This window comes from Halomonas sp. BL6 (genome assembly GCF_006228115.1).
Classification (GTDB): Bacteria; Pseudomonadota; Gammaproteobacteria; order Pseudomonadales; family Halomonadaceae; genus Vreelandella; species Vreelandella piezotolerans.
On sequence record NZ_VDGL01000004.1, the window covers coordinates 1 to 57,671 of the forward strand.

The following is a 57,671-nucleotide window of genomic DNA, read 5'->3' on the forward strand; positions in this document are numbered from 1 at the left end:
GACACCGTGACCGCCACCCTGAGTGCCGACGCCTCCAGCGTGGCCGAAGGCGGCACCGTCACCTACACCGTCACCCTAACCGGCCCGCAAGGCGCCGACCTCACGGGCCACAACGGCCTCGAGTTCCGCCTGGCCGATGGCAGCACCGTCACCATCGCCGCCGGACAGCTCAGCGGCAGCACCACCGTGACCGCCGCCGATGACGCCTTCGTGGGCGGCCAGGACACCCTGGTCAACCGCATCGACGCGGTGCTCAACAACAGCGACAGCGAGTTCGAAAACCTCGTCACCGCCGGCAACACCAGCGTCACCGTCACCGACGAACCCGGCACCCCCGGTAACCCCGGTGATCCCGGCACGCCCAACGGTGGCGACGGCATCACCGTCAGCATCGTGGCCGACAAAGCCGAGTTCACCGAAGCCGAAGCGCAGACCTTCACGGTCAGCCTCAGCGACGCCGTAGATCGTGACGTCACCGTCACCCTGGACGGCGGCAACACCGTGACGATCATCGCCGGTGAGACCGAGACCACCTACACCCGTCCCGCCCAAGGCGACGACGTGTTCAACGACGGCGAGACCGTCACGGTTGAACTCGAAAGCGCCGCGGCCAGCGACGGCACCGCGTTCGAGAACGTCACCCTGGGTGACGCCGCTGAAACGCAAGTGGTCGACACCATCGACACCGTGACCATCAAGCTCAGCGCCCCGGATGCCGTTACCGAAGGCGAGCCGATCACCGTTAGTGCGAGCGTCGACCACGCTCCGCAAGACAGCCCGCTGGTCATCAGGCTAAGCAACGGCCAACAGATCACCATCGCCGTGGGCGAGACCACCGGCAGCGTGACCTTCGAGAGCCGTGCTGACGATGTCTACCAGCAAGGCAGCAACACGCTGAACCTGAGCATCGAGAGCGCCGAAGGCGGCAACTACGAAGCTCTAGATAGTGACGCCACCGCCGCGGTCACCATCAGCGATGACGCCGACGCTACCACCATCACGCTGAGCGCCCCGAGCGCCGTCACCGAAGGCGAGCCGATCACCGTCAGCGCGAGTGTTAATAACGCCCCGCAAGGCAGCCCGCTGGTCATTACGCTCAGCAACGGCCAACAGATCACCATCGCCGTGGGCGAGACCACCGGCAGCGTGACCTTCGAGAGCCGTGCTGACGATGTCTACCAGCAAGGCACCGACACGCTGAACCTGAGCATCGAGAGCGCCGAAGGCGGCAACTACGAAGCTCTGGACAGTGATGCCACTGCCGCTGTCACCATCAGCGATGACACTGACGCTGCCACCATTGCCCTCCACGACATTACTGTGAACGAAGGCAGCGGAACGGCTACGATCAGTGCCACATTGAGCCATCCAGCGGGTAAAGAATTCACGGTGACGTTGAGTAATGGAGCGACCATTACGTTTGCTCCTGGAGCAACGGAAAGCACCTCGACTGCGTTTGCTATTCAAGGTGATGATGTTTACCTCGATAGTGAAAGCTATGAAGTCTCGGTGAGTGATTCAGGCGATCATAATTTCGAAAGCTTGGATATCAGCGATAAAGCTACTGTGACAGTGAACGATACCGTTGATACGACGACCGTCAGTATCAGTGCGATTGTCACTAAAACGTCTGAAATCAACGTAGGTAACGTTGATACGACCAGCAGTTTTACCGTAACTGCTTATAAAGGTAACGGTGAGGTGGGGCAGATCTCTAAGGTCACGGGAACCGTCCATGATGGCTTTGGTGTGGTTGGCTCTTCATCGGGCGGTGCAGCCAGCAGCGAGCTTGGCTACGTTGGAAATGGCCAGAGTGAGAAGATTGCGGTTGAATTTAACAACCAGGTCAAGTCTTTTGACGTTCAGTTTGCATGGCGAAATAATGCTGAGAAGGCACGTGTAGACTTCTTTGACGGCGAAGGGAACTCTGTTGGTTGGGCTGTCGTGTCGGGCGGTGGCAGTGCCACAGATGCGTTAGTGACTTATTACGACGCTCAAGGCAATGTCACAAAAACAGAACATGCGCCGGGTGGCTCTGATAGGGTAGATAACGCTTATACGTTCGAGCCTGGAAGCGGCTTGCTCTTTAATCGAGCTGAATTTACAGCTGTTGGTCATGATGATGACTACTTGATACATGCTATCAAGTATAAAGAAGTGCTGTCTGAAGATGCGGCTACGATTGATGGTCCTTCTGACGTCGTCTTTGATATACAGACGTCCAATCCGCCGGATGTGAGCCAATATGATTTTGAATACACTTTCCCAACTGCACTCGTGGAAGTGGCCGGTACACAGTATTTAGTTAACCTTGACCGCAATGGTAAGGGGACGCTATCGGTAAGTGCGGACGGGAATAGCGACCTGACAGCAACAGTGCTTGAAGTCAATGGCAATTTCGAATCAGTAGCTGTGCCAGAAAGTGCCACTCTCTACAAAGGCCTGTTGGTTGTTGGCAGTAACCTAGATGATGATGGTAGCCAAGCGGCGCCGCCAGCACATAATACGCCTAACCCGCAAGAGCCCAATAGTGGTGTGATTCAAGGTGGCTCTGGTAACGACGTCATCATTGGTGATGTCGGAGGGGCGAAAGTGACTGTTGAGCCAGGCGGTAACTATAATATTGCCCTAATCGTCGACGTCTCAGGGAGTATGGGTAATGCTTCGGGCACCGCCGGTCTAACTCGGATGGAGCTAGCCAAGCAGGCGCTCTCACAACTTGTTACCGAGCTTGCGGGCCATTCCGGCGTCATCAATATTGCACTGATACCGTTTGCCGGTAGCGGACAAACGTCCATCAAAGCATCGGTAAAAGATTTACAAAGTGGCGAGCTTCTTAAGAACTTGACTGACGCCATTGATACGTTAAGTGCTAACGGCGGTACGAACTATTCTGCCGCGTTCAATGCCGCCGAGCAGTGGTTTAGCGGTAGTGATGCCAAGGCTGGGTATGAGAACCTTACCTTCTTTTTAACCGATGGTGATCCCACCTTCTACGGGGCTAACGATCAAGGCCCAGGGAACTCAACAAATGCTGACGTGTTGCGCGCCTCTATCGATGCTTATGGATCGTTGGTGCAGGCTAGTAGCACAAAGGTCTATGGCGTAGGCATTGGAAATGGTGTCAATCAAGATTATTTGAACTTCTTTGACAATACCAATAGCTTAGGTCAAGGAACTGTCAGTGTAATCGATACCGTTACGTTGGCTGATTTTAGTGGCAGTAATGACGTACTTGACAGAGCGTCTAATTGGGCAGGAGCTGGCAGTAATGGTCGCTTTGTCATCGATCAAGGCTATCTGCAAATTTCAGATTCAAGAAATCAGGGTGCCTTCTCTGTTACGAGCGATCAGTTTAACGTGGCCGCCGATGGTAGCCAGTTACGTTTCTCTTACTCCACTTTTAGTAATTCAAGTGACGTCTTTGGATATCAGCTTCAAAAATTGGTTGGAGGCTCTTGGAACTCGCTCATCAATAGCGGTTTGAGTAGAACGGGTGGCTCTACCATTGTCATCAATGATCTGGCTGCAGGTGACTACAGGCTTGTCTACTCTGTAGATGACCGGAGTAACAATAACTCCAATGCAACGATGTCTTTGAATGAAATTGGCCTAGTGTCTCCTGTACCCGTGACAGCCGCTATTGGCCAACCACAAATCGTCAATACAGCAGATGAACTCTCTGTTGCGTTGAACCAAGGATCTACCGAACTGGAGTTGGCAGACGTCGGGGACGATATACTCCGTGGTGGTGAGGGTGACGATATTATCTTTGGCGATGCTATCTTCACTGATAATTTGACATGGGAGGGACGCGACTCGGCTGAGCTTCCTGATGGTTCTGGATTGAAGGCTCTGAAAGCGTACCTTGAGGATGATCTGGGCCGTGTGCCAACAACGGATGATATTTACAACTACATCAAGGATAACTATGAGAGCTTGGTAGATCCGGACCCTGTTAAAGGTGGCAATGACACGCTGATTGGAGGTCAAGGAGACGATATCTTGATTGGCGGACTCGGTGCCGATACTTTCAAGTGGGAGCTCAATGATCAAGGCACTACCGATCAACCTGCCACTGATACGGTGATGGACTTCAATGCTAGTGAAGGGGATGTTTTGGATATCTCTGAGTTGCTTCAGAACGAAGAGAATGCCACCGATCTGAGTACCTATATCGTTGCAGAAGAGGAGGGGACGGACACGGTTCTATATATCAGCTCGGACGGCAACTTGGCCGGCAATAAAGAGAACGCAGACCAAGTAGTTCGCTTAGAAGGTAAGAGCTTCTCTGACTTCGGCGGCGGAAGTGCTCAGGATGTCATTCAGCATATGTTGAATAACGACCAGCTCAAAATCGATCAGTAACCCCTCACTCAACCCAAAGGCCGCCTCCGGGCGGCCTTGTTGTCTCTAACGAAGGTTTACGTTTCGCAACCAATCGGCGCGTTTACTTACAGAGGAAGCCGCTATGCTCTACATCAAACGAAATGCCCGTGGGGAGATTGTGATGCTCAGCAAAGAGCCCTCGCCTGAGTGTAATGACACCATCGCGGCGGACTCGCCGGAGGTGTTTGCCTTTCTGGCCCAGCAAACGGGGCAGTCGGCGCAAATGATCGCGTCGGATTTGGCGTTTGTACGGGTCGTCGAAGATATGCTGGAAGTGTTGCTGGAGAAGGGCGTGCTCAGTTTTACCGACTTGCCTGCTGCCGCTCAGAGCAAGGTGATGGAGCGTAAGTCGCTTCGTTCTAAGAACGATGTCAACTTGATCGGTGATGATGGCGGTATTATCTGACGCGGCAGGTGCCGCGTCATTCCTATCGTGTTATTTCTTCGAGTCGTCTTCCGTGTTAGCTCAAGCGAACACCGGGCCCCGTTGCACCGTCCACGCCTGTGCGGAATAGGCTTTGTAACTCCTCCGAGTCAATGACCCCCTCAGCGATGACCTGGATACCCAGGGAGTGGCACAGCGTGGCCATGCCGCGCACGATGGTCTGCTGCTCGTTCGAGACGTGAATCCCACGAATCAAGCTGCTATCGACCTTCAGGTAGGCAAGCCCCACATCGTGCAAGTCAGCGAGTTTGGTGAATTCGGCACCCACGTGCTCGATGCCGAACTGACAGCCGAGTGGGCGAAGAGCACTACACAATCCGCGTAGGCTACCAATGGAGTGGGCCGTTAACGTTGCGGGTACTTCGAAGCACAGCTTGCTGGCGAGAGCGGGCTGCTTTTCTAACAGTAAACGCAGCTCGTTGACGAACTGGGCATTGTTGATCGATGCAATCGAGAGGTTAACACCGATACGCTGATCAGGATTTGCCTCGAGTTGTCCCAATGCTTTTTTGACGACGGCCATATCCAGCGCGGGCTCGAGAGCGAAGCGCGTTACCCAAGGAATGAAGATACCGGCGGTCTGCCAAGCATTGGCAAGTTCCAATCGTGCGGGACATTCATAGTGAAGCACCTGGTTCTGGGCATCGATCACGGGGAAATACGCCAACTGTGGGCCTTGTTCGATGGCCACGGTCAGTGCGGTTCGCCACTCGTTATGGTTGCCAAATAGCGACCCTTGTTCCCGTTGGCGTAGGGCAATATTCGTTGAGCTGCTACCGCTTTCGGCTTCGGCCAGGGCGTCGTCTAAGGTAGCCAGTAGCGGCCCGCGTTCGTCGTCTGAGTGATACGCTACGATCGCGGTGGCCAAGCGTACATCGGCCTGAGGGGCGCTGGCAGTAACGGTGGCCAGCGCTTGCTGCAAACGGGGCAGCAGGGCATCCGGCTGCTCTTCGAGTGGTAGCATGAGCAGGAAGTCGCTGCCGTTCAAACGGCCGATGAGCGCCTCGTCGGCGCTGGTTTCCAGGGCGGCAAGTGTCTTAACCAACGTACTGAGCAGTTGGTCGGTGGCTTGGTGGCCAAGCTGATCGTTCAAGTGCTCTAGCGCCTGTACACGCACCATGACCATCAGGCCGGTGGCACGGGCATCGTCGCTACCCAGAAGTGAGGCCAATTTGCCCATCAGCACATCACGGTTCAGCGCGCCCGTCACCCGATCATGCTGCAAATCGCGACGCAGCTCATCGAGCTTTTGACTCTCTTGGCTCAGCATTTGGCGTACATTAGCGGACAGCACGTTCATCGCCTGGGCGACTTCGCGTAGCTCTAAGGTGCGGGGCTCCTGGATAGTCGTGAAGCGTCGCGCGCTGATATCTTTAGCTTGAGCCACAACGCGTACCAGCGGGTGCTTGATGCCCCGCACCAAGACGGTGGCAATCGCCAAGCTAATGGCCCCTGCCAGCAAAAACCAGCCGGCAAGTTCTAGCATACTGCGCCAAAGCGAAGCGTAGGCGTAGCTATGCTGACTCTCTAGTTCCAGTGTACCGAACTGTCGCCAGCCATCTTGAATCGTTGCAGTACCGGTGGGGACATCAAACTGCACTAAGCTTCTAAACCATGCAGGAACGTCGCCGCTATATCCATCGGCGCGGCGCTCGACAAGAACCTCGCCCTCGGCGTCACGCAGAATGATCGAACGATAGTAGCCGGTATCGAACTGTGCAGAGATCAGCAGCTCCAGAATCACTAGATCTTTGTCGAGCTGGCTCATGGACAGGGCCAAGGTGGTGGCATTGTCTGCGTTCTTGATGCGCACTTCCTGCTCGATGTAGTCACGGCTGCTGGTAATACTGATCGCTAAGCTGCCTACGAACGACAGTAGTAAGAGCGCAATAATGGCCAGCCAAAGCTGTTTAATCAGCGACATAGCGCCAGTCCTCTTAAATGAATCCTTGTGATTGCATCCGCCCGATCACGCTGCGCCAGCGCGACAGTCGTGCCAGTGGGTCGGCACGGGATTCTGAACCGCCACCTGCCCAAAGCCCGTCGCTGTTGAAGCTAAAAACGGGATCTAGATCGTTACGTTGGGAAGCGGGAGAAATAGAAGGCGCAATGTTATCCAGTACCAGTGGCTCGGCGTTCGGCGTCGAGTAGTAACCTAGCACCATGTGGGCTTGGGTGATTTGACTACGGCCAATTCGGGCGCGAACGTAGATCATGCGCAAGCGCTCACCCGGTACTCCCAACTGCTTTAAGGTAATGTATTTAGCAATGGAGTAGTCCTCACAGTCGCCTTGACCTTTACCTAGCGCTTCCAGGGGGGTGGCCCAAAAGTCCTCCTCTCCCCAAACGCGAATATCCTCCACCCAGCGGATGCGGCGGTTGAAAAAATCATTCACGTCACGCAGTTGGGCTTGTACATCCTGGCCGCGCAAGCGCTCCAGCAGGGCGAACCACTCTTCTAAAACGTTGAGCCCCCCCTGTCCATATAGCTGCTGCATACTTTGCCGAAGCCGTTGCGGGTTGAACGCCACAGCAGAGCTGGGATTGATCCCCAGCCCAACGCCCAATAACAACGCGCCAGCAGAAGCCAGAAATTGCCGGCGCGATAGGGAGCAGCATGGAGGGGATGATGAAGTCGACATGGACGCCATTAGCGTTGGTCAAATATCGCTTAAGACTACAAGCTAAGGCATAAAAGCGCTATATCTCCTCAGTAGAAAGTACCAATGTTTACATGACGGGTTCTTCTTGGTGTGGTTTTGCCGTTAAGTCCATACCCAGTGCACGCATGACAGCTAACATCGTCTTCAGCGTTGGGTTGCCTTGCTCGCTGAACGAACGATAGAGCTGTTCACGGGAGAGGCCAGTTTCGCGAGCAAGTTCTGTCATTCCCTTAGCACGCGCTACGATACCCATCGCTTTAGCAACATAAGTGGCATCTCCGGTTTCCAGCGCATCAGCGAGAAAGAGAGCGATGGCTTCATCGTTCTCTAATGCTGCTGCCGGGTCATAGTCGTAAATCTTATCGCTCATGATTCCTCCCATTGTGCTGCCAGACGCTGCGCTGTATCGATATCGTTTTGCTGCGTGCTTTTATCGCCACCACATAACAGGATGACAAGCTCGTTACCGCGTTGTTTAAAATAGACACGATATCCTGGACCATGATGAATACGCAGTTCACTGATGCCTTGGCCAACGGGTTTTACATCGCCAGCTAATCCGTTGGCTAGCCTGAAAATACGAGCAGCAATCAGTGCTTTTGTGCGCGAATCACGGAGCTTACGTTCCCACCGTCGGTCTGTTTAATAGCGATCATAAAAATATTGTAGTTCTTAGACTACATGCGTGCAAGCTATGAAAAACCGGTGCTTAGCCAGTCGGTGCTGTGCACCAAGTATACTACTGAGAAGAGGCCTGATACGTCTCTTCCAGCATGGGTTCAAGGGCGGGCCAAACGTTATCTAAGATAATGGGCTGTGCGTCAGCGGTAGGATGGATGCCATCGCTTTGCATTAATTGTTGATTGAGAGCGATATCTTCCAGCAAGAAGGGCACCAGCGAGAGCTCATACTCCTGTGCCAGAGAGTGATAGACCCCGGTGAAGGCATCACGGTAGGCTTGACCGTAGTTCGGCGGAATATCGATCCCTAGGAGTAATACTTCCGCACCCGCTTGCTGGCTCTGCTCGATCATAGTGGCTAAATTGGCGCGCATTTGAGCGGGAGGTAAACCGCGTAAACCATCGTTACCGCCAAGTTCTAAAAGAACGATATCCGGCTGACGCTGTCCGATAATATCGGCAAAACGTTGGGCACCGCCTGAGGTGGTCTCTCCGCTGATGCTGGCGTTCACCACCTGTGCGTCACCGTCGAGGCGCTCTGCCAGCAGCGACACCCAGCCCTGCTCCTGCTCGATACCATAAGCCGCACTCAGGCTGTCTCCCATGACGAGGAGCGTTGGCAAGCCCTCTTCGGCAGTGCTGGCTTGCAGCGGAACGGCCCCCAAGAATACGACCAGTAGAAGGGTGCTTGATAGACCACCACGAACGGCCGTTTGCCACGACTGAAAGGTCAGTATCTGCGTCAACCATGCTGGAACCACGCGTTTTTGTATCGCTAATATCCAAAGAGCTACAGGGAATTTACGCTTCATGTCTTACTCCTCTGACCCTACATCCCATACCGTGACCGAAGGTGCGCCGTTGCGCTCGCCCCACACCGACCCATCTGCTGCCCAGAAGGTTCCCCAAGCAGCCGCTAGCCAGCCCGTCCTGCAGGCCGAAAAGCTCGCCAAACGGGTGACCAGCGGTGAACGCACGCTAACTATTTTACATGACTTATCGTTGAGCGTAGCGGCCGGGGAGAGTGTGGCTATATTGGGCAAAAGCGGCGCGGGGAAATCCACGTTGCTGGGCTTGCTGGCCGGCTTGGATACGCCCAGCGACGGCGAATTGACTCTTTTTGGCCATGCCTTGAGTCGCTTGGATGAAGATGGTCGTGCGGCATTACGAGCGGGGCGAGTGGGCTTCGTGTTCCAGAACTTTCAACTGCTGCCGACGCTCAGCGCACTGGAAAACGTACTGCTGCCCCTAGAGCTCTCTCCTCGAGCCGGAGAATCGCACGCTGCCCAGCAGTGGTTGGAGCGTGTAGGGTTGGGGGAGCGCACGTCTCATCAACCTAAGCAGCTTTCCGGCGGAGAGCAGCAGCGAGTAGCCATTGCACGCGCTTTCGTGACGGACCCCGAGCTGGTGTTCGCCGATGAACCTACCGGCAACCTAGACCCGGATACCGGTGCGCAGATCATCGACCTGCTGTTTACGCTCAATAAAGAAGCGGGCACGACGCTGATTCTCGTGACACACGACCACGCCTTGGCGCGCCGATGCGACCGCTGCCTGCGGCTGGCCAACGGCCAGCTCGTGCCGTTCGAACCGGCCCCAGTCAACAGCGAGGAAGGCGATGAGTGATATCAACTGGCGATTAGCCGCGCGGAGCCTCAAGCGCGACCTTCGCGCGGCGGACGTGCGAGCGCTGTTCGTGGCCCTGGTCTTGGCGGTGGCCGCGTCCACCATGATTGCGTTCTTCCTTGACCGCTTAGAGCGTGGCTTGGAGCGTCAAGCGGGTCAGATGCTAGGGGGCGACTTAGTCCTCGAACAGCGCGACCCGTTTTCAGACGAGCTGCGCGCCACTCTGGAGCAGGCTGGCTTCACGCTGAGCGATCAAGTGGATCTAGTCTCCATGATCAGCCAAGGGGAGCGCTTTCAGCCCGCCAGCCTCAAGGCAGTCGATGATGTGTATCCGCACTATGGTGTGTCACATGTGGACCGAGGAAACGGCGTTGAGCAAATCGCGTCAGGCCCACCACCGGGCGAAGCCTGGGCCGATCCTCGGCTGGCCGAGTTGGTCGAGATCGCGATAGGCGACCGCGTACAGGTGGGGCAAGCGGAGCTGACCATTAGCGGGATTATCGAACGCGAAGCGGACCAGTCCGCCGGTTTTGGTAACTTCAACCCGCGCTTGATGCTCAATACCGCTGATCTCGAATCCACCGGGCTGGTACAGCCAGGGTCCCGTATCGAGTTCGAACTGTTGGCCGCTGGTCCACCCGAGGCATTGGATCAGGTTCAAGGGTTGTTGACGCAGCTTCGCCGTGACGGTGTCGAGGTGCGTGATGTTCGAGTCGATCGTCCGCAGTTGGGTAATGCGCTGCAACGGGCAGAAAGCTACTTAGGCTTGGCCGGTTTGGCGGCAGTGCTGCTGGCGGGTGTTGCGGTGGCGATGTCGACCCGCCGTTACGTAGAGCGCCACCTAGATACCGCTGCGCTGCTGCGCTGTTTCGGTGCCAGCCAGTATCAGCTGGTGACGATCTTTAGCCTACAGCTGCTGGGACTGGCGTTGATGGCCTCGCTCATCGGCGCGCTGTTGGGCTTGGTGGGGCAAGCCGTGCTGCTGTGGCTACTGACCAGTTTCCTGCCCATGACACTGCCGCCGCCGGGCATCATGCCGCTATGGCTGGGTATTTTCACGGCGTTGGCGGTATTGGTCGGCTTTGCCGGGCCAACGCTGCTGCGTATCAAGCAGGTGAGCGCGCTCAAAGTACTGCGACGTGAGTTAGACCCGCTCCCGCCCGCGGCGTGGCTGGTGGTCGGCGTGGCTAGCATCGTCTTTGGAGGGCTGCTGTGGCTCTACTCGGGCAGCTTCTCGCTGGCCTTGGCGCTGCTGGTGGGCGGGGCAGTCCTCCTGTCGCTGCTATGGGGCGTGAGTTCCCTGTTATTGAAAGGCATGCTACGTGCCCTCCAGCGCTTGACGGGCGGCAGTGAATGGGCGCAGGCGTTGCGTTTGGGGGGAAGACAGTTAGCCCGTCGTAAACAGGCGGGGCTAGGCCAGCTACTTGCCTTTTCGGTCACGTTCTTTGCCATGGCGATGATCGTGTTGGTGCGAGGCGATCTGCTCACGACATGGCAAGATCAACTGCCCGCTGACACGCCCAATTACTTTGCCATTAACATACAGCCCAGCGAACGCGATGCTTTCGAGCAGGCGGTCGCGCCTCGAGTAGAGACCCAAAGCACACTCTACCCGATGGTACGTGGGCGAATTACACAGATTAACGGCCAAGCACCCAGGGAGGCCGTACCTCCTGATGCTCGAGGCGATAACTCGCTACGCCGTGAGTTGAACCTCACCTGGCAATCAGAGCTGCCCGAAGGGAACCAGGTGGTGGCGGGGCAGTGGTTTGTCGCGGAGCCCCAAGGCTGGATGAGCGAAGTGGATGCCACCGTCTCCAGCGAGTCGCAAACCGTCCCTATTTCGGTAGAGGATGGTTTGGCTGAACGCCTTGGTTTGGGGATAGGAGACGAAATCACGTTTGCCGTGGGGAGCGATAGCATCACCACGCATATTCAAAGCCTGCGCAGCTTGAACTGGGATAGCTTCAATCCCAACTTCTTCGTGATCTTCCCGCCCGGCGTGTTGGAGTCGTTCGGCCATAGCTTTATCACCGCCTTCCACCTGCCGGATCAAGAGCAGGGGCTGGTGCGCGAGCTGGTCATCGACTTCCCTGGGGTGTCTCTGCTCAATGTGGATGCCATTCTAGGGCAGGTGCGCGACGTGCTGACCCAGGTCACTCGGGCGGTAGAACTCGTGCTGGTTCTGGTCCTGTTAGCGGGTGTCAGCGTGCTTTACGCCGCGCTTACCGCCAGCCGCCCGGTGCGTGCCCATGAAAGTGGTCTGCTAAGGGTGTTTGGTGCAGGTAACCGTATGATTTCCCGCGTGCAGGGGGCCGAATACGCGCTGCTCGGGTTTGCCAGCGGCGTGTTGGGAGCCCTATTGGCAGAGCTCGCTACCGCGGCGCTCTACCTCTATTGGCTGGATCTTACACCCCGCCTGCACCTGGGTCTGTGGCTAGCACTTCCCATTGGCGGCGCGCTGCTGATTGGTTTGATTGGCCACGCACTCTCCTACAGCCTGCGTAAACAAGCCCCCGCGGCGAGTCTGGGATTATTAGGCGAGGCGTAAGCGTCTCTCTTACAAAAGGCGGCCACGAGCCGCCTTTTTACTACCTGGACGGCAGTGGCTGTATCGTGACTTGGTGATATGCTGAAGCCTTTCAACAGGGAGGTCAGGGTATGCGTAGTGAGGTAATGACATGGGGCGTTGCAGGGGTGTCCTTTTGGCTGGTCATAGGGACTGCGCATGCGTCGCTAGAGCAGTTCGAGGCGGATTTGCAGGCGGAGTTGGCGGGCGACGATGCTCGAATGGCGATTGGGCAACTGGTGGAAGAAGCCAATGGCTATGTCGCAGAGGATGTAGCCGTTACCTACCCCAACGGCGATTTGCTCTCGATTGACCGCTATCGCGTGGACGGTCGATACGCGCAGCCCGAGTCGATTACGCTAGACGGCATCCGCCTCACGGAGCTTGGATTCGACACGCCCGTGTTGACGGTGGGCGAGCTGGTCATGCGAGACCCTAGCGCGGCCGTTCCCTCACTAGCCTCTTTCGAGACCGAAGACAGTACCCTCAATGCACTCAGCTTGACCGATATGACCTTTCGGTTGGAGGGTAGCCTGGGCGATGAACTAGCCGCCGAGTTCGATAGCCAAACGCTTGCTGGCTATCTCTCCATTGACGCTCTCGAGTTGGAGGAAGTGAGCCGTAGCGCCGTGGGTTTGATTGCGCTGCAAGGGGTGAGCGGGGAGTTCGATGATCTCGCCACCGGCATCTCCGCAACGCTGGCGTTAGGCGACATGCGGATCGAGGCGTTGGAAGGGCTCGACCAGCCCGGCGAAGAGCGCCTCGAACATGCCGAGTTGAACGGTTTCAGCCTGACCAGCGAGCAGTGGAGCGTGCTGCTGGATAACGCTTGGGTCAAAGGTAACAGCTACCTAGGCGAAGCAGGCTTTCGCGGTGCCGAATTCGATCTAGGTGGGCTGATTGACCTAGCCCCACCTTCCGAACGCGATGAGCTGCAGGCATTGAATCGTGTGCTGACGGGCGGAACTGGGCGTTTGAGTGCCGAAGGGCAGAGTGCTTCCCAGTGGCATGAGCCCGAACCCGGCGAAGCGAACGGCCGTGCGCGCCTCACCTCCGAAGGCTATCTACAGCTGGACGGCGCAGGCGGGCTCGAATTCTCCATGGATGTGCCCATTAGCCTACCGAAGGGCGCCACACTCGAGCAGGCCAGCAAAAACCCCTCGCTGTTCGAAGCAGCGACGCTTTACGGTGGCAACGCGACCGTGGCTTACCGCGATGAGGGGTTGCTGCCGCGTATAGCCACCGAAATGGCGGCACAAGGGAGGATCAGCGAAGAACAGGCGATTTCGCAAGCCTGGTCGCAGGCCCAGCAGCTCGGGCCGCTCGTAGGCCCACAGCTCACCAAACTGATGGTGGGGATGGTGGATATCATGGCCGGAAAGGCCCAGTCGCTGACCGTTCACGTGGCGGTACCCAATCCCTTTATGCTCAATCAATTCATACTCGACCCCATGGGCAGCAGCGAGCGGCTCACCTTTACCTTCGAACTCAAGTAGCGTGGTTGTCCAGTCGGTCAGTTTTTAGCGCGGCTGGCAACATGAAACATGCTCATGCAAGACCTGACGCGGATGCGATGAAAGTCGCGTCCGGCTGCGGTATCATAGCCGCCTCGCTTCTCCATGATGATCCTTTCGTAACGAGGTTCCCGCCGATGTTCAGCCGCGACATGACAATTGCTGGATTCGATGATGCGCTGTTTGATGCCATGCAAAAAGAAGTGGCACGCCAAGAAGCCCACATCGAACTGATTGCTTCCGAAAACTACGCCAGCCCCCGCGTACTCGAAGCACAAGGCAGCCAGCTGACCAACAAATACGCCGAAGGCTATCCCGGCAAGCGCTACTACGGCGGCTGTGAATTCGTCGATATCGCCGAGAACCTGGCCATCGACTACGCCAAGCAGCTGTTCGGCGCGACCTACGTCAACGTGCAGCCGCACTCGGGCTCGCAAGCCAACAGCGCCGTGTTCCAAGCGCTGGTCACGCCAGGCGACACCATCCTCGGTATGAGTCTGGACGCGGGCGGCCACCTGACCCACGGCGCCAAGCCGAATTTCTCCGGCAAGCACTACAATGCCATTCAGTACGGCCTGAACGAGCAAGGCCTGATCGACTACGATCAAGTCGCCGAGCTGGCCCGTGAACACAAGCCGAAAATGATCATCGCCGGTTTTTCTGCCTACTCGCAAATCGTCGACTGGGCGAAATTCCGTGAAATCGCCGATGAAGTGGGTGCTTACCTACTGGTCGATATGGCCCACGTCTCTGGCTTGGTCGCTGCAGGCGTCTACCCCAGCCCGCTGCCCCATGCTCACGTGGTGACCTCCACGACGCATAAAACCCTGCGTGGCCCACGCAGCGGCGTGATTCTGTCGGCAGAGAACGACCCGGACATCGAGAAGAAGCTGCAGTCAGCGGTGTTTCCGGGCGGCCAGGGCGGCCCGCTGATGCACGTGATTGCGGCCAAAGCGATCTGCTTCAAAGAAGCCATGGCGCCCGAGTTCAAAACCTACCAGCAGCAGGTGGTCAAGAACGCTCAAGCCATGGCGTCGGTCTTCATCGAGCGTGGTTACGATATCGTCTCAGGCGGTACTGAAGACCACCTGTTCCTGCTGTCATTGATCAAGCAAGGCGTGACCGGCAAAGATGCGGACGCCGCGCTTGGCCGCGCCCATATCACCGTCAATAAGAACGCCGTGCCGAACGACCCGCAAAGTCCGTTCGTCACCTCTGGTCTGCGTATCGGCACCCCCGCCGTGACCACTCGCGGTTTTGGTGAGCAAGAGTGCGCACAGCTTGCCGGGTGGATTTGTGACATTCTCGACGTGCTCGCCAAAGGCGAAGACACCAGCGCGATCGAAGCCGACGTGCTGAATAAAGTCGCGGACGTATGTGGTCGTTTCCCGGTGTATAAATAAGCACTGCATAGCCACGTGGTATGCAGAAGCGCTAGCCCTAGCGGGCTAGCGCTTTTTTTGTTGAAGTGCACCTATCAGGCCGAGGGGGGGGGTTGGCGAATGATGCTTACCTTTTGCTGCTCTTTGGTCCATTTGCCTGCTTTCTTGTCGATGTACTGGAAATGCTCGTTGGTGAAGCTTCCCTGGTTGCAAGCGTGACGGTAGGAAACCGTGGGCACGTCTGCTTGATCCAATAGCTTGATGAAAACGCCTGGCCCGGTCAGCTCGAAGACGTTGGTAAGCTGATTCTCGACAATGTTTTGATGTACCTGCTCGATCAATTTCAGCAGATTGGGATTGCCCGGGCGGCTGGCGATGAAGTAATTGCTCAACTCTCCTTTACGTGTCGTCACATACAATTCGTCGATATCTGCTGGTACGACCCGACCCAACGGCCAGATAGCGTGGGCATCGATATCCAGGTAAACGCCGCCATGTTTATACAGCGCCAATAGCCTCCAAAAATCGGCTTGGGCAGCACCAATTTGCAGCTTGTCGTAGCTCTCGAGCCACTCTGGGCTGAAGTTCTTTTCGATGAAGTCGTGGCGCGCTTGGGTGATCATGAATCGATACTCAAAGCGCGGTGCCATCAGGCGGTTGAACAAATAGTTGAGATACACCGGCAGGGTGACTCGGTTCGTAAAGTTGGTTTGCCAAATGATTCGAGGGACACTGCTCTCTTGCTTCGACGAAAGCCAAGGGGCTGCTCTTTCTGGCAGGGTAAAGCGCTTGGCAGGAAAGAGCGCGTGAAACCCATAGCTCAGCATCTTGGTAATGTTGGCAAACAGTTTGATCACCCGGCTGATGGCCACAATATGAGGCTGGCGGGTACGGCGACGTAGAGACATAGTCGTCCTTTTGATGAGCAAATGAAAAGCCTAGCGTATCGGCTAGGCTTTCAGAAGGTACTGTGCGTCAAATCGGGTGTTTTACCATCCGCCCTGAGCCTCTAATAGGCTGCGCATATTATTATCCAAAGGTAGCTGGAAGTCTGCACTGCCTAACACCATGGCATCACCAGCGCGTACGACGCGGGCACTTACGTATAGATAGTCCTGGCCCTGAGCGTAGGTGCCCATTAGGATGGAGCGCGCATTGTGCTGAGAGCTTAGCCGTTGAACTTGGCGCGATAGAATCAATTCCCCCACGCTCTCTTCGATAAACATGCTATCGCGCATTTTGACTTCGCGAACCTGCATGCCTTGTTGGGCGAGTGCCGAGGCCATGATCTCGGAACTGATCCGACCAAAGGTCGACGATTGACTCAGATTATCGATACTGACGAACGTGGCTGCAATCATCGGGCTATAGCGAGCCAAGTCAGGATTGTTAGCGACCATCCGCTGCGCCGCTTCATGGGCGAGCTCTGACAAGTCTGGTTCTGGTTCTTGAGGTTGGGCGCTATTGCCTAGGTTAGCGCAGCCTGCCAGCAGTAGCGTCATGCAAAGCGTAGCCAACATGTCAGTGCGAAGCAGGCGCACCGACGGTAACGCAAAGATCGAGCGTAGAGACATAAACATTACCAAGTATCAGTGATAGAAACAGTCGGCGTCGTAGGCGTTCTAGGTACCCGATGCGGGGCGTATTGGCGGCGATCACCCGAGTTAATGTAATAGATATTGGAGGAGGAGTAGAGGATTTGATCCTGTTCCACTATCTGGGTGGTGATGATGATTTCTTCATTGCCTTTGGGTGTCCAGCTACCGCTGGTGGTATCGGCCACCATCGCCGCTGGGATGAGCGCAAGTGCTGGTTCACTCCAGTTACCTAAAGGAATACTGGCCACCGCGATGCCGCTCGCTAAGGCCGTGTAAGCGCCGAAGGGTGGTCGTGTATAGCCACGATCTCGGTGCTCGACGACTTCCACATCGATTTGAATCGTGGCGCCGTTGGCACGTGGCTGTGTCGTGACGCTACCGCCGCCGGATACGAGCTCGCTGGTTAGCAGTGTTCTAAAGCCACGCTCGAATTCCCCGCCACTGTAATAGGAGCCGTACTGCTCATGCTCCGGCGCCGCAATGTGCAAGTCGCGAAAACGTACTCGTTCGCTGGATAAAATGCCCGCGGCTTCATGCTGTGCAAGGACCTCCCAATGCTGGGCTGCCTGCATCTTTTGCTGTTCCGAATAGGGGTATGTCGTAGCAATGGGCGCTTGGGAAGTGCTGGCGTAAAAACAGCCGCTGAGCATCAGGCTCGCAAGTCCCAGGCCAACGGGGCGTAAATAACGGGCAATGGGGTGTGTCATAGGACGAGTGCGCACCTGGTAGTTCCTTATCGCTACTAATCGGCTTTTTGATAGACTAGTTTGCCATGCTTAGCATAGATCGGCCACGAGGTTAAAAACTTGAATGAGTAATCACCCCCATGCTTGAGGACCACCGTAGCGGCCCGCGTCATGATTCGCTGCTATCGACATACCCTGAGGACGATAGCAACAGCGGATGGATGATTAGCTATATCGATATCATGACGCTCCTCGTCGCGCTGTTCGTCATCATTATCGCCGCCGCCGGCGTCACGGGTCCCAATTGGGCCCCTGACGAGCCAGTAGCGGACACAAGCACGGCCCTTACGGCACCATTGGAAGTGCCTTTGCCGACCCTGCTGGAGGAGCGGCGCCAGTCACGTCCGCTGATGCCGACAGTGGTGCCGGGTGAGCTCAACCCCATGGCGATCAGCGCCGCATTGGGTGTTGCAGGACTGCCGCCACGCGTCGCACGTTCGCCCAGCGCGCCGCCCTTATTGGCGCTTCCCGCTGATGCCGATGCAGAGCCCAGTTCAGAGTGGAAACTGGTCGCATCGCTGACGGACAGTCGCCAGGCCAGGCGGCCGTCTCCCTCTTTGTCACAGCCGCTTCCCCGGTTGCCCACGCCACTGGTCCAGGTAGAAGCACCGTCGGAGGCACTGCCTTTGGCCGATTATATGGTGCTGCTCACGGACCGGCCGCCGGTGAACGTCCGCGAGGTGAGCGATGAGGCAATCAGTGGCGCGCTTGCGCTGATGGACAATCTCGCTGAACGGGTCGATACCTCGCCTTACTTACCCAACCTGGAGGGTGTCGAAGTCTCGCGTGTGGCAGAGGGAATTAGTCTGAGGGTGCAAGATAGGCTGCTGTTCCCTTCGGCAACCGCCGAACTGACCCAGGGAGGTGCCTCGCTGGTGGGTAGTCTGTTGGAAACGATCCAGCGTTACGAGGGGGAGGTGTGGGTCGAAGGCCACTCCGATAGCCAAACTATCAACACCCCGGAATTTTCGTCCAATTGGGCACTCTCCAGCGCCCGTGCCATCGCCATCGTCGAAGCCTTGGAAGCGGCTGGCGTTGCTGCAGAGCGCTTGCGAGCCGTGGGGTTAGCCGCGACGCAGCCGCTCGAAGACAACAGCACCGCAGAGGGTAGGGCGCGTAATCGCCGTGTCGAAGTCGTCATTCACGTAGAGTGATGTTTTCGTCGAAGGGGGATGTACTAAATGAGCGTGTGGGAGGAGTGAGCTGAAAAAAAAGCCCGCCGGGGGAGGCGGGCATGAAAGGGCTTGGCTCACTGCAGCCCACTGACATCAGGTGAGGGGGTGTACAAGGTTGTCAGTGGGTACAATTCGAGTATAGCTATTTGCGAGCGTTTGCCAAGGCCTTGTGCAACTTTTTTACAGGTATTTCACGACTAGATATTTCACGACTGGGGTTGTTTATGACGCCCTAAACCGCACTATGTTAGTGCATTTTAGGTGCTCTATTTTGGTGCTCTCGTAATCGGTCATGCCGATTCTTTTTTAAGTTTTTGATTTATTTTATATAAATAGTGTTGGCACACATTCTGCTTTATTGCTTATCTGAGAACGACGCCTGAGTAACGGCTTTTCAGATTGCGATAAGGTGGCGCCATGAACGAACACTCCCGCACGACACAGACTCCTCCCATGTTGGCGAGTCTTCCTCTCCAGCCTCTTGGAAGCCCTGATCCGGCGCTGACACCACGTTTGGTGGTGACCGATCTCGACGGGTCGCTGCTCGATCATCATAGCTACGATTTTTCGCCTGCAGCACCTTGGCTCGCACGCCTGAAACAGCTGGGCGTGCCGGTGATTCCGGTGACCAGCAAAACCCGTGCCGAACTAGTGACGTTGCGTGAGTCGCTGGGCCTGACCGCAACGCCATTCGTAGCGGAAAACGGCGCAGTGATTGGCTTGCCCCCAGGCTGGTGCCATGCGCGGCTGGATCGCCCTGGTAGCGGTCGAGATGGGGTGGTCGTCAAGCACACCGGCGTCGACGTTGGGTTCATCCGCGCGCGACTGAACGTGTGGCGCACGCGGCTGGGCGTGCGTTTCACTCGAATGAGCGAGCTCGATATCACTGAGGTCATGTCGCTGACGGGATTGGATGAGACGCGCGCGAGAGCTGCCCGACAGCGCGAAGGCAGCGAGCCGCTCATCTGGCAAGACGACGACACTGCCCTAAAAAATTTCCGCTTAGCGCTAGAGGGCGACGGCCTGATGCTGACTCAAGGTGGGCGTTTTTGGCATGTAATGGGCAACGCTTCGGATAAAGGCAGCGCCGTCGATTGGCTCATCAAGCGCTTTACTGCGCTGCGCGGCCGTCCGCCGCTATCTCTAGGCCTGGGCGATGGCCCCAACGATATATCCATGCTCGAGGCGGTCGATCAGGCCGTGGTCATCAAAGGGTGCCACGAACTGGCCGTCACCCCGTCGAATGAAGCGCTGTATCGCACTCGAGCGGCCGGACCCGCCGGCTGGGCCGAGGGGGTGGCCTACTGGTGGGGGCGAGACGACCGCCGACTAGCGGCGGCCCCAGTACTGCTAGCCGTCACGGCCTAACCCATCAAGAGGTTCGCGTATGAGTGACTTCCATCAAAACGGCGTCATCACCGATTTTCATAATCTTACCCGTCGCCCGGTCGAGGCGCTCGAGCAAGAGCTAAGCCAGTTCGCCAACCGTCGACCGATGGGGCTCATCCTGCCGTCGCTGTTTTCCGAGTTGGAGGGACCCGCGCTATCGGCGATCGTCGATGAGTTGGTAAAGGTGCCGTATCTCAATGAAATCGTGATCGGCCTGGATCGTGCCGACCGTGAACAGTTTTTGTATGCCCGCGAGTTTTTCTCCCGTTTGCCTCAGCACACGCGCATTTTATGGAACGACGGCCCACGTTTGCGCGAACTCGATGCCGAGCTGGAGAGCCACGGCCTGGGCGCACTAGAGCCCGGCAAAGGACGCAACGTGTGGTACTGCGCGGGATACGTATTGGCCTCCGGCCGTTCATCGGTGGTAGGCCTACACGACTGCGATATTCTCACCTATGACCGTAGCTTGCTGGCGCGGCTCATGTATCCCGTGGCGCATCCGCGCTTCAACTACAGCTTCTGTAAAGGGTATTACCCTCGTATTGCCGAAGGAAAGTTGAATGGCCGCGTGTCGCGGTTGATGGTGACGCCGCTGCTGCGGGCGCTCAAGACCGTATGCGGGCCGCTGCCTTATCTGGATTATTTGGATAGCTTTCGTTATCCGCTCTCGGGCGAGTTTGCAATGCGCAGCGACGTGCTGGAAGGCATTCGTATTCCCGCCGACTGGGGGCTTGAAATCGGCGTGCTGTCCGAACTCCAGCGTAACTACTCTCATCGTCAACTATGTCAGGTGGACATTGCCGATGCCTATGACCACAAGCATCAGCCCGTCAGCGAGGGGGATGCTACCGGTGGCCTGAACCGAATGAGCTTGGACATCGCCAAGGCCCTGTATCGCAAGTTAGCGACGCAAGGAGTGAGCTTTAGCAGTGAAGACTTCCGCACGCTCAAAGCCACGTACTATCGTTTGGCGCTCGATTTGATCGAAGCTTACGATCACGACGCCACCATGAATGGCCTCAGTTTGGATCGTCACTGTGAAGAGCAGGCGGTAGAGCTGTTTGCCAGCAACCTGTTGGAAGCGGGAAACCTGTTTTTGGACAATCCCCGGGAGCGGCCCTTCATTCCTAGCTGGAACCGCGTACAAGCCGCCGTGCCCGACCTGTTGGCCAGAATGCACGAGGCGGTAGAGCTGGATAATCAAGGCAAGGTCTAGTCGAGACGTATTAGGCATGGCATGGCCTCCGCCGTGCTAGGCGGAGGCCATGTCTGGGCGATTAAAAATCGCTAAAGGAGGAGGAGCGGGCCATAGGTGGGGTAATGGCGGCTGGGGCAATGGCGGCCTGTGGTGCTTGGTGGTCGAGCTTGAAGTTCGTCACTAAATGGCGGAGCTGGGTGCTCAGCTGCGCGAGTTGCTGGGTCGCGTGGTTACTCTGCTGTACCAACCCTGCGTTTTGCTGCGTCATTTGGTCCATCTGTGTCACGGCCTGATTGACCTGCTCGATACCGCTGCTTTGTTCGATGGTGGCTGCCGAGATGTCCTGCACCAGCGTGCTGAGCTGCTGAATGTCAGCCACTACACCGTTGATCATTTCACCCGTGTTTTTAACTTGGCGGCTGCCTTCGACCACCTGAGCATCCGCGTTTTCGATCAAACCTTTGATCTCCTGGGCAGCAGACGCCGAGCGGCTAGCCAACTGGCGAACCTCGTTGGCCACCACCGCAAAACCACGCCCCTGCTCCCCCGCGCGGGCTGCTTCTACAGAAGCGTTGAGTGCCAGAATGTTGGTCTGGAACGCGATGGCATCAATGGTATTGACGATACTGCTCATCTGCGTGGCGCTGTTGTTGATGTTCTCCATGGTATGAATCACCGACGCCATGGCGTCGCTGCCACGTTGAGCACTTTCCGCCGTTTTGGTGGCGAGGTTACGAGCATGGTCAGCATGGTCGGCGTTCTGCTTTACCGTTGCCGTTAGCTGCTCCATGCTGGAGGCGGTCTCCGCCAGGGATGCAGCTTGCTCTTCGGTACGGGTGGAAAGCTCTTCGTTGACGCCAACGATTTGCTCCACGCCGTGATTCACCTGATCCGCGCCGTGGTGAATGTCACTGATGGTGCCCGCCAGCGTTTCGCGCATGCGGTTGATGTCATACAGCAAGCTATGCTGATCGTTAGCGGAGAGGGTGGCCGCTTGAGTAAGATCCCCATCGGCGATGTGACGTACCACCGTGGCGGCATAGCGTGGATCACCGCCCAGTCGGCGGGCAACGTCACGAATGACCCAGCCCATCAGGAGGGTGACCGGTACACCGATCACCAAGAGGATGAAGGCGGAACGAATCAACCGGGCAATGAAGGCGGCATTGATATCGTCGACATACACGCCAGCCGCCAGCGACCAGCCCCACTCTGGCAGGTAGGCAACATAGCTCACTTTAGGCACTTGGTCGTCACCGCTAATACGCCGTGAGTAGTAGTCCACGTGGCCACCACCGGCTTGGGCAACGTCCAAAAAGGCTGAATAGAGTCGCATACCGCTGGCGTCTTGATAGGCACTCATATCCTCGCCTCTGGGGCGGTTAGGGTGCGAAACGATCGCTAAATCGTCATCGAAAGCAAAGACGTACTCCCCCTCACCAAAACGAACGCTGGCGATGCTGTCGATGGCTCGCTGCTGCGCTTCTTCTTCGGTCAGTTCGCCGCTCTCGGCGCGTGCCTGTAGCGCTTCTAACTGTCCATGGATGCTGCTCACGATATGCTGAATACTGTCGCGTCGTTCACTTTCGATGGTTTGGCGGTTTTCCCACGCTAACCACCCCACCAGCAGTAGCATCGCCACCCAAATGATGACCAGCGTGCCCCAAAGTTTCTGTGTCGTTGTCAAACGGTTCATGGTGTCCCTATAAAAAATTCCAAGCAGTAAGTAAGCCCTCACTGTTATCGGCCATTATCGTTCATACCTTAGTCGAGTGAATCGAAAAGTAGGGATGGAAAGTACTATTAATTCTTTAATGATATAAATATATAACTTTATTTGCGCTACACTCAGGGCACGTACTCAACGATAGTTATCCATCAATGGGAGGCTTTCGATGCAACGCCCCATCGTGACCCACTTTTTCGACGAACCTACCAATACATTCAGCTACGTGGTGCAAGATCCCGACAGTGCTGCGTGCGCCATCATCGACTCCGTACTGGACTTCGATTACGCCGCTGGCCGCACCGACGTTCGCTCGGCGGAGCAGATCATCGCCTTTGTGCGCCGCCAGGGGTTGACGGTGGAATGGATCTTAGAAACGCACGTACACGCCGATCATCTGTCGGCGGCCCCCTATCTACACTTGGCGCTAGGCGGCAAGACCGGTATTGGTGCCCATATCGTCGATGTGCAGGAAATATTCGGTAAGGCTTTCAATGCAGGCTCGGAGTTTGCCCGAGACGGCAGCCAGTTCGATGCGCTCTTCAAAGAGGGCGATGTCTTCGCCATTGGTGGGCTCGAAGGGCGGGTGCTGCACACGCCGGGCCACACGCCCGCCTGTCTGACCTACGTGATAGGCGACGCCGCGTTTGTGGGGGATACCTTGTTCATGCCGGACTACGGTACCGCGCGCTGCGATTTCCCCGGCGGCGACGCACGCACGCTCTATCAATCCATTCAGAAAGTGCTGGCGCTACCCGAAAAAACGCGGCTGTTTTTATGCCACGACTATCAAGCACCTGGACGTGAGCACTATCAACATGAGACGAGCGTGGCCGAGCAGCGCCGAGCGAACGTCCATGTGCATGACGGCATTAGCGAAGAGGAGTTCGTCAAGATGCGTACCGAGAGGGATGCCACGTTAGGTATGCCGCGCCTGATCATTCCTTCGGTGCAGATCAATATGCGGGCGGGGGAAATGCCCCCAGCAGAAGATGACGGGCAAGTGTATTTAAAAGTGCCGATCAACCGGTTTTGATGTTGGAAAGTAGAAGGCGAGATCATCAGTCATGAATGAAACAGCCAATGGGTTGGCAAGTTTGCAAGGGTTGATGGGAGGCGTGTTGATAGGCCTCTCAGCGGTATGGCTAATGGGGGCGCTGGGCCGTATTGCCGGTATTAGCGGCATCATTGGAGGGCTGATGACCCAGCGCCCGAGAGGAGACAGCGCGTGGCGCATGGCGTTCTTGGCTGGGCTAGTCAGCGGCCCGTTGCTGGTGATGGCGGCCGGGGGCGGGCTGGGTAACGTGGCAGGCGTCCCCGGTGCGGTGATCGGTGAACCCGCAGGCGGCGTGCCGCTCATGCTGTTGGCAGGCCTGCTGGTAGGGGTAGGCACGGGACTTGGCAGTGGCTGTACCAGCGGTCACGGCGTATGTGGCTTGGCGCGTTTGGCACCTCGGTCGATGGCGGCCACCGTCACCTTCCTGGTCGCGGCCATCGCGACGGTCTATGTGGTTCGCCATGTCATGGGAGGTGGAGCATGAGGGTTCCAGCGGTCAAAACAGCGGCGGGATATCTCGCTGGCCTGCTGTTCGGTGTAGGACTCGCGATCTCCGGGATGACCGACCCCGCGCGCGTGCTCGGCTTTTTGGATGTGGCTGGTGCCTGGGATCCGACGTTGATGTTCGTACTGGGTGGCGCCGTCGGCACCACGTTCGTGGGCTATCGCGTGGTCTTCGCTCGCGGCACGCCGCTGTTTGGCACCCACTTCCAACTGCCGAGCAAGCAAGAGCTGGATGCCAAATTGTTAGGCGGCGCGGCGCTGTTTGGCGTGGGCTGGGGGCTATCGGGTTACTGCCCTGGTCCTGCGATCGCCTCCATCGGCGGAGCAACGTTGCCGCTGCTCGCGCTGTTGGCGGCCATGGTGTTGGGCTGGTTCATTGCTCAGCGGCTGTCCCGCTAGCCAAATGGGCAGCAATACCAGCCGCATCGACGCTCTCATGGCGCTTCGCTACCCATCATTTCGATGAAGCGCTCGTCGCTGGGTAGGCCTTGAATACGGTCTATGCGGACCGTGCCGCTGTCGGTTTCGCGTTGAAACGCACTGGTGGGAGTGGCGTAGAGGCCGAGCTGTTCGAAGAGTTGATTGTTGTCGTAGACCTGCTCTTCGATGTCTCGTGGCTGTGCGCTGGGGGAGAGTTCATCGCCCTCACTATGGCGATGTAGCGCGGCGGATGGGTCCTCGGCGCCCAGTATCGTGGCGGCGAGTGCCGGGCTATTGGGGGCTAGAATACCCACCATGATATGGCGCAGCTGGACCTTGCCAGCCTCTACCCATGGGCGGGTTTGTTGCCATAGTTGGCGGCAATAAGGGCAGTTGGCGTCAGTAAAGGTGTAGATGACGCGTGGCGCATCCGGGTTGCCATCCTGGATCCAGTGGCTCTCTTCGAGCAGCGCCCACGTGTCGGCTTCTAGCGGCGCTCGTACGTGCTCATCGAGCTGGGCCTCAGTCAGGTCGGTGCCTTCACCGTCGACCAGCGTGCCAATGATCGCATGCTCTCCATCGGGGGTGAGATAAATCGCCATGTCCTGCCCTTGCACGCTGGCCCCAAAGCCGCGCATTCCGCCCGGTGCATCGAACTGACCATGAATCGTCAAACCCTGGTTGGCGAGCGCCTGAATGGGCGCGGGCAGCTCGTCAGCGAAGCTGACAACGGCAGTGCTAGCTGTCGCGGCCAGCAGGCTGACACGACCGAGACTTTTTAATGAAACCCATGACATCGCATAATCCTTTTAGTAAAACGGCGTGGGGCACTCGCGCCTCCTTGCCTCGTGACATGATCGTCACACAGTATCGCAGCGGATGATTATGTAAGAGTGACGATCATGGATGCCTGAGTCGTTATGTCGCAAGCGTCAAGCGTCAGCCACCAGCCAGCACACGGCATAGGGTGGCAGCGTCGCGTCATGGTGAGTACTCGCACTGCCGATCGGCTGCCAGTCATGCTGAGTAAGCGTTTGATGGAGGGCATCCCCTGCGTGAGTGAGATCGACCTTGCCATCGGTCACGTTGTAGAGCGCGAGTAGGCGTCGACCGTTAGGCAGGGGGCCACGCTCGAGGGCGAGCAGCTCAGGGGGAGTGTCGATCACGCGCTGCGGGGCGTTGGGGTGGAAACAAGGCTCTTGGCGACGCTGTGTTAGCAGCCGATGCAGGGCGTGAAAAACGTCATGAGTCGGGGTGGCGGGGCTTTCTAATAACAAGGCAAGCTCATCGAGCTGCCAGCGTCGGCGGTTGATCGAGCGCAGGCGGCCGCTACGTTCCACACCTTCCACATCGTTCAGCGTGCCGGTGAGCGTGTGGATATAGAGCGCAGGGATCCCTTGCAAGCTGAGCATGATCGCTTGGCTGCAGAGAAAGCGTGCAATTTGCCACGGGTCCGGGCCACGGCGGGTGCCGCGCATCGCCTCGAACCATGTGATATTGATCTCGTAGGGCGTGTCGCTGCCGTCAGGATTGCTGCGCATGCTGACAAATCCACCAAAGCGGTGCATCAATTCCAGCAGCGCGTCACGCTCGTGGTCGGGGAGCAGGCCTTCAAGAGGCCGTACACCTATACCGTCGTGGCTGGCGGTAAAGTTCAAGTAGGTACACTGCGGCGGCAGTACCGGGAGGCTGTTCAACCACGTTTGTAGCGTCGTCGCTTCCCCGCGGGTCAGGGTATGCAGTAAAAGCGGGGGCAGGGCGAACTGATACACCATGTGGGCTTCGTCGGGAGTGCCCTGCGTCAACCGCTCCAAGCCGAAGTAGCTAATGTTTTCGGCGTGTGGCACGTTGGTTTCGGTAATTAACAGCGTGCCGGGCGCCATCTCATCCACGATAGCGCGCAGTAAGCGCACGACGGTATGGGTCTCTGGCAGATGGATGCACGGGGTGCCGAGCCGTTTCCATAGAAAGGCCACTGCATCCAGGCGAATGATGCGTACGCCTTGCTGCAGGTAGAACAGCAAAATGCCCACGAACTCGAGCAGCACGTCCGGGTTTTCGAAGTTGAGATCGATTTGATCTTCCGAAAAGGTAGCCCATACGTGGCGGGTGCCGCGACGCGTCGAGATCGGCACCAATAACGGGCTGCTGCGCGGGCGGGTGACCTGGGAAACGTCCGTGTCAGGATCCACCTCAATGAAATAGTCGCGCCCGGGTAGGCTACCGGTGAGATAGTCGACGAACCAGAGCGACTCTCGGGAGACATGGTTGAGTACCAAGTCAGCCATCAAGTCGTAGTGGCTGGCTAGGGTTTGGACGTCCGACCACGCGCCCAGCTCACTATTGACCTCACGATAATGAATCACCGAAAAGCCGTCGTCGCTGCTCCAAGGGAAAAAGGGCAGCACGTGAACCCCACTGACGGTGTCTCCCAGATAACGTTGCAAAAACGTATCCAGCACGGCTAGCGGTGGCGTTCCCTCATCGACGATCGAGTCGCCGTAACAGATGACCCACTGATCCTTTTCGCTCCACATTGGTGCATCGACAGATTGACCGTTAACGGTCGGTGCAGCGTTTGCTCCCTCGCGAAAATGCGCGACGTGTTGACCTATTCGCCGCTGCACTTCCCCTGCGCGCGGGCCGTATAGCTGGGTGAGGTAGTGGTGAACAGTCTTTTCGAAAGCGGTCATAGCGGGCGTCCTTTCAATCATCCTTCGACAAACGCTGCAGCTTGTGTGCCAAATCGTTACAATACGTTGAGATAGGGGCTGTATAACACCGCCATACGATAGCTCGGCGGGTCGGCTACCGCCGACAGCTGGCGATAAAACAGTTTACAAAATAGCGAAGGGCTCGTAGAGCACGCACCGTGACGCTGCGTCCCTTCGTTCAGGCTGACACGCTGCACGTACTGGTTTTAGTGCGTACTGATAATAGGTTGACTGCCATGCATTGCCCTTTTTGTGGTGCAAACGATACGAGAGTGACGGATTCCAGGCTGGTGGCAGAGGGTGACCAGGTGCGCCGACGCCGCCAGTGCGCCAGCTGCCATGAGCGTTTTACGACGTACGAGACCGCTGAGTTGATCATGCCGCGGGTGGTGAAGTCCGACGGTTCTCGCGAGAGTTTCGATGAAGCAAAGCTACGTGCGGGGATGCTCCGCGCACTGGAAAAACGCCCGGTCAGTGCCGAAGCGATCGAAGCCTCGGTAGAGCGCATTCGTCAAACGTTGCGCGCACGTGGTGACCGTGAGGTGAACGCCCGGGAGGTGGGCGAGGCGGTGATGAAAGCGTTACGTAGCCTCGACCAAGTGGCCTACATTCGTTTTGCCTCTGTATACCGCAAGTTTCAGGACCTGGATGAGTTTCGTGCTGAAATCGATCGGCTCTCCCAAGAGCCCTCCGATGAGCCGGCCGGGCAGGGATCACCGAACGGAGCGTCATGATGGGTGAGTTCTCCACTGCCGATCATCGCTACATGGCCCGCGCGATTCAGCTGGCCAAGCGGGGGCTTTACACCACCGACCCTAACCCAAGAGTGGGGTGCGTGATCGTGCGCTTCGATAGCGATGGAGACGCTCGCATCGTGGGGGAGGGGTATCACGTGCGGGCTGGGGAACCTCATGCCGAAATTCATGCGCTTCAAGCGGCAGGCAACGCTGCACAGGGCGCGACGGCGTACGTCACGTTAGAGCCGTGTTCTCACACGGGGCGCACGGGCCCTTGTGCCGTGGCCCTGACCAAGGCGGGTGTCCGTCGCGTGGTGATCGCGATGCAAGACCCCAACCCCCAGGTCAGCGGTGGCGGTATCGCACACTTGGCCTCCGCCGGTATCGACGTGCAGGTAGGTTTGCTGGAAGCCGACGCCCGGGCGCTCAATCCCGGCTTCATCTCGCGCATGGTGCGCCGCCGTCCCTTTGTGCGGCTGAAGATGGCCATGAGCTTGGATGGTCGGACCGCGATGGGCTCAGGTGAGTCGCAATGGATTACCGGGCCCCAGGCGCGCACGCAGGTGCAGCGCCTGCGGGCGCGGTCGAGCGCCATCCTGAGCGGCGTAGAGTCGCTCATCATGGATGACTCCCGGTTGACGCTGCGGGCCGACCAATTAGCCTTGGGCAACGCCGACGACATCACCCAGCGCCAACCCCTGCGAGTGATTCTTGATTCTCGCCTGCGTCTTCCTCTGGCGGCAGCGTGTCTGCGCGAGCCCGGGCGCACGCTGATCATCACCACTGACCAGCACAGCGAAGAGAAACGGCACCGGTTGGCGCAGGCCGGGGCCGAGATTCACGTGCTGCCTGCCGAAGGCGGGCGCATTGCACTGGCTGACATGCTGCGCTGGCTGGCAGATAATGAGCAGGTGAACGAACTCTTAGTAGAAACGGGAGCGACGCTTGCGGGCGCGCTGCTGGAAGCCGGCCTGGTCGATGAAATGCAGCTTTTCGTCGCGCCGACATTGCTGGGCGGCGAGGCAAGACCGCTGTTTTCCCTGCCGGGAATGACCCAGATGGCCGATCAAAAGCGCTTGACGATCCTCGAGTCGCGAACCGTGGGAAACGACTGGTGGATCATAGCCGCCCCGCACGCTGACTAGCGCAAGCCGTCATTGCAAGGTACCCTGACGCCCGAATTCGCATACGATGCGAGCCTAATTTTTGGAGATTCCATGGCGCACTCCTCTTCAGAGGGTTTATCCCCCATCGCTGAGCTGGTAGACGACATTCGCCAGGGCAAAATGGTGATTCTCATGGACGATGAGGATCGCGAGAACGAAGGCGATATCATCATGGCCGCCGAAATGGTGAAGCCAGAGCATATCAATTTCATGGCGCGCTATGCCTGCGGCCTGATCTGCATGCCGATGACCCGTGAGCGCTGCGAGCAGCTCAATCTGCCGCTCATGGTGCGCGATAACGGCTCCGGCTTTGGCACCAAATTCACGCTCTCGATCGAGGCGACCGAAGGGGTCACCACCGGCATTTCAGCCGCCGACCGCGCCCGTACGGTGCAAGCCGCCGTTGCGCCGAATGCCAAACCGACGGATATCGTTCAGCCAGGGCATATTTTTCCGCTGATGGCCGAACCCGGTGGCGTGCTGCGTCGCGCAGGCCATACCGAAGCCGCTTGCGATTTAGCCGCGCTGGCCGGATTAGATCCCAGCGGCGTCATTTGTGAGATCATGAACGATGACGGCAGTATGGCCCGCCGCCCTGAGTTAGAGGCCTTTGCCAAAGCACACGATATCAAGATGGGCACCATCGCCGACTTGATTCACTACCGGATCGTCAACGAACAAACGGTAGATCACGTAGAAACGACGCAAGTGACCACCGTCCATGGTGAGCTGGCGCTGCATGTGTTCCGTGATCGTATTCAGGGCGCTCACCACCTCGCGCTCGTGAACGGGCAGCCCACACCCGAGCAGGCCACTACCGTGCGCGTGCATTTGGCCGATACCCTGCGCGATGTGATGGGGCTGATGAAGGGCGATCAATGCCGTTGGGATGCTCACCGCGCCATCGAACAGATTGCCCAGGCGCCTGCCGGGGTGTTCGTACTGATCGATGACGGGCGGCCACATCAAGATTTGAAGGATCAGCTAGATATCTATCTGGATCGCGTGCGTCAGCCGCGCACCAGCGACTCTGATGGCTCTGGCAATTATTTAACGATTGGTACGGGTTCGCAAATTCTACGCCATCTCGGCGTGGGTAAAATGCGCCTACTCAGCTCGCCGTGGAAGTTCTCAGCGCTCTCTGGGTTCGACCTAGAAGTGGTCGAGCGGCTGGGGCCCAATGACACGGCCGACGAGCCAACTTTTCAGCAGGAATAAATCGATGCAATCCCTTTCGCAAATTGAAGGTACCTTCGTAGACGTCGATGGGCGCTACGTGATCGTGGTGGGTCGTTTTAATCACCACGTCGTGGATAGCTTGGTAGAAGGTGCCGTCGACAGTCTGACGCGCCACGGTGTGGACATGGAAAACATCCACATCGTTCACGTCCCCGGTGCATGGGAGCTGCCCCTAGCCGTCAAGCGCGTGCTCAACGTGATGAAGCCCGATGCGGTGATTGCGCTTGGCGCCGTCATTCGCGGCGGCACACCGCACTTCGAGTACGTGGCGGGGGGCTGCAACACGGCCATCAATCATCTTCAGTTGGAGTTCGATACGCCAGTAGCCAACGGTGTACTGACCGTCGAGTCCATCGAGCAGGCCATCGAGCGTGCCGGCACCAAGGCGGGTAACAAAGGCACTGAAGCGGCCATGGCGGCGATGGAAATGGTCTCTCTACTGCGCGCCCTGCCGGTGGGAGATTCCCAATGAGTGAGCGTCGTGAGCGCAAGCCCTCAGCCGCACAGCAGGGGCGTCACGCCGCCAGGGAGTTAGCGGTACAAGGGCTTTATCAATGGCAGATGACCGGTAAATCGATTACCAGCATCGAAGCGGAATTTCGCAGTCAGGTGGCCGACGACGATCTCGAAGATCACGAGAACTGGGTCAAGGTCATGGAAATCGCCGACAAAGCGCTGTTCCATGAGCTTTTACACAACACGGTTCGCTTCAAAACCGAGCTGGACCGCGAAATCGCCCCGTTGTTGGATCGCCGCCTGGAAGATTTGGACGCGGTAGAGCTGGCCATTCTTCGCTTGGGAGCGTACGAGCTCTCCCGGCGAATGGAAGTGCCTTACCGCGTAGTGATTAACGAAGGCGTTGAGCTGGCAAAATCATTTGGCGCCACCGACGGCCATAAATACGTGAATGGCATTCTCGATAAGCTAGCCAACCGCTTACGAAGTGCCGAAGTCAGCGCCCGCCGCTTGTAAGCGGAGGGGGCTGATCAAGCGTTTAAGGGGCCTTTGTGCTTGCCGAATTCGATCTGATTCGACGTTTCTTTATGTCGCCGCAGGAGGCGCAAGCGACGAATGGCGTTGCCCTAGGATGCGGCGATGACGCCACCCTATTGATGCCTCAGGTCGGCCAGGAGCTGGCCGTGAGCGTTGACACGTCAGTGGTGAACGTACACTTCCCTCATGATGCGCCGGCTCAGGCAGTCGGTCACCGGGCGTTGGCGGTGGCCCTCAGCGATTTGGCGGCCATGGGAGCCGTCTCGCGCTGGTGCTTGATGGCACTGACGCTCGACCAGCGCGCCTTCGAGGATGATGCTCATGCGGAACAGTGGCTGTCCCGCTACGCGAGGGGATTCCATGCGCTTTGCCAGCAGCATGCCACGGTGCTGGCGGGCGGCGATGTCACGTCCGGTGAGTTGAGTATCGGCGTTACGGTTATGGGCGAAGTGCCTGCAGGATCAGCAATGACCCGGTCAGGCGCCCGTCCAGGCGATGTCGTGGCGGTAACCGGGGCGCTAGGCGGTGGCGCGGGCGGGCTAGCGCTGTGGCAACGCGGTGAGCGAGACCTCGCACATCCGTTGCTCCAGCGCTACCTCATGCCACAGCCAAGGCTCGACGCCGGCATCGCTCTGCGCGGAGTGGCGACGGCGGCGATGGACATCTCCGACGGCTTGTTGGCGGATTTGACCCACCTGCGAGAGGCGTCTCACGTGGGGGTCGACCTGGCCCCCGAGTCGCTACCGCTGGCCGAGGGACTGGTCGAGTGCCTCGGCCACGAGCAAGCCCTGACGGCAGCGCTCTCCGGAGGAGACGATTACGAACTCTTGGTCACGCTACCGCCCGATCAAGTCACTAAGGCGGTTGCTAAACTGGCCGAGAGCGGCCTGTCTCTGAGGGTGATTGGTCGCTGCACGGAGACGTTGGGCGTGACGGGCGTGCCTGACGGCAGAGCGACGGGCTGGCAGCACTTCCGAGGGGGTGCATCATGAACCGTGCACCAGCGAGCGTTTGGCGACGCCCCACTCACTTTTTTGCCTTCGGTTTGGGCAGCGGGACGGTGCCTTGGGCGCCGGGCACGTTTGGCACGTTGGCGGCCATTCCCTTCTACTGGATGATGGCCGACCTTTCCCTCGGTTGGTACTTGGGGATCGTCCTGGCCGCATTTATCGTTGGGGTTTGGCTATGTGACAAAACCTCCCACGATCTGGGTGTGCACGATCATTCGGGGATCGTCTGGGATGAGTTCGTTGGCTATTGGATTACCATGGCCGCCGTGCCATTCTCCTGGGAAGCGGCGCTGTGGGGGTTCGTGGTGTTCCGCATTTTCGATGTCTTTAAACCGTGGCCCATTCGCTGGGCTGACCGCCGAGTGGCCGGTGGGTTTGGCATCATGATCGACGATGTCATGGCAGGGATTTACGCCTGGAGTACCATGCACCTGTGGTTTTGGCTGCATTGATCGACGGGTGGCGTGGAATCAGGTCTCGTTGAGGGGCCGTTCAAGGAGATAGCATGCGCAAGGAACGTTTGATCGTGCCTGTTCTCGCGACGATTGCCGTCGTGTGGATGGTCGCGCAACTGCTATCCAGCGTGCTTTTCGAGCGCAGTCTCCGTCAGGCGCTCGAAGATCTAGAGGCACGCGGCGAGTGGCGTGTTAGCCAGGTAGAGAATCGACAAGGATGGCTCACTTCTCGGGGGCGGCTGATTCTTTCGCCGCTGCTGGGACGCCCCTGGCGTCTAGAGCTCACCTACCGAGCACGACACGGGGTGTTGAGTACCGATGTCGAAGGCACGCTGCTGCCGCGCTTGGATAGCGTGCTACAAAAGGCGGTGGGTGAAGTCTCGGCACCGTCGGTCCCCCGTTGGCAGGGCCGCTATCAAACTTTGAGTGGTCATACCGAGCTGCGCTTGGCACTTGCTCCCTTCGTCATTCAGCAAAACGGGCGCGAGCTGGAGGTTCGCGGTGCCCGAGTACGCTTGGAAGGCGTGTTTGGGGATTGGCGCCTGCGTGGACTGCTCGATCAGCTCACCCTGACCGACGGCCTATCACAACTCACGCTGGGTCCCGCCACCTTGGAAAGTCGCTATACCTACATCGACGATGCCTACCACTTTGCCCAGCGTGACCATCTGCACATCGAGCAGCTAGCGTTGCATTACCCTGCCTACGACATCAACGTAGCGCCTCTGGATCTCCATAGTCACATGGAGCTGGATGAGAGCGAGCTTCGTCTAAAAGGCGAGCTGGTCGTCGGCGACGTGCATGTGCCGAGTGAAGCGCCTGACACCCCGCTCCTGAATGGTCGTATCGAGGCAGAACTCTCGCGTTTGAATGGGGATGCCGTTCGGCAAACGATTCGTCGACTGCGCCAAGAGGCCGCCTGGGGAGACACTAGCTTGCCCATGGCAGAAGGGTTATTGGCTCGCTTGGAGCCCGACCTGCGCCAAGTATTGAGTGACTCTCCGCGCCTCGATATCACCACCATCGCCTTGGACAGCCCGTTATTGGGGCTGCAAGTCAATGCCGAGGGGGCCCTGTTCTTCGATGCACGTCGCTTGGAAGAGCTGAGCGTAACGTCACTGGATAAGCCAGTCGAACGCGCTCGCTGGATCGAGCGCATCGATGGTGACTTCGTGTGGCACGATGCGCCTACCGTGGCAGCGCTCTGGCTGGGCTTACCACTGGGCACCCGTGAACTGCAGTTCGACGTGATTCGAGGCGTATGGCGCGTCAACGGTCGACCCATGCCATCGTTGTGGCCGCCTAACGAGAGTTAGGTAAAACGCTTTTAGGGTTGAAGTTTTCCCACCCTGCCCACATTCCTTTCAACATACAAAGCGGCAACGGCCGCAGGCTACTGTTGATGGAGGGCGCATGAGCGACCAGGATTACGACCGCGATCAAGAACCCCTAGATTGGCTCACCGATGCTGAGTCACAGGAACAGGACGCTCAAGAGCAGAGCGCCCACGGCGAGGCCTACCGTTCGGACGGTGAGCGGGTAAGTTCGCTCGTGCCCGCCAGCGATATGTTGCCCGAGCGCATCTACTTGCTTCCGATTCATAACCGCCCCTTTTTCCCCGCCCAGGTGCAGCCCCTGGTCATCAACCGCGAACGCTGGGAAGAGACCATGCGTCGCGTTGGCAACACCCCGCACCACACCATTGGTGTCGCGTTCGTGGGTGAGCAGGGCGTCGACTCCCTGGATCACGACGGTTTTCCTGAGATTGGTACCGCCGTCAAGGTGCACAAGCTCAAAAGCGAAGATCAGCAAATCCAGTTCATTGCCCAAGGACTCCAGCGCTTTAAAATTCAGCGATGGCTCTCCAAAGAACCGCCGTACTTGGTGGAAGTCACCTACCCCAAAGAGCCGGTCAATGCCGAAGACGAAGAGACCCGTGCCTACGCCATGGCGATCATCAACGGCATCAAGGAACTGCTGCCGATCAATCCGCTCTACGGTGAGGAACTCAAACACTACCTGAACCGTTTCAGCCCCCACCAGCCAGGACCGCTGACCGACTTCGCTGCAGCCATTACGTCGGCCAAAGGCCCCGAGCTTCAGGATGTGTTGGCCACGCTGCCAGTGGCGGAGCGAATGCACAAAGTGCTGCCGCTGCTGCGCAAAGAGATCGATGTGGCTCAACTGCAAAGCGAGATCAGCGAGCAGGTCAACGCGCAGATGCAGGAGCGTCAGCGGGAGTTTTTCCTCCGCGAGCAGCTCAAGGTCATTCAGCGTGAGCTGGGCATCTCTAAAGACGATCGAGAGAACGATGTCGATACGTTCAGAAACCGCTTGGAAGCCCTGGTGGTGCCCGAGCGGGTGCAGGCGCGCATCGATGAGGAGTTGAACAAGCTCAGCGTGTTGGAAACCGGTTCCCCAGAATACGGCACCACGCGTAATTACCTCGACTGGCTGACCTCGTTGCCTTGGGGTGTCACCAGCCAGGACAAGCTGGATCTTGCCCATGCTCGTCAAATCCTCGACCGCGACCACGACGGCTTGAAAGATGTCAAAGAGCGCATCATCGAATTTCTGGCCGAAGGCACCTTCAAAGGTGATGTGGGCGGTTCCATCGTGCTGCTGGTTGGCCCGCCAGGGGTGGGGAAAACCTCCATTGGCCGCTCCATTGCCGAGGCGCTGGGTCGCGAGTTCTACCGCTTCTCCGTGGGCGGCATGCGCGATGAGGCCGAGATCAAAGGCCATCGTCGCACCTACGTAGGGGCGATGCCCGGCAAGTTGGTCCAGGCTTTCAAGGAGGTCGAGGTCGAGAACCCGGTCATCATGCTCGATGAGATAGACAAGCTGGGTCAGTCCTTCCAAGGCGACCCCGCGTCGGCCCTGCTCGAAGTGCTCGACCCTGAGCAGAACGTCGACTTTTTGGATCACTACCTCGACGTACGCATGGATCTGTCCAAGGTGCTCTTCGTATGCACGGCCAACACCCTGGATAGCATTCCTGGCCCGCTCCTGGACCGTATGGAGCAAATTCGTCTGTCGGGCTACATCGCCGAAGAGAAGCTGCAAATCGCCAAGCACCACCTTTGGCCGAAGCTGCTAAAACGCGACAACCTGCCGAAGAAACGTATCAACCTCAGCGATGCCGCTCTCAAGCAGGTCATCGAAGGGTACGCCCGCGAGGCCGGCGTTCGCCAACTGGAAAAGCAGCTCCACCGTATCGTGCGCAAAGCGGCGGTGAAACTGCTGAAAGAGGATATCGAGACCGTCAAAATTTCGGTGAAGAACCTCGAAGAGTTTCTTGGTGCCCCGCTTTTCCGCAAAGAGAAAGTGCTCAAAGGCGAAGGCGTGGTGACGGGGCTTGCCTGGACCTCCATGGGCGGCGCGACGCTCCCCATCGAAGCGGGCAAAGTGCACTCGCTGGATCGCGGCTTCAAGCTGACAGGCAAATTGGGCGATGTCATGAAAGAGTCTGCCAACATTGCTTATAGCTACACACTGGGTCACTTGGCCGAGTATGGTGCGGATGCCGACTTCTTCGACTCGGCGTTCGTGCACTTGCACGTGCCTGAAGGCGCCACGCCAAAGGATGGCCCCTCTGCTGGCGTGACCATGACGACGGCGCTGCTATCATTGGCCAAACACCAGGCCATCGATCGGCCGCTGGCCATGACCGGGGAGCTGACGCTCACGGGGCAAGTGCTGCCGGTAGGGGGCATTCGTGAGAAGGTCATCGCCGCGCGCCGAAGCGATATCTTCGAGGTGATTCTCCCTGAGGCCAACCGTCGTGATTACGATGAGTTGCCCGACTATCTCAAAGAGGGCATGACCGTTCATTTTGCCAATCGCTATAGAGATGTCGCCAACGTGGTCTTCAAATAGCGATTGAGCCTGACTCTCTTTCTGTTCACGCCTGCGCCGCTCTGAAGAGAGCGGCGCTTTTTTATAGCTATTCACTGGTTAGGTGCCCGGTAAATTCGTGATAATAGTTCAAAATCAATTATTAAAAATAAAACCTCTGGGGAGCTTCTATGCGCAATAACCAGCCCGTTACGCAACGTGAATACGTGCTCGACGAAGAGACGGTACTCATTTCACGCTCGGATTTGAAAGGGAACGTCACCTATGCCAACGCTGCTTTCGTAGAAGTCAGCGGCTATTCGAGAGATGAACTGCTGGGAGCACCGCACAACCTGATCCGTCACCCCGATATGCCCGAAGCGGCCTACGCCGATTTCTGGAAAACCATTCAAGCGGGCGGAACGTGGCAGGGAACGGTGAAAAACCGCCGCAAAAATGGCGATCACTATTGGGTCAACGCTACCGTCGCCCCCTTGCGAGACGGCGATCGCATCGTGGGCTATACCTCCCTGCGCCGTAAAGCGTCGCCAAAGCGCATTGCCTTGGCCGAGCAGGTGTACGCCGACATACGTGAAAAGGGCAAGTCGCGCCGCTACACGCTACAACAAGGCGCATTGCAGCGCCGGGGGCTGGGTGGCATTGTCGCCCGCTTTCAATTCACCAGTCTCAAAGCCAAATTGATCGGGATGGTCGTGGCAGCCGTCGTGTTGCTAGGGCTATCGGGTGGGCTGGGTCTTTACGGCTTGAGCGTGTCTGGTGAGCGACTGGAAACCCTCAACCGTTCTGGATTGGAGTCCGTCGCCGATTTGCAGCTCATCGAGCGCCATATTGGGCTGGCCGTCGAGGAGCTAGAGCCCGCCGTCAGAAACCCGCGTCGTGTCGATATGGAAACGGTATCGGCACAATTGGCGGCCAACACTCAAAGTGCCCAAACACTATGGGAGGCGTATCGCCAAACCAGCAGCGCGTCGTCAACGGTGCTCCAGGGGTTCGATGAAGCGTTCGCCGCTTGGCGCGGCGGCGTGACGGGCGCCATCGAAGCGATCGATCAAGCCAACGGTTTTGCAGCGTTCGAGGCGCTCAATAGCGTGGTGCTGCCCGCAACGGCCAATATCCGAGAGCTCAACAGCCAGCTAGTGGACGACGAGCGTGCCGGTGCCGCCGATCTGGTGGAGGACGCACGACAAGGCCGTCAGCAGATGTTCATTGCTCAGCTAGTACTGCTGTTGATCGGTCTTTGCATACTGGTGGCGCTCAGCGTGTTCATTCTGAAGTCGGTCTTTCGCAGTTTGGCGGGGGCGCGTTATATGACGTTTCAAATCGCGGCCGGTAACCTGGCGGCGCGTGAGCGTCGCCAGAGCAACGATGAGCTGGGGGAACTGCTCTACTCGTTGGATACGATGCGCTTCAGTCTCTCTAGTATCGTGGGCGACGTCGAAAACCGCGTGTCGGTAGTCACGCCTGCGATCCAACAAATTGCTGCCGAAAACGAGGAGCTTGCTTCGCGCACGGAGCAGCAAGCGTCGTCGCTGCAGCAAACCGCCTCGAGTATGGAGGAGATGACCTCCACCGTTCAGCAGAATAACGACAATGCGCGTCAAGCCACGGAGCTAGCCCAGCAAAATGCCGCCAGCACGCGGGATACTCGCCAACAAATGGAGCAGCTCGTCGAGCGCATGCAGCGCATTGCCAAAAGCGCTGAAAAAATGACCGAAATGATCGGCGTCATCGACAGCATTGCTTTCCAAACCAATATCCTGGCGCTCAACGCCTCGGTAGAGGCCGCCCGTGCGGGCGAGCATGGCCGGGGCTTTGCCGTGGTCGCCAGTGAGGTACGCACCCTAGCCAGTCGTAGTGCCGATGCCGCCCAGGAAATTCGTAAAATGATCGATAGCACGACGCAAGAAGTGAGCGGCGGGCGTAGCGCTGTCGAGCAAGCCGAGAGCGCCATCGAGAACGTCGTGGCGCAGGTCAGCCGCGTCAGCGAGCTCATGGCCTCGATCAGTACGGCATCGAACGAACAGAGCAGCGGGATTGGTCAAATCAACGCCGCCATTGCCGAGATGGATAGCGTCACCCAGCAAAATGCCACTAAAGTGCAGTCGATTGCAGCCTCGGCAGACAACTTGGCACTGGAGGCCTTCGAGCTGGCCAACGTCGTCGACGCCTTCCGCCTGGAGGGCGCACAAGCCGAGAGTATCGGTGCTGCACGCGAAAAATTGGCACGTGCCCAAAGAGCCATCAAGCAGAACGTTCCAGGACTGCCTAGTGACGCGCCGTCGAAACACGCCCGTCGTCAAACGCGTTCGTACACACCGCCCCAAGACGAACAGGAGGAGTGGGATACGTTTTAAGGCGCTTCATGGGAAGCGCTGCGTTTAATCACCATTGATGATTCGCATGGTCGATCATTTGAATATGCCACCCGCCGGGTGGCATATTTTTTGCTGCGTTTTTGTGGATGGGCGTAGGTCGGAAAGTGGATCGACGCTCGATAACGGCTTGGTAAAAAGGACGTCGCTGGGTCACAGGCAAAACAGGCCTTTCATAAAAAAACAGTAGGGGTTCTTGATGAGCATATCCAGCCAAGCAGCATTCGAACTCTCTGATGATCAAGTGTTGATTTCACGCTCTGACCGCCAGGGAAAGATCACCTACGTGAACCAGACATTCGTCGATGTCAGTGGCTACGCGCAGACAGAGCTAATGGGGGAACCCCATAGTGTCTTTCGTGATCCGGACATGCCTGCGATGGTTTTCAGCAATATGTGGACGACCATCGAAAAGGGAAAAACGTGGCAAGGGGTCGTCAAAAATCGCTGTAAAAATGGCGACACGTATTGGGTACATACCACGGTAGCACCGTTACTCGATGGTCAACGAGTGGCAGGCTATACGGCGATTCGCCGTAAAGCCGGACAAAAAGCCATTGCCCGCGCCGCCAGGGCGTATAGCATTATGCAACAGGGCCGAAGCCGAGGGTTTAAGCTCCATCATGGTGCATTACGGCGCACCGGGGTGCGCGGATGGGTGCAGCGTTTTAGCTTCAGCAGTATGCAGGCCAAACTGATGGGGATGGTCATTGCCGCTATTGCGCTGCTGGCCGTGGCGGGGGCCGCCGGCGTGTATGGCATCACCAGCTCTGCTGACCGGCTGCGCACACTGAACCAAACCGGGCTCGAAGGCGTGGCCAATCTGCAGCAAATCGAGCAGGGTACCGCCCAGCTCTTGCAGGCGCTGGAGCCTGCCGTGCGTAACCCGCGACGTGCCGATCTGGATCTGCTCGAAGAGCAGTTGAACACACTCCAAGGTGATATCAACCAAACATGGCAGGGGTTCACCGCCCAGCGCATGGAAACCAGTGGCGTTCAGCAGGGGCTGACGGCGCATTTGACGTCGTTCTTGAGCGGCGCTGAGACGGCATTCACCGCGATACGCGATGGCAATGGCTTTGCGGCGTTCGAGGCGTTCAACGATGTCGTGAAGCCGACCTCCGATAGCATTAGTGCCACCATCAATTTGCTGGTCGATAACGAGCGTGCCGCGGCTCAAACACTCATGGCCAATGCAGAGCGTCAGCAGCAATGGCTCTTGTGGGGGCAGTTGGGCGTCTTACTCTTCGGTATTTTGCTGATGGTAGGGCTCAGCGTGGCCGTGCTACGGTCGTTGATCAAGTCGCTCAATGAAGCACGCCGCGTCACGTTTCAAATTGCAGCGGGTAATTTGGCCAATCGGGTCACCCTCAAGCGAAACGATGAGCTTGGCGAGCTGCTGGCTTCTCTGGAAACCATGCGTGCCAGCCTCTCAGGATTGATTACCGAAGTCGGCAACAAAGTGGAGATCGTCACGCCCGCCTCGGAGCACATCCATCAGCAAAACGAGGAGTTGGCTTCACGCACCGAACAGCAGGCTTCGTCGCTGCAGCAAACGGCCTCCAGCATGGACCAAATGACCGCAACGGTGCAGCAAAATACCGAAAACGCGCGTCAAGCCAATCAACTGGCCATGCAAAATGCGACGACCAGCCGCGAAACGGGTGAGCGCATGCAGGCGTTGGTGGAGCGGATGGAGCGCATCGCGGCAAGCGCCGCTAAAATGAACGATATCATCACGGTCATCGATGGTATTGCTTTCCAGACCAACATCCTGGCCTTGAACGCCTCGGTCGAAGCCGCTAGGGCAGGTGAGCAGGGCCGAGGATTTGCCGTAGTCGCCAACGAGGTACGCAATTTAGCCGGGCGCAGTGCCGATGCGGCGGGCGAGATTCGCCGATTGATCGATACCTCCTCTCAAGAGATTGCCGGTGGCGCGGATGCCGTCAAAGAGGCCGAGCGATCTATCGAGCAGGTCGTCAACCAAGTGATGCGGGTAAGCGACATCATGGAAGAGATCAGTACCGCCTCGGACGAGCAGAGCAGCGGCATTGCTCAGATCAACACGGCGGTCTCTGAAATGGATCATGTCACCCAGCAGAACGCGACCAAAGTGCAGTCGATTTCCAGCGCCGCCCAGCGCTTGACCCACGAAGCGCTAGACCTAGCGAACGTCATTGCCGCCTTCCGGTTAGAAGGCGCGGAGGAGGAGAGCAGCGAGACAGCGCGGATGCGACTGTCTCAGCGTAACGATCCAGCTCCCGGCCTACCGTCGCAACATGCGTTACAAGCGCGCGCAGAGGCGCTATCCACACCTGCGCCCAAGCGTCGAGAAACGGCCCCTGCCGAGGAGGAGTGGGAGACCTTTTAAGGAGGCATCAGCATCCCACGCGTTTGGTTGCCCTCTACATCTAGTCTAGGCGGTGCGCTCATGCCACAATCTAAGGCCGCTGGATTCAATTGCCTGCCGCCACGTATGCGGCAGGCCACGATAAAGATGTAGAGGACACCATGCCTGAGTACCGCTCCCGTACCACCACCGCTGGCCGCAATATGGCTGGCGCTCGTGCCCTTTGGCGTGCCACCGGTATGAAAGACGACGACTTTCATAAACCGATCATTGCCGTTGCTAACTCGTTTACCCAGTTCGTCCCAGGACATGTGCACCTAAAAGACATGGGGCAGCTGGTGGCGCGCGAGATCGAAAAAGCGGGAGGCGTGGCCAAAGAGTTCAACACGATCGCCGTGGATGACGGGATCGCCATGGGCCACGATGGCATGCTCTACTCGCTGCCGAGCCGCGACATCATCGCCGATAGCGTCGAGTACATGTGTAACGCCCACTGTGCCGATGCGCTGGTGTGTATTTCCAACTGCGACAAGATCACCCCAGGCATGTTGATGGCCGCGATGCGTCTCAATATTCCGGTCATCTTTGTCTCCGGCGGCCCAATGGAAGCCGGTAAGACCAAGCTGCTGGATCACGGCCTCGACCTCGTCGATGCCATGGTCATGGCGGCCGACGACAGTGTCGACGACGAAACCCTCGCCGAAGTCGAGCGCAGTGCGTGCCCTACCTGCGGCAGCTGCTCGGGTATGTTCACCGCCAACTCCATGAACTGTCTGACCGAAGCGCTAGGGCTAGCGCTGCCGGGTAACGGTACCGTGCTGGCGACCCACGCTGACCGTCGTCGTTTGTTCGAGACCGCGGGGCATCGCATCGTCGAGTTGGCCAAACGCTATTACGAAGGTGAAGAGGCGCACCTGCTACCCCGCGCGATTGGTAGCAAAGCCGCTTTCAAGAACGCCATGACGCTGGACATCGCCATGGGCGGCTCGACCAACACCATCCTCCACCTGTTGGCCGCCGCCCAAGAAGCGGAAATCGACTTCACCATGGCGGATATCGACCGTCTTTCCCGGGAAGTGCCGCAGCTATGCAAGGTGGCCCCCAATACCCAAAAGTACCACATCGAAGACGTTCACCGTGCCGGGGGGATCATGGCCATCCTGGGTGAACTGGACCGCGCGGGCGTATTGGATACCTCGGTGCCGACCGTCTATGGCGACAGCCTGAAAGCGGCGCTGGATGAGTGGGACATCATGCGCTCGCCAAGCCCAGAGGTGGTGGAGTTCTTTAAAGCAGGCCCCGGCGGCGTTCCCACGCAAACCGCGTTTTCGCAAAGCGCCCGCTGGCCGAGTCTGGACGGCGACCGTGCCACCGGCTGTATTCGCGACCTGGCGCATGCGTTCTCTCGCGAGGGCGGCTTGGCCGTTCTCTACGGCAACATCGCGCTGGATGGCTGCGTCGTGAAGACCGCCGGCGTCGACGACTCCATTCTGGTCTTCGAGGGCAAAGCCCACGTGGTGGAGTCGCAAGACCAAGCGGTGGCCAACGTCTTGGATGGCAAGGTGAAAGAGGGCGACGTGGTGGTTATCCGCTACGAAGGTCCCAAAGGGGGGCCGGGCATGCAGGAGATGCTTTATCCAACCTCTTACTTGAAATCGAAAGGCCTAGGCAAAGCCTGCGCGCTGCTAACCGATGGCCGCTTCTCTGGCGGCACCTCGGGGCTGTCGATTGGCCACGTTTCCCCAGAAGCAGCGGCGGGCGGCGCCATAGGCTTGGTCGAGCAGGGCGACACCATCTTGATCGACATTCCCAACCGCGCGATCAACGTGCAACTGAGCGATGCCGAGCTGGCCAAGCGCCGCGAGGCAATGGACGCCAAAGGTAAAGATGCCTGGAAGCCCGTCGAGCAGCGCCCGCGTAAGGTCACACCTGCGCTCAAAGCGTATGCGCTGCTCGCTACCTCTGCGGACAAAGGCGCGGTGCGCGATCTGTCCAAGCTAGATTAAGTGACACCACAGCCCGTCTCGTGCGGGCTGTTTTTTTTGCCAGCCTGAACCGTCACATCGACTAAGGATTGTAATGAAGGCGATCATCAACGTTGGCCTCGTTGGCTATGGTTTTGCGAGCAAGACGTTCCACGCCCCGCTCATCCAAGCAACCGAAGGGATGGACCTAGTGGCCGTCTCATCGAGCAATGTTGCCAAAGTGCAGGCAGACCTGCCCAATGTAGAGGTAGAAAGCCAAGCGCTGGCGCTATGTAAGCGACCGGATATCGACCTGATCGTCATCCCCACGCCAAACGACACTCACTTCCCGTTGGCCAAAGCGGCGCTCTCTGCTGGAAAGCACGTGGTGGTCGATAAGCCCTTCACCGTCACGCTCTCCGAGGCCAAGCAGTTAAAAGCCCTGGGAATGGACAAAGAGCGGTTGATATCGGTGTTTCATAACCGCCGTTGGGACAGCGATTTCCTGACGCTCAAAGCGCTTTTGGAAGAAGGGACGCTGGGGCGAATAACGGGATTCGAGTCGCGCTTCGATCGCTTTCGCCCCGAAGTGCGTGATCGCTGGCGTGAAAAAGCCACCCCTGGCGGCGGTATTTGGTACGACCTAGGACCGCACCTCCTCGATCAAGCCTGCGAACTGTTTGGCATGCCCAGTGCCATTTTGCTCGAGCTAGGCGCACGCCGCGACGGTGCCAGGGCCGACGACGACTTTCTCGCTTTGCTGGAGTATGACGATCGACGTGTCAGCTTGAGTGCCGGTACGCTGGTGGCCGAGCCGACGCCGCGCTACCGCGTGCATGGCACGAAGGGGAGCTACATCAAATACGGCCTAGACCCGCAGGAAGATCGTCTGAAAGCCGGGGAGACGCCGTCAGCCGCTTGGGGCGCAGATGGCCCTGGCATACTCACGCTGCGCGAGGGAGAAGGCGAGGAGGCGCCACTGGTGCGCCACGATCATCCTTCGCTGCCAGGTGATTATCTCGCCTATTACCAAGGGGTGAGCGCGGCGATTCGTGATAAAGCGCCGCTTCCAGTGGATATCGATGACGCCCTTCGCAGCATGGCGCTTCTGGAAGCGGGCCTAGACAGCCACCGCCAGCGTCGCTGGATTCCGCTCAAGCATCATCTGTAATGCTCAACAGCCAGAACGCCCGGCGCGTTCTGGCCGTTGAACCAGGCGGTTAGAGCAAATCCATCTCACTACGGCGCTTCTCTTCGCGCAACTTATCCCGCGCAATATAGAGCGCTGCAATGGCGCGCGCTTCATGGAAGTCTTCGCGCATCAGTAGCGCGGGTAACTCTTCGATGGCATGGGTCTCGACGATCAGCGGCTCGGGCTCGTCGCCCGGTAAGCGCTTGGGGTAGAGGTCCGTCGCCATGAGAACCTGCATACGGTGGCGCATGTAGTTAGGTGCCAACGACAGCTCGACCAGCGGTTCGATGCGATGTGCACCGAAACCGCACTCTTCCATTAGCTCGCGATTCGCGGCGGTCACGATGTCTTCACCGGGGTCGACCAAGCCTTTGGGTAGCGTGAGCACGTAGTCCTCGAACCCTGCGGCATACTCCCGAATGAGTAACACATGCTCTGGGTCGGGCATGGCAATGATCATGACCGCGCCTCGATCAGCGCCGGTCAACCGCTCGAACTGTCGCTCCTCTCCGTTGGAGAAGCGTAAGTCCAGCGCTTCGATTTGGAACAAGCGGCTTTGCGCAACACGCTGGCGCCCCAGGATTTGCGGCTTGCGTGGGTAGCCGTTTGGCGTATCGCCGTGTGCTGTATCGTCGCGTGACATCCTGCCTCCGTGGCTGCAAAAAACGGGTTACGCTACAATAGCACGCTTACTCTTTCAGACTGGAGCGGCAATGATTGATTGGCGAGAGATCGATACCGTCCTGCTCGATATGGATGGCACGCTGCTGGACCTCCACTTCGACAGCCACTTTTGGCTCGAGCATCTGCCACGTCGCTACGTCGAGCTGCACCAGTTAGACCAAGCCAGTCAAGACGCGTTGAAAACCCGCATCATGGGGGAGCAGGGGACGCTGAACTGGTATAGCCTGGCGTACTGGAGCCGCGAGCTCGATGTCGACATCGTCGCGCTCAAGCGCGAAGTGCAACACTTGATTGGTCTGCGCAGCGATGCACACGATTTTTTGACGTGGCTAAAGCAGTCGCACCCCCGGGTCGTATTGGCGACCAACGCCGACCGCGCAAGCTTAGCGTTGAAACTCCCCCTCACGGGGTTGGAAAACTACCTGGACGCCATCATCTCATCGGAAGACGTGGGGGCAGCCAAAGAGGAGCAGGCGTTTTGGTTGGCTCTGCAAGAACGGGAGCCGTTCGATCCTGCTCGTACGCTCTTCATCGATGATAACCCCCGCGTTTTAGAGAGCGCTCGCGAGTTCGGTATCAAGCATCTGTTGGGTATCAAGCAGCCCGATAGTCAGCGCCCCGAAAAAGAGCTGCAGGAATTCATCGCTCTTGATCGATTCGCCCAACTGCTGCCAGCCGATCTGCCAGGGCAGCATCCACCCACCTGAGGAGAGCGTGAATGAGTGATAGCGTTCGCTTGGATAAGTGGCTATGGGCAGCGCGGTTTTTCAAAACCCGCGCCTTAGCCAAAAAAGCCATTGAAGGCGGAAAAGTTCACTACGATGGCGCCCGCGTCAAAACCAGCAAGAACGTCGAACTGGGCGCGCTGATCCGCGTTCCGCAGGGCTGGGATATTTTCGAAGTGGAGGTAACGGCGCTCTCGGATCAGCGTCGGGGTGCCCCCGAGGCGCGCAAACTCTATGCAGAAACCCAAGAGAGCGCGACGCGACGTGCCAAAGAAGCCGAGGCGCGGCGGCTGACCAATGAAGTCATGCAGCACCCCCTCAAGCGTCCTGACAAAAAGCAGCGGCGCGATATCCAGCGTTTTCAGCGTCAACAAGGGGAGTAAGCCGCGGCTGACTCCCAGCGCTCTCTTTTGACTCTCTCTTTCATGGTCTCGTTATGTCCGATCAAATCCAACGTTTTCTGTTCGACCAAACCAACGTGCGTGGCGAAATCGTCACGCTCGGTACCGCCTATCAGGAGGTGCTCGACCGACACGCCTACCCACCGGCAGTGAACCAACTGCTGGGTGAGCTCCTGGCGGCGGTGGCGCTACTGACCGATACCGTCAAGCTCGATGGCACGCTCAGTATCGAAGTGCGTGGCCAAGGGGCGCTCGCTCTGCTCATGGCGGAATCCAACCCAGGTGGCGAGCTGCGAGCGATCGCGCGCATTGCCGAAGACGCCGCGCTGCCCAGCGAGCACGCCAGCTTCCGCGAGCTGGTCGGGGAGGGGCAAATCGTGATTACCCTAGACCCGCGAGAGGGCCATCGCTATCAAGGGATCGTCGCGCTGGACCACGACACGTTGGGTGGCTGCCTGGAAGCCTACTTTGGCCAATCCGAGCAGTTGCCGACCCGGCTTTGGCTCGCAGCCGATGGTGAGCGGGCAGGCGGCCTGCTGCTTCAGCGCCTGCCGGATGCGTCGCAAAATCAAGACGTCGACGCCTGGGAGCGCAGCGTGTACCTGGCCGACACCATCAAGTCAGAGGAGCTGCTGGGTCTGGAGCAGCGTGACGTGCTCTACCGTCTTTACCATGAAGAAACCGTACGGGTCTTCGATCCCAAAACGCTCCGCTTTGGCTGCACCTGCTCGCGGGAGCGCATGAGCCACGCGCTCTATACATTAGGAAAGGACGAACTGCGCGATATACTGCACGAGCAAGGCGCCATCGACACTCAATGCCATTTTTGTCACACGAAATATCACTACACCGCCGCCGATATTGAAATTTTATTGGAAGACCCAGGTGCGCCGCCGCCGGTGATTCACTAATTGTGTAGTCGGCGCTGGCTGGGCATGCTATTTGGCCTATCGTCTAGACCTCCCAGGTGGTCCCGTCTAGCGCCAGGCGGGCAAACGGTTGTTTGAAAAGTTACTGCGCTGCAACACAAAATGTAGTGGTATTGTAGTAGTTTAACTACAAGATATTTGCTCGAAGCCCCCGTTTCCCGGGGGTTTTCTTTTTGCCATAATGCGCCGGACTTCAGCGCACCTAGTCAGCTGTGACCACCCTGCCAGCGGCTAGGATGATTTCTCAAGGCGTCGGCGACGCCCGCCCGGTAAATTAGAGACCCAGGAATCGACATGACCACGACTCAAGCCGCCCCCCAAGCCCACGTTAATCTCAGCAGCGCCGAACTGATCGAGCGCGCCGTGGCCCGTGGTGAAGGCCGCCTGTCCGCCAATGGTGCCCTGGTAGTCAATACAGGACTACGCACTGGGCGTTCACCGAAAGATCGTTATATTGTCGATGAGCCGACCACCCGCGATAGCATCGACTGGGGCAGCGTCAACCGTCCCTTCGACGCCGACAAGTTTTCCGCCTTGTGGGCACGGGTCGAAGAGCACCTGGAGAGTCGTGATCACTTCGTCGCCGAGCTTCACGTTGGCAGCGATGCCACGCATTACCTGCCAGTACGCGTCACGACGGAAACCGCTTGGCAGAACCTATTTGGCCGTACCATGTTCGTGCGCCCTCAGGCCTACAACCAAGCTGCGAAAGACGAATGGACGATCCTTAACGCCGCCGGTTTCGAGTGCGACCCGAACCGTGACGGCACGAATTCCGATGGTTGTGTCATCATCAATTTCGCCGAGCGCAAAGTATTGATTGCGGGTATGCGCTATGCAGGCGAAATGAAGAAAGCCATGTTCTCCGTCCAAAACTTCCTGCTGCCAGCGTCCGACGTGCTGCCGATGCACTGCTCGGCCAACGTCGGTGAAGATGGCGAGACCTGCCTGTTCTTCGGCCTCTCGGGTACCGGCAAAACCACCCTGTCTGCCGACCAGGCGCGCTTCTTGATCGGTGACGACGAGCACGCCTGGGGCGACGGTATCGTCTTCAACATGGAAGGCGGCTGCTACGCCAAGTGCATCGACCTGTCCGAGAAGAACGAGCCGGTCATCTGGAACGCGATCAAGTTCGGCACCGTGCTGGAAAACGTCGTCCTCGACGACCGTCGCGAGCCGGATTACGCCGACGACAGCCTGACCCAGAACTCCCGTGCGGCTTACCCGCTGGAGCACGTCGAGAAGCGCGTGGCGGAAAACCTGGCGGGCGAGCCGAATGCCATCGTCTTCCTGACCTGCGACATGTCGGGCGTGCTGCCACCCGTCTCCATATTGTCCAAAGAAGCGGCGGCTTACCACTTCCTGTCGGGCTACACCGCTAAGGTCGGCTCTACCGAAATGGGTTCGTCCGAAGGTCTGGCGGCAACGTTCTCCACCTGCTTCGGTGCACCGTTCTTCCCGCGTCCGGCCCGTGAGTACGCGGACCTGCTGATCAAGCGCGTCGAGAAAAAAGACGCTCAGGTCTACTTGGTCAACACCGGCTGGACCGGCGGTGCCTACGGTGAAGGCGGCTCGCGCTTCTCCATTCCGACCACCCGCGCGATCATCAGCGCCATTCAGTCGGGCATTCTGCGCGACGTAGAGACCAAACACATCGACGGCCTGAACCTGGACGTACCGGTCGCCGTGCCGGGCGTCGACTCCAGCCTGCTCGATCCGCGTGACACCTGGGCAGACCGCGACGCCTACGACCGCCACCTGCAGGAGCTGGCCACAAAGTTCGTCGATAACTTCAAGAAATTCGAAGGCGTCAACGACGCGATCATTCAAGCAGGCCCGCAGTTGACCTAATTCGTTCGGCTCTGCTGCACCAAGGGAGGAGTGCCTAGCACCCTCCCTTTTTGCGTTTTGCCTGTAACACGATGTAGGTCGGGCGAGCCCCAGGGGCGCTCTACAAGCGGAATCCTTCGACGATATGCTCAGCCAAACTATCGATGATGGGCGAGGGCTTAGAGGCGGTGCGCAGCAGCACGATGGAGGATTCGGGCAGTTCGGGAAACCCCTCTGGCTCCCCTAGTATCTGCATGTCGGAGGTCACCAAGCTGCGCATCCAAGCTGACACGGCCAACCCTGCCCCCACCACGGCTTGCAGCGTTGCCAGGCTGGGGCTGCTGTAAGCAATCCGGTACGCGCGGTCGGCGCGATCGAGTGCATGACAGGCATGGCGGCGACAAAAACAGGGGGCCTCGAACAGTGCAAGGGGCACCGGCGTCTGTAAATGCGTGCTGTGACTCTCGGCCGATACCCATACGGTCGCTTCACGCCTGAGAACGGTACCAACCTCATCGCCTATCTCCCGGGTCATGATGATGAGATCCAGGCTTCCCAGTGGCTGCTGGGAGAGCATCGACGAGGGAGCGCAGTGGACATCCACATCCACCAGCGGCCAAGCCTGCGAGAACGTCTTCAAAATGCCGGGCAGAAAGCGCATCACATAGTCGTCCGGCACCCCAAGACGCACGCGACCCACCATGTCTGGTTGGCGCAGCAGCGTCAGCGCTTCACCCTGCAGCGACAGAATCTTGCGCGCATAGCTCAGCAGCGTATGCCCCTCGCTGGTCAGCAGCAGCTGTCGGTGTTGGCGCACGAAGAGGGGGCGCTGAATGACATCCTCTTCCAGGCGCTTCATCTGCATGCTCACTGCCGACTGCGTGCGATTGACCACCTGGGCGGCGCTCGTAAAACCACCCTGGTCGACAATCGCGACAAACGTACGCAGTAGCTCGTGATCGATCGTAGGTGTCATCATCATGGCATCAATCTTGTTGATGTTTAACATAAAGAGTATTCGTTGGATTGATTGTAGGCGCTCTTTGATACTTCTTACAACACACCAAAGGAGAGTCCCCATGGAGCGCACACTTTCTTGCGAGCAGCAGAGTGACCGGCAGGTGTCTGAGCAGGCCAAAACATCGCGATCATCCACCGTGTCGAGCGCGTACCAAACGCCTTGGCGGGTCAGGTTGGCGCGTTGGTGGCAGCTGGGGCGGGAGCGTCATGCGCTAGAGCGCTTGAGCGATGACATGCTCAAGGACATTGGGCTGAGCCGGGAAGTGGCACATCGCGAGGCCAACCGTCCCTTCTGGGACGACCGAGGCTGGCGTCGTTGAGCCGCAGCTGCGCCACCCGCAGGTAAGTGAGGGGCCTCGCGCTGTAAGGATTCGAACGCAAGCACCACTAAGTCGTCAAAAGGGAGTGGGCCAAGACATGCCCCCTTTTCTTACCCGCTGGTTTTGTTTGCTATTCGACGACTGTCGATGGGAGTCTTACCAATGAAACGTCGCCACTTTTTAGGCCTGGCAGGGTTGACCGGTTTGGCCGGTGTATTGCCGGGAGTCTCGTTCGGTTTTCCCCGTCTCGATCTCGAAGCCGCCCCGGATTTGGATACGCTGGAGTTGAGCGAAGAGCAGTGGCGGGAGCGCCTCTCGGACGACGCCTTTTATGTATTGCGCGAAGAGGGCACCGAAGCGGCGTTTTCGAGCCCCCTGGATGAAGAGTACGGTGAGGGCGAGTACCGGTGTGCAGGCTGCGATTTGCTGCTCTTCACCAGCGCCATGAAGTACGACTCGGGTACCGGTTGGCCGAGTTTCTTCGACCATGTCGAAGGTCACTTGCTGACCAAACTGGATTTCAAGTTGGTCTGGCCGCGCACCGAGTACCACTGCGCCCGCTGCGGCGGTCACCAGGGGCACGTGTTCGAAGATGGCCCCGAGCCAACCGGCCTGCGCTGGTGCAACAACGGCGTGGCACTGCGCTTCGTACCTGCCTAGCGGTAGACGGTGTCGGCGACACGCAGCGTGTGACTCAGCCGTGCGACCCAAGCCATGCCACCTCAGATGGTTTGTGGTACCTTGTCGGCACCTCGAATGCTGCATGAGTTAGTTGCACGTTATGGATGTCAAACAACGCATTACTGCGCGCTTGGCCGAAGAGCTAAGCGTCCGGCCGGAACAGGTCGCCGCCACGGTAGAGCTTCTGGATGGGGGCGCTACCGTGCCTTTCATTGCCCGTTACCGTAAAGAAGTCACTGGCGCGCTGGACGATACGCAGCTTCGCCAGTTGGACGAACGCCTGCGTTACCTGCGCGAGCTGGAAGAGCGTCGCGAGGCGGTATTAGCCGCCATCGATGAGCAGGGCAAACTGGATGCAACCCTCAAAGCGACCATTCAAGCCGCCGATACCAAGCAGCGTTTGGAAGATTTATACCTTCCCTTCAAGAAAAAGCGCCGCACCAAAGCGCAAATTGCCCGTGAGGCGGGGTTGGAGCCCCTGGCCGACGCGCTGCTGGCAAATCCAGCGCTCGAGCCCGAAAGCGAAGCCGCCCACTACCTGCGTGAAGCCGAGGGAGATATCCCCGCCATCGACGATGCCAAAGCGGCGCTGGATGGCGCCAAGCAGATTCTGATGGAGCGCTTTGCCGAAGACCCGGAGCTCATTGGTCAACTGCGCGAGCGGCTATGGCAAGAGGGCGAGCTCAGTGCGCGCATGCTGGAGGGCAAACAGCAGGAGGGCGCGAAGTTCTCCGACTACTTCGAGCACGATGAAAAGCTGGCGAAAGTGCCTTCGCACCGGGCGCTGGCCATGTTCCGCGGCCGCAACGAAGGCATCTTGAGCCTGGCGATCCGCTTGCCGGGCGAAGACGACGCGCCCATCCATCCCGCCCAGGTAGCGATTGCCAAGCAGGTGGGCATTAGCGATGAGGGGCGTGCAGCGGATAAGTGGTTGAATGAAGTGGTGCGCTGGACCTGGCGTGTGAAGCTATACACCGCGCTGGAAACCGAGCTGCTGGGCCGCCTGCGCGAGCAGGCCGAACAGACCGCCATCGACGTGTTTGCCGCCAATTTGAAGGATCTGCTGCTCGCCGCACCGGCCGGACAGAAAGTGACCCTGGCGCTCGACCCCGGCCTACGTACCGGCTGTAAAGTAGCGGTGGTCGATGCCACCGGCCAGTTCGTCGATCAAGCCACCATTTATCCCCATGCGCCGCAAAACCGCTGGGACGAGTCGCTCAGCGTGCTCGCCAAGTTGGTCAAGCAGCATGGCGTGGAATTGATTGCCGTGGGTAACGGCACCGCCAGCCGGGAAACCGACAAGCTCGCGGGCGAGCTGGTAAAAGCGCTGGCCCCAGCCCATCGGCTGAGCAAGGTAATGGTATCCGAGGCGGGCGCATCGGTGTATTCGGCATCCGAGTACGCGGCGCGCGAACTGCCGGATCTCGACGTGACCATTCGCGGCGCTGTCTCGATTGCCCGCCGCTTGCAAGACCCCTTGGCCGAGCTGGTGAAGATCGAACCGAAATCCATCGGCGTCGGCCAATATCAGCACGACGTTTCTCAAGTGCAGCTCTCGCGCAGCCTGGAAGCGGTCATCGAAGACTGCGTGAACGCCGTGGGCGTGGATCTCAATACCGCCTCCAGCGCGCTGTTATCGCGTGTGGCAGGCCTCAGCGCGGCGATCGCCGACAACATCGTAGCGCAGCGTAACATTCAGGGGGCGTTCAAGAGCCGTAAAGAGCTACTTGAAGTGAGCCGCCTTGGCCCGAAAACCTTCGAGCAGTGCGCAGGCTTCTTGCGTATCAGCAACGCCGAGAACCCGCTGGACGCCAGTGCGGTACACCCCGAGGCCTATACGCTGGTGGAGCGAATTGCCAAGCAGAACAGCCGCGACGTGAAAGGGCTGATTGGCGACAGCGCCACCCTGAAAGCGCTCAAGCCCGCCGACTTCGCCGATGAGCGCTTTGGTGTGCCTACCGTAAGCGATATTCTCAAAGAGCTGGATAAGCCCGGTCGCGACCCGCGCCCGGAGTTCAAGGCCGCTGAATTCCGTGAGGGCGTCGAAACCCTCAACGATTTGAAGCTGGGCATGGTGTTGGAAGGCACCGTCACTAACGTGACCCACTTTGGGGCATTCGTGGATATTGGCGTTCACCAAGATGGCTTGGTGCATATTTCGGCGCTGTCCGACCGCTTCATCGATGATCCGCGCAGCATCGTCAAGGCGGGGGATATCGTCACGGTGAAAGTGATGAGCGTGGACATTCCGCGTAAACGGGTGGGGCTATCCATGCGCTTGGATGATGAACCGGAACAGCCCGAGGCGTCGGGCAGTCCGGCCTCGCCAGCGCCGCGCAAGCCTGCCCGAAGCCAGCGCCAAGGTGGCAAGCGTCCAGCGGGACAGCAAAATGAGGCCCCTGCCGCCATGGGGGCGCTCGGTGCTGCGTTGCTCAAAGCCAAGCGGGGCAAATAGTCGCGTGTCTTGAATATTTCACCATTGCCGCCATATCCTGCTGTCTATTCTCGATTAGAAAGCAGGGTAATGGTTATGGCGATGCCAGCTGATCTCAACGAGGCCTGCGCGATGCAGGCCTTACTAACAAGGAGTGTTCACCTTGTCTGAACCACTCACTGTGCCACCCTCGCTCACCGCCCAGGTAGAGCGGCTGCTGCCGAGCGCGCGGTTAGGGCGTTTGGGTCGCCTGCGTCGCGGATTGGAAAAAGAGGGTTTGCGGGTCGATGCCCATGGCCATATCGCCCAAACGCCTCACCCGCACGCGCTCGGATCGAAACTGACGCACCCGCATATCACTACCGATTACTCCGAAGCGCTGCTGGAGTACATCACCCCGGTCTACTCCGAGCCGAAGGAGGCACTGGCCTTCTTATCTGATCTGCACACCTTTACCTATCATCATCTAGACAGCGAGTGGATCTGGCCGGGCAGCATGCCAGCACGTCTTTCTGGCAACGACAGCGTACCCATTGCCGATTACGGTCGCTCCAATGTGGGCACCATGAAGCACGTTTACCGCAAAGGGTTGGACGTGCGTTACGGGCGTATCATGCAGGCCATTGCAGGCGTGCATTACAACGTGTCGTTGCCAGAGGATATGTGGCACGCCCTACGGGAAATGGAAAAAGCCACCAATATTCCCTTCAATGATTACCGCTCGACCCGTTATTTCGGGATGATTCGCCACTTCCGTCGCCATAGCTGGCTACTGCTCTATCTGTTTGGCGCCTCGCCGGCCATCGACAAGAGCTTTCTGCCGAATGGCCACGTGCCGGATAAACTTCAGTTGCTGAGCGACGACACGTATTACGCGCCTTATGCGACCACACTGCGCATGTCGGATCTTGGTTACCAGAACAAGGTGCAGGCGCAGCTCAAAATCTGTTTCAACTCGCTGTCGAACTACGTCAATACGCTGCGTCATGCCATTTCCACTCCATGGCCCGACTACGAAGCACTCGGCGTGAGAAACGGCGACGAGTGGCGGCAGCTCAATGCCAATATCCTGCAGATCGAAAACGAGTACTACAGTGATATTCGGCCCAAGCGTGTTGCCAAACACAACGAGACTCCCAGCCAAGCCCTGGAGGCGCGTGGCGTCGAGTACATCGAAGTGCGCTGCCTGGACCTCAACCCGTTCGACCCGCTGGGCGTCACCGAAACGCAGATGCGCTTCGTCGATACCTTCTTGATGTGGTGTCTACTTAGCGATAGCCCATGGATTTCCGACGAGGAGTGCGACCGTTTGGACGATAACCGTCGCTTAGTGGTAGAGCGTGGGCGCGATCCGGAGCTTCGTCTCACGCGGGATGGCGAGTCGGTCACACTGCCTGAGTGGGGCGAGCAAATCTTTGCGGAGATGGCCGATGTGGCGCGGCTGCTCGATGCGGTCGAAGAGGGCGAGCCCCACGCTGCTGCGCTCGACGAGTTGGCGCCACGCCTTCAGGATCCATCGCTAACACCGTCAGGGCAGATGCTGGCGCGTCTGCAGGAAAGCAATGGCTCACTGAGCGATACGCTGCTTGAAATGGCGCAGGCGCAGGCCGATAAGCTAAAAGCCACGCCCATGTTACGCTCGCGCGAAGCACTGCTGGCGCAGTTGATCGATACCTCGCATCAGCAGCAACGGGATATCGAAGAGGCCGACCAAGAGAGCTTCAGCGCGTTTCTTGAGAGCTATTTTGCCAAGGCGCGTGAGTCACGGGCGCTGTCCGCTTTACCCTCCGAGGATGCCCAATGACCCCTTCCGCTATTCGTCCGGCGGCACTTGCCGGTGTTGCCTTTTGCGTATTGATGATGGCCGTTGCCTTGAGCCTAGAGCACATTGCTGGCTTGGAGCCATGTCCGCTATGTATTTTTCAGCGCGTAGCGGTCATCGCGGCTGGCTTGGTGCTAGCCATGGCGGCCATCCATAACCCCAAAGGCGGTGTTGGCAAAGGCCTCTACGGCGTATTGGGGCTGGCGGCCGTAGGCACTGGCGCCTTCATTGCTGGGCGGCATGTGTGGCTGCAGGGGCTGCCTGCCGATGAAGTGCCGAGCTGCGGCCCAGGGCTCGATTACATGATGGATATCCTGCCCATGCAGGACGTTGTCGCCATGGTGCTGACAGGGTCTGGCGAGTGCGCTGAGATCGACTTCATGCTGTTAGGGCTGTCACTGCCTGCCTGGACGCTGATCGGTTTTCTGGTGCTGGCCCTGGCGCCGCTGCGTATGCTGTGGCTAGCCATCAAGCGCTAGCATAGTCGTTAGGCAGCCGATCTATCGACGGCTGACTAACGCAAGCGTTGACTATCGAAGACGTACTCTCCAGTATCAAGGAAATCATTCCCGCCAGGATTGACAGAGGTAGAAGGAAAAGCGAGTCTAGCCCTGTTCAAGGCGGCTATCTGCAAGGAGAAAGCCCCATGCTCGAAGATTGCAAAAATGCCCTGGAGCGCTGGGGGGGCGTGCACAGCCTGATCGACCGCTGGCTGGATCAACGCCGAGCGCTGCTGGTGAGCTTCATTGAGCTAAAAGATGCCTGTGACGCGGAGCTGGAAGCCGTGAGCAAGGCGCGTATCGACACCTTCAGCGAGCTGCTGATGGACTACATCAGCGCGGGTCACTTCGAGGTGTATCCGCAGCTAGCGGAAGAAGCCAAAGCCTTCGACGACGATAGCGCGCTGCAAATCGCCGGTAAATTGCTCGAACGGCTAGAGATGTCCACGGCCATGGTGCTGGAGTTCGACGAGGATTTCGCCTCTTCAGTACGCTGCCAGCAAAACCTTGCGCGTCTTCCCGCCTGGATCGACCGCCTCGCCAAAGGCCTGACCGAGCGCTTTGCCCTGGAAGACCAGCTCATCGCCCGCTTGCACGCTGCCCACAGCCCCCAGCAGGCCAAATCCCCCGCCTAACATCTCATCATCAGGCAGCGCGCCCGCTGCCTGATGCACAATGCTTCACCACTCACCATCACCATTCACCATTCACCACTCACTATTCACTATTCACCACTCACCATTCACAATTTATTTATCACGCCTTAACTTACCTCCAATCACTAGCATGCACGGGGTAAGCAGGAGGGTGAGGGCGGTGGCGAAGGTGAGGCCGCCGGCAATGGCGCTGGACATTTGTGTCCACCACTGGGCAGACGGGGCGTTGAAACCTAATGCCGGGGCAAACAAATTGACGTTGACGCCCAACACCATCGGCATCAACCCCAGTACGGTCGTAATCGCGGTGAGTAGCACCGGGCGCAGGCGTAAACAGCCTGCTTCCAAGGCCGCTTGAGCGGGGGGCATGCCCTCGGCGCGCAGCTCGTTATAGGTATCGATCAAGACGATATTGTTGTTCACCACGATACCCGCTAGCGCGATGACCCCCATACCCACCATCACGATGCCAAAGGCTTGGCCGGTGATCAGCAACCCCATCAACACCCCGGCGGTCGAGAAAACGATCGCCGAC

48 protein-coding genes and 1 pseudogene (1 of these 49 running past the window's edge) are annotated in these 57,671 nt (G+C 58.3%); 35 read left to right on the top strand and 14 right to left on the bottom strand.

Features of this window, described 5'->3' with window-relative positions; all coding sequences use genetic code 11:
- The first annotated feature begins 6 nt into the window (after positions 1–6).
- Complete coding sequence (locus tag FHJ80_RS09610) at positions 7–4,368, top strand: immunoglobulin-like domain-containing protein (RefSeq protein ID WP_369692947.1); 4,362 nt, start codon at positions 7–9, stop codon at positions 4,366–4,368.
- Positions 4,369–4,471: 103 nt separating this feature from the next.
- Positions 4,472–4,795, top strand: a complete 324-nt coding sequence (locus FHJ80_RS09615; RefSeq protein ID WP_139526945.1) for a tryptophan synthase subunit beta like protein — start codon at positions 4,472–4,474, stop codon at positions 4,793–4,795.
- 55 nt (positions 4,796–4,850) lie between these two features.
- On the opposite strand, the gene FHJ80_RS09620 is transcribed toward FHJ80_RS09615, so the two are convergent.
- The 5 genes and pseudogenes from FHJ80_RS09620 to FHJ80_RS09640 form a co-directional block, all read right to left on the bottom strand.
- Positions 4,851–6,758, bottom strand: coding sequence for an EAL domain-containing protein (locus FHJ80_RS09620; RefSeq protein WP_139526947.1), 1,908 nt, complete (start codon positions 6,756–6,758; stop codon positions 4,851–4,853).
- Between the two features lie 13 nt (positions 6,759–6,771).
- The gene (locus FHJ80_RS09625; RefSeq protein ID WP_139526949.1) at positions 6,772–7,485 is read right to left on the bottom strand and encodes a transglutaminase-like cysteine peptidase; all 714 of its coding nucleotides are present in this window, start codon (positions 7,483–7,485) and stop codon (positions 6,772–6,774) included.
- Between the two features lie 79 nt (positions 7,486–7,564).
- A complete protein-coding gene (locus FHJ80_RS09630) occupies positions 7,565–7,867 on the bottom strand; it encodes an addiction module antidote protein (protein WP_044630743.1) in 303 nt (100 codons plus the stop codon).
- A pseudogene (locus tag FHJ80_RS09635) lies at positions 7,864–8,118 on the bottom strand (type II toxin-antitoxin system RelE/ParE family toxin); the annotation flags it as partial. The gene FHJ80_RS09630 and the pseudogene FHJ80_RS09635, both read right to left, overlap by 4 nt.
- 118 nt (positions 8,119–8,236) lie before the next feature.
- Positions 8,237–8,782, bottom strand: coding sequence for an arylesterase (locus tag FHJ80_RS09640; RefSeq protein ID WP_139527241.1), 546 nt, complete (start codon positions 8,780–8,782; stop codon positions 8,237–8,239).
- A gap of 205 nt (positions 8,783–8,987) precedes the next feature.
- Here FHJ80_RS09640 and FHJ80_RS09645 point away from each other — a divergent pair, with 205 nt between their 5' ends.
- The 4 genes from FHJ80_RS09645 (at position 8,988) to glyA (ending at position 15,289) form a co-directional block, all read left to right on the top strand.
- Complete coding sequence (locus tag FHJ80_RS09645; protein ID WP_139526950.1) at positions 8,988–9,803, top strand: ABC transporter ATP-binding protein; 816 nt, start codon at positions 8,988–8,990, stop codon at positions 9,801–9,803.
- Positions 9,796–12,354: an ABC transporter permease gene (locus FHJ80_RS09650; protein ID WP_139526952.1), complete on the top strand. Its 2,559-nt coding sequence runs from the start codon at positions 9,796–9,798 to the stop codon at positions 12,352–12,354. The genes FHJ80_RS09645 and FHJ80_RS09650 overlap by 8 nt, the downstream gene beginning before the upstream one ends.
- A gap of 110 nt (positions 12,355–12,464) precedes the next feature.
- On the top strand, positions 12,465–13,868 hold the full coding sequence (locus FHJ80_RS09655) for a hypothetical protein (RefSeq protein WP_139526954.1): 1,404 nt from the start codon (positions 12,465–12,467) through the stop codon (positions 13,866–13,868).
- A gap of 155 nt (positions 13,869–14,023) precedes the next feature.
- On the top strand, positions 14,024–15,289 hold the full coding sequence (gene glyA, locus FHJ80_RS09660) for a serine hydroxymethyltransferase (protein WP_139526956.1): 1,266 nt from the start codon (positions 14,024–14,026) through the stop codon (positions 15,287–15,289).
- A gap of 74 nt (positions 15,290–15,363) precedes the next feature.
- Here the strand turns inward: glyA and FHJ80_RS09665 are convergent, their stop codons facing one another.
- The 3 genes from FHJ80_RS09665 to FHJ80_RS09675 form a co-directional block, all read right to left on the bottom strand.
- A complete protein-coding gene (locus FHJ80_RS09665) occupies positions 15,364–16,176 on the bottom strand; it encodes a glycosyltransferase family 32 protein (RefSeq protein WP_139526958.1) in 813 nt (270 codons plus the stop codon).
- Positions 16,177–16,257: 81 nt separating this feature from the next.
- On the bottom strand, positions 16,258–16,842 hold the full coding sequence (locus FHJ80_RS09670; RefSeq protein WP_176558236.1) for a FlgO family outer membrane protein: 585 nt from the start codon (positions 16,840–16,842) through the stop codon (positions 16,258–16,260).
- 5 nt (positions 16,843–16,847) lie between these two features.
- Complete coding sequence (locus tag FHJ80_RS09675) at positions 16,848–17,588, bottom strand: hypothetical protein (RefSeq protein ID WP_331250791.1); 741 nt, start codon at positions 17,586–17,588, stop codon at positions 16,848–16,850.
- A gap of 104 nt (positions 17,589–17,692) precedes the next feature.
- Here FHJ80_RS09675 and FHJ80_RS09680 point away from each other — a divergent pair, with 104 nt between their 5' ends.
- The 3 genes from FHJ80_RS09680 to FHJ80_RS09690 all read left to right on the top strand — a co-directional run bounded on the left by FHJ80_RS09680 (position 17,693) and on the right by FHJ80_RS09690 (position 21,395).
- Positions 17,693–18,766: an OmpA family protein gene (locus tag FHJ80_RS09680; RefSeq protein ID WP_139526959.1), complete on the top strand. Its 1,074-nt coding sequence runs from the start codon at positions 17,693–17,695 to the stop codon at positions 18,764–18,766.
- Positions 18,767–19,240: 474 nt separating this feature from the next.
- On the top strand, positions 19,241–20,155 hold the full coding sequence (locus tag FHJ80_RS09685; RefSeq protein ID WP_239296601.1) for a mannosyl-3-phosphoglycerate phosphatase: 915 nt from the start codon (positions 19,241–19,243) through the stop codon (positions 20,153–20,155).
- Positions 20,156–20,174: 19 nt separating this feature from the next.
- A complete protein-coding gene (locus tag FHJ80_RS09690) occupies positions 20,175–21,395 on the top strand; it encodes a glycosyl transferase (protein ID WP_139526964.1) in 1,221 nt (406 codons plus the stop codon).
- Positions 21,396–21,456: 61 nt separating this feature from the next.
- Here the strand turns inward: FHJ80_RS09690 and FHJ80_RS09695 are convergent, their stop codons facing one another.
- Positions 21,457–23,073, bottom strand: a complete 1,617-nt coding sequence (locus FHJ80_RS09695; protein ID WP_139526966.1) for a methyl-accepting chemotaxis protein — start codon at positions 23,071–23,073, stop codon at positions 21,457–21,459.
- A 199-nt stretch (positions 23,074–23,272) separates the two neighbouring features.
- On the opposite strand from FHJ80_RS09695, the gene FHJ80_RS09700 reads away from it, so the two are divergent.
- From FHJ80_RS09700 to FHJ80_RS09710, 3 genes are read left to right on the top strand one after another with little or no spacing between them, the layout of a single operon-like run.
- Entirely contained in the window at positions 23,273–24,139 is an 867-nt protein-coding gene (locus tag FHJ80_RS09700; protein ID WP_139526967.1) for an MBL fold metallo-hydrolase, read from the top strand.
- A gap of 31 nt (positions 24,140–24,170) precedes the next feature.
- The gene (locus FHJ80_RS09705; protein WP_139526970.1) at positions 24,171–24,644 is read left to right on the top strand and encodes a YeeE/YedE family protein; all 474 of its coding nucleotides are present in this window, start codon (positions 24,171–24,173) and stop codon (positions 24,642–24,644) included.
- Positions 24,641–25,063: a DUF6691 family protein gene (locus FHJ80_RS09710; RefSeq protein WP_139526971.1), complete on the top strand. Its 423-nt coding sequence runs from the start codon at positions 24,641–24,643 to the stop codon at positions 25,061–25,063. Before FHJ80_RS09705 ends, FHJ80_RS09710 begins: the two co-directional genes overlap by 4 nt.
- A gap of 35 nt (positions 25,064–25,098) precedes the next feature.
- On the opposite strand, the gene dsbG is transcribed toward FHJ80_RS09710, so the two are convergent.
- Both dsbG and FHJ80_RS09720 read right to left on the bottom strand, forming a co-directional pair.
- Positions 25,099–25,881, bottom strand: coding sequence for a thiol:disulfide interchange protein DsbG (gene dsbG / locus FHJ80_RS09715; RefSeq protein WP_139526972.1), 783 nt, complete (start codon positions 25,879–25,881; stop codon positions 25,099–25,101).
- 135 nt (positions 25,882–26,016) lie between these two features.
- Positions 26,017–27,777: a sugar phosphorylase gene (locus FHJ80_RS09720; RefSeq protein WP_139526973.1), complete on the bottom strand. Its 1,761-nt coding sequence runs from the start codon at positions 27,775–27,777 to the stop codon at positions 26,017–26,019.
- A gap of 257 nt (positions 27,778–28,034) precedes the next feature.
- On the opposite strand from FHJ80_RS09720, the gene nrdR reads away from it, so the two are divergent.
- From nrdR to FHJ80_RS09785, 13 genes are all read left to right on the top strand, one after another.
- Positions 28,035–28,532: a transcriptional regulator NrdR gene (gene nrdR / locus FHJ80_RS09725; RefSeq protein WP_139526974.1), complete on the top strand. Its 498-nt coding sequence runs from the start codon at positions 28,035–28,037 to the stop codon at positions 28,530–28,532.
- On the top strand, positions 28,532–29,680 hold the full coding sequence (gene ribD, locus FHJ80_RS09730) for a bifunctional diaminohydroxyphosphoribosylaminopyrimidine deaminase/5-amino-6-(5-phosphoribosylamino)uracil reductase RibD (RefSeq protein ID WP_139527244.1): 1,149 nt from the start codon (positions 28,532–28,534) through the stop codon (positions 29,678–29,680). Before nrdR ends, ribD begins: the two co-directional genes overlap by 1 nt.
- A gap of 72 nt (positions 29,681–29,752) precedes the next feature.
- Positions 29,753–30,919, top strand: coding sequence for a bifunctional 3,4-dihydroxy-2-butanone-4-phosphate synthase/GTP cyclohydrolase II (gene ribBA / locus FHJ80_RS09735; protein ID WP_139526975.1), 1,167 nt, complete (start codon positions 29,753–29,755; stop codon positions 30,917–30,919).
- Between the two features lie 4 nt (positions 30,920–30,923).
- Entirely contained in the window at positions 30,924–31,412 is a 489-nt protein-coding gene (gene ribE / locus FHJ80_RS09740) for a 6,7-dimethyl-8-ribityllumazine synthase (RefSeq protein WP_139526976.1), read from the top strand.
- Positions 31,409–31,912, top strand: coding sequence for a transcription antitermination factor NusB (gene nusB / locus FHJ80_RS09745; RefSeq protein ID WP_139526977.1), 504 nt, complete (start codon positions 31,409–31,411; stop codon positions 31,910–31,912). The genes ribE and nusB overlap by 4 nt, the downstream gene beginning before the upstream one ends.
- A 35-nt stretch (positions 31,913–31,947) precedes the next feature.
- Positions 31,948–32,925 carry a thiamine-phosphate kinase gene (thiL, locus tag FHJ80_RS09750; protein WP_139526978.1) on the top strand — a complete coding sequence of 326 codons (978 nt, stop codon included), beginning with the start codon at positions 31,948–31,950 and terminating at the stop codon, positions 32,923–32,925.
- A complete protein-coding gene (locus FHJ80_RS09755) occupies positions 32,922–33,395 on the top strand; it encodes a phosphatidylglycerophosphatase A (protein WP_139526979.1) in 474 nt (157 codons plus the stop codon). The genes thiL and FHJ80_RS09755 overlap by 4 nt, the downstream gene beginning before the upstream one ends.
- A 53-nt stretch (positions 33,396–33,448) precedes the next feature.
- Positions 33,449–34,714 (top strand): DUF945 family protein, encoded by a 1,266-nt coding sequence (locus FHJ80_RS09760; protein WP_139526980.1) that lies wholly within the window; start codon positions 33,449–33,451, stop codon positions 34,712–34,714.
- Positions 34,715–34,811: 97 nt separating this feature from the next.
- Entirely contained in the window at positions 34,812–37,277 is a 2,466-nt protein-coding gene (gene lon, locus FHJ80_RS09765; RefSeq protein ID WP_139526981.1) for an endopeptidase La, read from the top strand.
- Between the two features lie 149 nt (positions 37,278–37,426).
- On the top strand, positions 37,427–39,610 hold the full coding sequence (locus tag FHJ80_RS09770) for a PAS domain-containing methyl-accepting chemotaxis protein (protein WP_139526982.1): 2,184 nt from the start codon (positions 37,427–37,429) through the stop codon (positions 39,608–39,610).
- A 217-nt stretch (positions 39,611–39,827) separates the two neighbouring features.
- A complete protein-coding gene (locus FHJ80_RS09775) occupies positions 39,828–41,999 on the top strand; it encodes a PAS domain-containing methyl-accepting chemotaxis protein (protein WP_139526983.1) in 2,172 nt (723 codons plus the stop codon).
- Positions 42,000–42,139: 140 nt separating this feature from the next.
- Positions 42,140–43,984 (top strand): dihydroxy-acid dehydratase, encoded by a 1,845-nt coding sequence (gene ilvD, locus FHJ80_RS09780; RefSeq protein WP_139526984.1) that lies wholly within the window; start codon positions 42,140–42,142, stop codon positions 43,982–43,984.
- A gap of 73 nt (positions 43,985–44,057) precedes the next feature.
- Positions 44,058–45,113, top strand: a complete 1,056-nt coding sequence (locus FHJ80_RS09785; protein ID WP_139526985.1) for an oxidoreductase — start codon at positions 44,058–44,060, stop codon at positions 45,111–45,113.
- Positions 45,114–45,162: 49 nt separating this feature from the next.
- Here FHJ80_RS09785 and nudE read toward each other — a convergent pair whose 3' ends face one another.
- Positions 45,163–45,777, bottom strand: a complete 615-nt coding sequence (nudE, locus tag FHJ80_RS09790) for an ADP compounds hydrolase NudE (RefSeq protein WP_139526986.1) — start codon at positions 45,775–45,777, stop codon at positions 45,163–45,165.
- Between the two features lie 70 nt (positions 45,778–45,847).
- Here nudE and yrfG point away from each other — a divergent pair, with 70 nt between their 5' ends.
- The 4 genes from yrfG (at position 45,848) to FHJ80_RS09810 (ending at position 49,724) form a co-directional block, all read left to right on the top strand.
- Complete coding sequence (gene yrfG / locus FHJ80_RS09795; RefSeq protein ID WP_139526987.1) at positions 45,848–46,525, top strand: GMP/IMP nucleotidase; 678 nt, start codon at positions 45,848–45,850, stop codon at positions 46,523–46,525.
- A gap of 11 nt (positions 46,526–46,536) precedes the next feature.
- On the top strand, positions 46,537–46,926 hold the full coding sequence (gene hslR, locus FHJ80_RS09800; RefSeq protein ID WP_139526988.1) for a ribosome-associated heat shock protein Hsp15: 390 nt from the start codon (positions 46,537–46,539) through the stop codon (positions 46,924–46,926).
- Positions 46,927–46,979: 53 nt separating this feature from the next.
- Positions 46,980–47,855: an Hsp33 family molecular chaperone HslO gene (hslO, locus tag FHJ80_RS09805; protein ID WP_139526989.1), complete on the top strand. Its 876-nt coding sequence runs from the start codon at positions 46,980–46,982 to the stop codon at positions 47,853–47,855.
- 312 nt (positions 47,856–48,167) lie between these two features.
- A complete protein-coding gene (locus FHJ80_RS09810) occupies positions 48,168–49,724 on the top strand; it encodes a phosphoenolpyruvate carboxykinase (RefSeq protein ID WP_139526990.1) in 1,557 nt (518 codons plus the stop codon).
- A gap of 100 nt (positions 49,725–49,824) precedes the next feature.
- Here the strand turns inward: FHJ80_RS09810 and FHJ80_RS09815 are convergent, their stop codons facing one another.
- The gene (locus FHJ80_RS09815) at positions 49,825–50,685 is read right to left on the bottom strand and encodes a LysR substrate-binding domain-containing protein (RefSeq protein ID WP_218013977.1); all 861 of its coding nucleotides are present in this window, start codon (positions 50,683–50,685) and stop codon (positions 49,825–49,827) included.
- Positions 50,686–50,782: 97 nt separating this feature from the next.
- On the opposite strand from FHJ80_RS09815, the gene FHJ80_RS09820 reads away from it, so the two are divergent.
- The 6 genes from FHJ80_RS09820 (at position 50,783) to rsd (ending at position 57,115) form a co-directional block, all read left to right on the top strand.
- Positions 50,783–51,043, top strand: a complete 261-nt coding sequence (locus tag FHJ80_RS09820; RefSeq protein ID WP_139526992.1) for a DUF1127 domain-containing protein — start codon at positions 50,783–50,785, stop codon at positions 51,041–51,043.
- Between the two features lie 162 nt (positions 51,044–51,205).
- The gene (gene msrB / locus FHJ80_RS09825) at positions 51,206–51,703 is read left to right on the top strand and encodes a peptide-methionine (R)-S-oxide reductase MsrB (protein WP_139526993.1); all 498 of its coding nucleotides are present in this window, start codon (positions 51,206–51,208) and stop codon (positions 51,701–51,703) included.
- Between the two features lie 121 nt (positions 51,704–51,824).
- On the top strand, positions 51,825–54,179 hold the full coding sequence (locus tag FHJ80_RS09830) for a Tex family protein (protein ID WP_139526994.1): 2,355 nt from the start codon (positions 51,825–51,827) through the stop codon (positions 54,177–54,179).
- 142 nt (positions 54,180–54,321) lie between these two features.
- Positions 54,322–55,962: a glutamate--cysteine ligase gene (gene gshA / locus FHJ80_RS09835; RefSeq protein WP_139526995.1), complete on the top strand. Its 1,641-nt coding sequence runs from the start codon at positions 54,322–54,324 to the stop codon at positions 55,960–55,962.
- On the top strand, positions 55,959–56,459 hold the full coding sequence (locus FHJ80_RS09840; protein WP_139526996.1) for a disulfide bond formation protein B: 501 nt from the start codon (positions 55,959–55,961) through the stop codon (positions 56,457–56,459). The genes gshA and FHJ80_RS09840 overlap by 4 nt, the downstream gene beginning before the upstream one ends.
- A 167-nt stretch (positions 56,460–56,626) precedes the next feature.
- On the top strand, positions 56,627–57,115 hold the full coding sequence (rsd, locus tag FHJ80_RS09845; protein WP_139526997.1) for a sigma D regulator: 489 nt from the start codon (positions 56,627–56,629) through the stop codon (positions 57,113–57,115).
- A 114-nt stretch (positions 57,116–57,229) separates the two neighbouring features.
- On the opposite strand, the gene FHJ80_RS09850 is transcribed toward rsd, so the two are convergent.
- On the bottom strand, positions 57,230–57,671 hold the 3' end of the coding sequence (locus FHJ80_RS09850; protein WP_139526998.1) for an efflux RND transporter permease subunit. The gene runs 2,627 nt beyond the window's last position; 442 of the gene's 3,069 nt are visible here — the last part of the coding sequence; the start codon falls outside the window, past its right edge; its stop codon occupies positions 57,230–57,232.

Bases quoted from the DNA above. Each gene is read 5' to 3' on its own strand.
- FHJ80_RS09615 (WP_139526945.1), top strand. From the start codon at position 4,472: ATGCTCTACATCAAACGAAATGCCCGTGGGGAGATTGTGATGCTCAGC.
- FHJ80_RS09620 (WP_139526947.1), bottom strand. From the start codon at position 6,758: ATGTCGCTGATTAAACAGCTTTGGCTGGCCATTATTGCGCTCTTACTA.
- FHJ80_RS09625 (WP_139526949.1), bottom strand. From the start codon at position 7,485: ATGGCGTCCATGTCGACTTCATCATCCCCTCCATGCTGCTCCCTATCG.
- FHJ80_RS09630 (WP_044630743.1), bottom strand. From the start codon at position 7,867: ATGAGCGATAAGATTTACGACTATGACCCGGCAGCAGCATTAGAGAAC.
- FHJ80_RS09640 (WP_139527241.1), bottom strand. From the start codon at position 8,782: ATGGGAGACAGCCTGAGTGCGGCTTATGGTATCGAGCAGGAGCAGGGC.
- FHJ80_RS09645 (WP_139526950.1), top strand. From the start codon at position 8,988: ATGTCTTACTCCTCTGACCCTACATCCCATACCGTGACCGAAGGTGCG.
- FHJ80_RS09650 (WP_139526952.1), top strand. From the start codon at position 9,796: ATGAGTGATATCAACTGGCGATTAGCCGCGCGGAGCCTCAAGCGCGAC.
- FHJ80_RS09655 (WP_139526954.1), top strand. From the start codon at position 12,465: ATGCGTAGTGAGGTAATGACATGGGGCGTTGCAGGGGTGTCCTTTTGG.
- glyA (WP_139526956.1), top strand. From the start codon at position 14,024: ATGTTCAGCCGCGACATGACAATTGCTGGATTCGATGATGCGCTGTTT.
- FHJ80_RS09665 (WP_139526958.1), bottom strand. From the start codon at position 16,176: ATGTCTCTACGTCGCCGTACCCGCCAGCCTCATATTGTGGCCATCAGC.
- FHJ80_RS09670 (WP_176558236.1), bottom strand. From the start codon at position 16,842: ATGTCTCTACGCTCGATCTTTGCGTTACCGTCGGTGCGCCTGCTTCGC.
- FHJ80_RS09680 (WP_139526959.1), top strand. From the start codon at position 17,693: ATGCTTGAGGACCACCGTAGCGGCCCGCGTCATGATTCGCTGCTATCG.
- FHJ80_RS09685 (WP_239296601.1), top strand. From the start codon at position 19,241: ATGTTGGCGAGTCTTCCTCTCCAGCCTCTTGGAAGCCCTGATCCGGCG.
- FHJ80_RS09690 (WP_139526964.1), top strand. From the start codon at position 20,175: ATGAGTGACTTCCATCAAAACGGCGTCATCACCGATTTTCATAATCTT.
- FHJ80_RS09695 (WP_139526966.1), bottom strand. From the start codon at position 23,073: ATGAACCGTTTGACAACGACACAGAAACTTTGGGGCACGCTGGTCATC.
- FHJ80_RS09700 (WP_139526967.1), top strand. From the start codon at position 23,273: ATGCAACGCCCCATCGTGACCCACTTTTTCGACGAACCTACCAATACA.
- FHJ80_RS09705 (WP_139526970.1), top strand. From the start codon at position 24,171: ATGAATGAAACAGCCAATGGGTTGGCAAGTTTGCAAGGGTTGATGGGA.
- FHJ80_RS09710 (WP_139526971.1), top strand. From the start codon at position 24,641: ATGAGGGTTCCAGCGGTCAAAACAGCGGCGGGATATCTCGCTGGCCTG.
- dsbG (WP_139526972.1), bottom strand. From the start codon at position 25,881: ATGTCATGGGTTTCATTAAAAAGTCTCGGTCGTGTCAGCCTGCTGGCC.
- FHJ80_RS09720 (WP_139526973.1), bottom strand. From the start codon at position 27,777: ATGACCGCTTTCGAAAAGACTGTTCACCACTACCTCACCCAGCTATAC.
- nrdR (WP_139526974.1), top strand. From the start codon at position 28,035: ATGCATTGCCCTTTTTGTGGTGCAAACGATACGAGAGTGACGGATTCC.
- ribD (WP_139527244.1), top strand. From the start codon at position 28,532: ATGGGTGAGTTCTCCACTGCCGATCATCGCTACATGGCCCGCGCGATT.
- ribBA (WP_139526975.1), top strand. From the start codon at position 29,753: ATGGCGCACTCCTCTTCAGAGGGTTTATCCCCCATCGCTGAGCTGGTA.
- ribE (WP_139526976.1), top strand. From the start codon at position 30,924: ATGCAATCCCTTTCGCAAATTGAAGGTACCTTCGTAGACGTCGATGGG.
- nusB (WP_139526977.1), top strand. From the start codon at position 31,409: ATGAGTGAGCGTCGTGAGCGCAAGCCCTCAGCCGCACAGCAGGGGCGT.
- FHJ80_RS09755 (WP_139526979.1), top strand. From the start codon at position 32,922: ATGAACCGTGCACCAGCGAGCGTTTGGCGACGCCCCACTCACTTTTTT.
- FHJ80_RS09760 (WP_139526980.1), top strand. From the start codon at position 33,449: ATGCGCAAGGAACGTTTGATCGTGCCTGTTCTCGCGACGATTGCCGTC.
- lon (WP_139526981.1), top strand. From the start codon at position 34,812: ATGAGCGACCAGGATTACGACCGCGATCAAGAACCCCTAGATTGGCTC.
- FHJ80_RS09770 (WP_139526982.1), top strand. From the start codon at position 37,427: ATGCGCAATAACCAGCCCGTTACGCAACGTGAATACGTGCTCGACGAA.
- FHJ80_RS09775 (WP_139526983.1), top strand. From the start codon at position 39,828: ATGAGCATATCCAGCCAAGCAGCATTCGAACTCTCTGATGATCAAGTG.
- ilvD (WP_139526984.1), top strand. From the start codon at position 42,140: ATGCCTGAGTACCGCTCCCGTACCACCACCGCTGGCCGCAATATGGCT.
- FHJ80_RS09785 (WP_139526985.1), top strand. From the start codon at position 44,058: ATGAAGGCGATCATCAACGTTGGCCTCGTTGGCTATGGTTTTGCGAGC.
- nudE (WP_139526986.1), bottom strand. From the start codon at position 45,777: ATGTCACGCGACGATACAGCACACGGCGATACGCCAAACGGCTACCCA.
- yrfG (WP_139526987.1), top strand. From the start codon at position 45,848: ATGATTGATTGGCGAGAGATCGATACCGTCCTGCTCGATATGGATGGC.
- hslR (WP_139526988.1), top strand. From the start codon at position 46,537: ATGAGTGATAGCGTTCGCTTGGATAAGTGGCTATGGGCAGCGCGGTTT.
- hslO (WP_139526989.1), top strand. From the start codon at position 46,980: ATGTCCGATCAAATCCAACGTTTTCTGTTCGACCAAACCAACGTGCGT.
- FHJ80_RS09810 (WP_139526990.1), top strand. From the start codon at position 48,168: ATGACCACGACTCAAGCCGCCCCCCAAGCCCACGTTAATCTCAGCAGC.
- FHJ80_RS09815 (WP_218013977.1), bottom strand. From the start codon at position 50,685: ATGATGATGACACCTACGATCGATCACGAGCTACTGCGTACGTTTGTC.
- FHJ80_RS09820 (WP_139526992.1), top strand. From the start codon at position 50,783: ATGGAGCGCACACTTTCTTGCGAGCAGCAGAGTGACCGGCAGGTGTCT.
- msrB (WP_139526993.1), top strand. From the start codon at position 51,206: ATGAAACGTCGCCACTTTTTAGGCCTGGCAGGGTTGACCGGTTTGGCC.
- FHJ80_RS09830 (WP_139526994.1), top strand. From the start codon at position 51,825: ATGGATGTCAAACAACGCATTACTGCGCGCTTGGCCGAAGAGCTAAGC.
- FHJ80_RS09840 (WP_139526996.1), top strand. From the start codon at position 55,959: ATGACCCCTTCCGCTATTCGTCCGGCGGCACTTGCCGGTGTTGCCTTT.
- rsd (WP_139526997.1), top strand. From the start codon at position 56,627: ATGCTCGAAGATTGCAAAAATGCCCTGGAGCGCTGGGGGGGCGTGCAC.